The 57,671-nt window shown below is 46.6% G+C and carries 46 protein-coding genes and 3 pseudogenes (1 of these 49 only partly in view); 18 read left to right on the forward strand and 31 right to left on the reverse strand.

The annotated features are described in order from the left end of the window. The 4 genes from BLP80_RS03930 to BLP80_RS03945 form a co-directional block, all read left to right on the forward strand. Positions 1–896, forward strand: the 3' end of a protein-coding gene (locus tag BLP80_RS03930) for an Rne/Rng family ribonuclease (protein ID WP_090540358.1). 1,696 nt of this gene lie to the left of the window's left edge; only the last 896 of its 2,592 coding nucleotides appear in the window; its start codon lies off the left edge, out of view; its stop codon occupies positions 894–896. Positions 897–1,103: 207 nt separating this feature from the next. Further along, a complete protein-coding gene (locus tag BLP80_RS03935) occupies positions 1,104–2,606 on the forward strand; it encodes a metallophosphoesterase (protein WP_090540360.1) in 1,503 nt (500 codons plus the stop codon). 1 nt (position 2,607) lies between these two features. Beyond that, entirely contained in the window at positions 2,608–4,605 is a 1,998-nt protein-coding gene (locus BLP80_RS03940; RefSeq protein ID WP_090540362.1) for a CHAT domain-containing protein, read from the forward strand. Between the two features lie 265 nt (positions 4,606–4,870). Beyond that, complete coding sequence (locus tag BLP80_RS03945; protein ID WP_090540364.1) at positions 4,871–5,851, forward strand: sulfite exporter TauE/SafE family protein; 981 nt, start codon at positions 4,871–4,873, stop codon at positions 5,849–5,851. Positions 5,852–6,085: 234 nt separating this feature from the next. Here the strand turns inward: BLP80_RS03945 and BLP80_RS03950 are convergent, their stop codons facing one another. From BLP80_RS03950 to BLP80_RS03970, 5 genes are all read right to left on the reverse strand, one after another. Next, complete coding sequence (locus BLP80_RS03950) at positions 6,086–6,940, reverse strand: Hsp33 family molecular chaperone HslO (RefSeq protein WP_090540368.1); 855 nt, start codon at positions 6,938–6,940, stop codon at positions 6,086–6,088. Between the two features lie 159 nt (positions 6,941–7,099). Beyond that, positions 7,100–7,678, reverse strand: a complete 579-nt coding sequence (locus BLP80_RS03955; protein WP_090540370.1) for a tRNA 5-(aminomethyl)-2-thiouridylate-methyltransferase MnmM — start codon at positions 7,676–7,678, stop codon at positions 7,100–7,102. Beyond that, positions 7,653–8,711: an NAD(P)/FAD-dependent oxidoreductase gene (locus BLP80_RS03960; protein WP_090540372.1), complete on the reverse strand. Its 1,059-nt coding sequence runs from the start codon at positions 8,709–8,711 to the stop codon at positions 7,653–7,655. Before BLP80_RS03960 ends, BLP80_RS03955 begins: the two co-directional genes overlap by 26 nt. Next, positions 8,701–9,060, reverse strand: a complete 360-nt coding sequence (locus BLP80_RS03965) for a HopJ type III effector protein (RefSeq protein ID WP_090540374.1) — start codon at positions 9,058–9,060, stop codon at positions 8,701–8,703. Before BLP80_RS03965 ends, BLP80_RS03960 begins: the two co-directional genes overlap by 11 nt. A 572-nt stretch (positions 9,061–9,632) precedes the next feature. After that, complete coding sequence (locus tag BLP80_RS03970) at positions 9,633–9,923, reverse strand: hypothetical protein (RefSeq protein ID WP_176754261.1); 291 nt, start codon at positions 9,921–9,923, stop codon at positions 9,633–9,635. Positions 9,924–10,801: 878 nt separating this feature from the next. On the opposite strand from BLP80_RS03970, the gene BLP80_RS03975 reads away from it, so the two are divergent. Further along, on the forward strand, positions 10,802–11,134 hold the full coding sequence (locus BLP80_RS03975; protein WP_256324941.1) for a cupin domain-containing protein: 333 nt from the start codon (positions 10,802–10,804) through the stop codon (positions 11,132–11,134). An 18-nt stretch (positions 11,135–11,152) separates the two neighbouring features. Here BLP80_RS03975 and BLP80_RS03980 read toward each other — a convergent pair whose 3' ends face one another. After that, complete coding sequence (locus tag BLP80_RS03980) at positions 11,153–11,410, reverse strand: hypothetical protein (RefSeq protein WP_090540378.1); 258 nt, start codon at positions 11,408–11,410, stop codon at positions 11,153–11,155. Between the two features lie 264 nt (positions 11,411–11,674). Between BLP80_RS03980 and BLP80_RS03985 the strand changes: the two genes are divergently transcribed. Next, on the forward strand, positions 11,675–12,154 hold the full coding sequence (locus BLP80_RS03985; protein ID WP_090540379.1) for an LEA/WHy family protein: 480 nt from the start codon (positions 11,675–11,677) through the stop codon (positions 12,152–12,154). A 579-nt stretch (positions 12,155–12,733) separates the two neighbouring features. On the opposite strand, the gene BLP80_RS03990 is transcribed toward BLP80_RS03985, so the two are convergent. The 4 genes from BLP80_RS03990 to BLP80_RS04005 all read right to left on the reverse strand — a co-directional run bounded on the left by BLP80_RS03990 (position 12,734) and on the right by BLP80_RS04005 (position 20,928). Beyond that, a complete protein-coding gene (locus BLP80_RS03990; RefSeq protein ID WP_090540381.1) occupies positions 12,734–12,919 on the reverse strand; it encodes a hypothetical protein in 186 nt (61 codons plus the stop codon). Between the two features lie 100 nt (positions 12,920–13,019). Further along, positions 13,020–13,457, reverse strand: coding sequence for an ATPase (locus tag BLP80_RS03995; protein ID WP_218120370.1), 438 nt, complete (start codon positions 13,455–13,457; stop codon positions 13,020–13,022). Between the two features lie 333 nt (positions 13,458–13,790). Continuing rightward, positions 13,791–17,378 carry a PIN domain-containing protein gene (locus BLP80_RS04000; protein WP_090540382.1) on the reverse strand — a complete coding sequence of 1,196 codons (3,588 nt, stop codon included), beginning with the start codon at positions 17,376–17,378 and terminating at the stop codon, positions 13,791–13,793. A 163-nt stretch (positions 17,379–17,541) separates the two neighbouring features. Further along, positions 17,542–20,928, reverse strand: a complete 3,387-nt coding sequence (locus BLP80_RS04005; RefSeq protein WP_090540384.1) for a M20/M25/M40 family metallo-hydrolase — start codon at positions 20,926–20,928, stop codon at positions 17,542–17,544. A 162-nt stretch (positions 20,929–21,090) separates the two neighbouring features. On the opposite strand from BLP80_RS04005, the gene BLP80_RS04010 reads away from it, so the two are divergent. From BLP80_RS04010 to rlmKL, 5 genes are all read left to right on the forward strand, one after another. After that, positions 21,091–22,200 (forward strand): TolB family protein, encoded by a 1,110-nt coding sequence (locus tag BLP80_RS04010; RefSeq protein ID WP_090540386.1) that lies wholly within the window; start codon positions 21,091–21,093, stop codon positions 22,198–22,200. A gap of 167 nt (positions 22,201–22,367) precedes the next feature. Continuing rightward, positions 22,368–23,336, forward strand: a complete 969-nt coding sequence (locus tag BLP80_RS04015) for a toll/interleukin-1 receptor domain-containing protein (RefSeq protein WP_090540388.1) — start codon at positions 22,368–22,370, stop codon at positions 23,334–23,336. Positions 23,337–23,440: 104 nt separating this feature from the next. Next, complete coding sequence (locus BLP80_RS04020; protein WP_090540448.1) at positions 23,441–23,692, forward strand: VF530 family protein; 252 nt, start codon at positions 23,441–23,443, stop codon at positions 23,690–23,692. Then, positions 23,689–23,901: an RNA-binding S4 domain-containing protein gene (locus BLP80_RS04025; RefSeq protein ID WP_090540389.1), complete on the forward strand. Its 213-nt coding sequence runs from the start codon at positions 23,689–23,691 to the stop codon at positions 23,899–23,901. Before BLP80_RS04020 ends, BLP80_RS04025 begins: the two co-directional genes overlap by 4 nt. Positions 23,902–23,994: 93 nt before the next feature. Next, positions 23,995–25,050 (forward strand): bifunctional 23S rRNA (guanine(2069)-N(7))-methyltransferase RlmK/23S rRNA (guanine(2445)-N(2))-methyltransferase RlmL, encoded by a 1,056-nt coding sequence (gene rlmKL, locus BLP80_RS04030; protein WP_256324942.1) that lies wholly within the window; start codon positions 23,995–23,997, stop codon positions 25,048–25,050. A 316-nt stretch (positions 25,051–25,366) separates the two neighbouring features. Here rlmKL and BLP80_RS04035 read toward each other — a convergent pair whose 3' ends face one another. Further along, entirely contained in the window at positions 25,367–26,473 is a 1,107-nt protein-coding gene (locus BLP80_RS04035; protein ID WP_090540392.1) for a transglycosylase SLT domain-containing protein, read from the reverse strand. A gap of 647 nt (positions 26,474–27,120) precedes the next feature. On the opposite strand from BLP80_RS04035, the gene BLP80_RS04040 reads away from it, so the two are divergent. From BLP80_RS04040 to BLP80_RS04060, 5 genes and pseudogenes are all read left to right on the forward strand, one after another. Further along, entirely contained in the window at positions 27,121–27,942 is an 822-nt protein-coding gene (locus BLP80_RS04040) for a DUF2914 domain-containing protein (RefSeq protein ID WP_176754262.1), read from the forward strand. Positions 27,943–28,014: 72 nt separating this feature from the next. Continuing rightward, positions 28,015–28,554, forward strand: coding sequence for an NUDIX hydrolase (locus tag BLP80_RS04045; RefSeq protein WP_090540396.1), 540 nt, complete (start codon positions 28,015–28,017; stop codon positions 28,552–28,554). Positions 28,555–28,604: 50 nt separating this feature from the next. After that, positions 28,605–29,270 (forward strand): hypothetical protein, encoded by a 666-nt coding sequence (locus BLP80_RS04050; protein WP_143002223.1) that lies wholly within the window; start codon positions 28,605–28,607, stop codon positions 29,268–29,270. 244 nt (positions 29,271–29,514) lie between these two features. Next, positions 29,515–30,912, forward strand: coding sequence for a hypothetical protein (locus BLP80_RS04055; RefSeq protein WP_090540400.1), 1,398 nt, complete (start codon positions 29,515–29,517; stop codon positions 30,910–30,912). Between the two features lie 203 nt (positions 30,913–31,115). Beyond that, positions 31,116–31,409 (forward strand): annotated as a pseudogene (locus BLP80_RS04060) (transposase); the annotation flags it as partial. Positions 31,410–31,674: 265 nt separating this feature from the next. On the opposite strand, the gene BLP80_RS04065 reads toward BLP80_RS04060, so the two are convergent. The 8 genes from BLP80_RS04065 to BLP80_RS16570 form a co-directional block, all read right to left on the reverse strand. Further along, on the reverse strand, positions 31,675–33,528 hold the full coding sequence (locus BLP80_RS04065; protein WP_090540402.1) for an ABC-F family ATP-binding cassette domain-containing protein: 1,854 nt from the start codon (positions 33,526–33,528) through the stop codon (positions 31,675–31,677). A gap of 490 nt (positions 33,529–34,018) precedes the next feature. After that, complete coding sequence (locus BLP80_RS04070; protein ID WP_090540404.1) at positions 34,019–35,944, reverse strand: polysaccharide biosynthesis protein; 1,926 nt, start codon at positions 35,942–35,944, stop codon at positions 34,019–34,021. Then, positions 35,931–36,938, reverse strand: a complete 1,008-nt coding sequence (locus tag BLP80_RS04075) for an MraY family glycosyltransferase (RefSeq protein WP_090540406.1) — start codon at positions 36,936–36,938, stop codon at positions 35,931–35,933. Before BLP80_RS04075 ends, BLP80_RS04070 begins: the two co-directional genes overlap by 14 nt. A 191-nt stretch (positions 36,939–37,129) precedes the next feature. Next, positions 37,130–38,347, reverse strand: coding sequence for a pyridoxal-phosphate-dependent aminotransferase family protein (locus BLP80_RS04080; protein ID WP_090540408.1), 1,218 nt, complete (start codon positions 38,345–38,347; stop codon positions 37,130–37,132). A 224-nt stretch (positions 38,348–38,571) separates the two neighbouring features. Continuing rightward, positions 38,572–39,345, reverse strand: coding sequence for a Crp/Fnr family transcriptional regulator (locus BLP80_RS04085; protein ID WP_256324943.1), 774 nt, complete (start codon positions 39,343–39,345; stop codon positions 38,572–38,574). Between the two features lie 374 nt (positions 39,346–39,719). Beyond that, positions 39,720–43,058 (reverse strand): FecR domain-containing protein, encoded by a 3,339-nt coding sequence (locus BLP80_RS04090; protein WP_371128804.1) that lies wholly within the window; start codon positions 43,056–43,058, stop codon positions 39,720–39,722. 158 nt (positions 43,059–43,216) lie between these two features. Next, positions 43,217–43,747 (reverse strand): transposase, encoded by a 531-nt coding sequence (locus BLP80_RS04095; RefSeq protein ID WP_371128805.1) that lies wholly within the window; start codon positions 43,745–43,747, stop codon positions 43,217–43,219. Then, on the reverse strand, positions 43,719–43,847 hold the full coding sequence (locus BLP80_RS16570) for a hypothetical protein (RefSeq protein WP_371128806.1): 129 nt from the start codon (positions 43,845–43,847) through the stop codon (positions 43,719–43,721). Before BLP80_RS16570 ends, BLP80_RS04095 begins: the two co-directional genes overlap by 29 nt. Between BLP80_RS16570 and BLP80_RS04100 the strand changes: the two genes are divergently transcribed. Further along, a complete protein-coding gene (locus tag BLP80_RS04100) occupies positions 43,818–44,012 on the forward strand; it encodes a hypothetical protein (protein ID WP_090540415.1) in 195 nt (64 codons plus the stop codon). The two genes, BLP80_RS16570 and BLP80_RS04100, sit on opposite strands and share 30 nt — an antisense overlap. A 335-nt stretch (positions 44,013–44,347) precedes the next feature. On the opposite strand, the gene BLP80_RS04105 is transcribed toward BLP80_RS04100, so the two are convergent. The 11 genes and pseudogenes from BLP80_RS04105 to BLP80_RS16575 all read right to left on the reverse strand — a co-directional run. Beyond that, positions 44,348–46,666 carry a CHASE2 domain-containing protein gene (locus BLP80_RS04105; RefSeq protein WP_090540417.1) on the reverse strand — a complete coding sequence of 773 codons (2,319 nt, stop codon included), beginning with the start codon at positions 46,664–46,666 and terminating at the stop codon, positions 44,348–44,350. A gap of 450 nt (positions 46,667–47,116) precedes the next feature. Further along, positions 47,117–48,019, reverse strand: coding sequence for a phosphate ABC transporter ATP-binding protein (locus BLP80_RS04110; protein ID WP_256324944.1), 903 nt, complete (start codon positions 48,017–48,019; stop codon positions 47,117–47,119). Further along, on the reverse strand, positions 48,016–48,891 hold the full coding sequence (gene pstA / locus BLP80_RS04115) for a phosphate ABC transporter permease PstA (protein ID WP_090540419.1): 876 nt from the start codon (positions 48,889–48,891) through the stop codon (positions 48,016–48,018). The genes BLP80_RS04110 and pstA overlap by 4 nt, the downstream gene beginning before the upstream one ends. After that, entirely contained in the window at positions 48,884–49,762 is an 879-nt protein-coding gene (pstC, locus tag BLP80_RS04120; RefSeq protein ID WP_090540421.1) for a phosphate ABC transporter permease subunit PstC, read from the reverse strand. The genes pstA and pstC overlap by 8 nt, the downstream gene beginning before the upstream one ends. Then, positions 49,716–50,543 (reverse strand): phosphate ABC transporter substrate-binding protein, encoded by an 828-nt coding sequence (locus tag BLP80_RS04125; protein ID WP_090540424.1) that lies wholly within the window; start codon positions 50,541–50,543, stop codon positions 49,716–49,718. The genes pstC and BLP80_RS04125 overlap by 47 nt, the downstream gene beginning before the upstream one ends. Further along, positions 50,540–52,678, reverse strand: coding sequence for an FAD-dependent oxidoreductase (locus tag BLP80_RS04130; protein ID WP_090540426.1), 2,139 nt, complete (start codon positions 52,676–52,678; stop codon positions 50,540–50,542). The genes BLP80_RS04125 and BLP80_RS04130 overlap by 4 nt, the downstream gene beginning before the upstream one ends. Before the next feature lie 21 nt (positions 52,679–52,699). After that, positions 52,700–53,632 (reverse strand): radical SAM protein, encoded by a 933-nt coding sequence (locus BLP80_RS04135; RefSeq protein ID WP_090540428.1) that lies wholly within the window; start codon positions 53,630–53,632, stop codon positions 52,700–52,702. Between the two features lie 9 nt (positions 53,633–53,641). Then, a complete protein-coding gene (locus tag BLP80_RS04140; protein ID WP_090540430.1) occupies positions 53,642–54,697 on the reverse strand; it encodes a methyltransferase domain-containing protein in 1,056 nt (351 codons plus the stop codon). Between the two features lie 25 nt (positions 54,698–54,722). Beyond that, a complete protein-coding gene (locus tag BLP80_RS04145; protein ID WP_256324945.1) occupies positions 54,723–55,412 on the reverse strand; it encodes a TIGR04283 family arsenosugar biosynthesis glycosyltransferase in 690 nt (229 codons plus the stop codon). Then, positions 55,402–56,088 (reverse strand): TIGR04282 family arsenosugar biosynthesis glycosyltransferase, encoded by a 687-nt coding sequence (locus BLP80_RS04150; protein WP_090540434.1) that lies wholly within the window; start codon positions 56,086–56,088, stop codon positions 55,402–55,404. Before BLP80_RS04150 ends, BLP80_RS04145 begins: the two co-directional genes overlap by 11 nt. 2 nt (positions 56,089–56,090) lie before the next feature. Next, positions 56,091–56,195: pseudogene (locus BLP80_RS16575) on the reverse strand (DUF3047 domain-containing protein); the annotation flags it as partial. A 412-nt stretch (positions 56,196–56,607) separates the two neighbouring features. Between BLP80_RS16575 and BLP80_RS16110 the strand changes: the two are divergent. Next, positions 56,608–57,291 (forward strand): annotated as a pseudogene (locus BLP80_RS16110) (IS5 family transposase); the annotation flags it as partial. Here BLP80_RS16110 and BLP80_RS15865 read toward each other — a convergent pair. Continuing rightward, positions 57,264–57,494, reverse strand: a complete 231-nt coding sequence (locus tag BLP80_RS15865; RefSeq protein WP_371128803.1) for an Arm DNA-binding domain-containing protein — start codon at positions 57,492–57,494, stop codon at positions 57,264–57,266. The pseudogene BLP80_RS16110 and the gene BLP80_RS15865 sit on opposite strands and share 28 nt — an antisense overlap. Positions 57,495–57,671: the final 177 nt, after the last annotated feature.

Here is a 57,671-nt window from a genome sequence, read left to right on the forward strand (position 1 = left end):
CGCAAGCAGAACCCACTCTAAGCAATCATAAGGAAAGGTCCCAATATCGCGAGCGAGGGCGGGGACGGCGAGATCGTGGCCGGGGTGGACGCAGTAAAGAGATGCTCGCTCACGAACAACGCAAGCGTCACGACCTTAATGAACCGTTGAGTGAATCACCTCATGAATTAGCCGGTGCCCTGCTTGAGGAACGGATGACTCCTGAGCACAATGGAGAGGTCGTACAAGAAAATCATGAAAGCCAGACTGCTCGAAGAAAACAGATTCACCCACCGCGTGAAGAACAAGCACTCGCTGAAACGGAACTACCGGCAGAAGAAGTGATCCCGGCAATTGAAGCATCCCATGAACAAGTGGAAGAACGGACACGCTCACGCCGACGCCGTGGAGGACGGCAACGTGTCCGTACTGAACGATTCCGTGCCAATAGAGAAACTGAAATTGAAAATTCTGCTCCCTTAGAACAATCTGAGCCAGAAAACCACTCCGGTGGTCAGGCGGCAACGCAGAAGCTCATTACCTTTAAGGCAGAAAGTATCGCATCCGAGATGAGCGAATCTAGCCAACAATCTGAATCAGCAGATCGTTCTCCTGATCTTTTGACAGCCTCGCCTGCTCCCATCACCCAGCTTGACTCAACAGAGGAGCGCATTCCGGTTCCAGCAGAACATGAACCTCCTGCTCCCCAACCCAGTTCACCTCAATTATCGGAACCACGTGCCGTTATCGAATTACCGGATTTGAGCAAAAGTGGCCTAGTCATGATTGAGACTGCTCCTGATAAAGTTTCTGAAACCGTGGAAGAGCTGAGTCCTCCCAGGAGGCCACGACGTAAGCCAGCAGCCTCAAAAACGATTCAATCTGAGCCATTGGTCCAGGTAGAAACAAAAAATTAATTTTTTGAATAAGAAGGGGAAAAGCAACCATCCCCTTCCTTTAAAGAAACCCAGGATACGCTGTCAAGGATGGAGGCAATGCGTTAGGCCGCAAAGTAGCGGGTAGCTCGATATCGGCTATTATCGCCCCTCTCCATGCGCTCCATACCATGCAAATAGACAGAGACAGGTAGATCAGTAATCATCTTAATTCAATGAGGTAACGATATGAGTGATTTTCCCGAATACGATGAAATCCATGCTATCTCAGACATCCATATGGGCGGCAACAGGCTGGATTTTCAGATTTTGCGTGAAACCAAGCGCCTTGCCAACTATATCGGCTGGGTTGGGCGGCAACGGTCCGGGGGACGTGTAGCGTTGGTATTAAATGGTGACATCATCGATACACTGGCCGAAGACATTCACGGCTACGTTGCCGTTGACGAAGCGGTTGCCACCATCCAGCGAATCATGAAAGACCCATCCTTTACCGGCATATGGAAAGCCTTGGCTGATTTCGTCAAGCTGGAAGGACATACGCTGATCATCATTATTGGTAACCACGATATCGAATTATCTTTTCCTATTGTTCAACGTTTGATTATTACGTATCTGGCAGGAGCTGATCTGGCAGCCCGTGCGCGTATTGAATTTTCTACGACCGGCGCAGGCTACACTTGCATGGTAGGAAATGCGCGCGTCTATTGCACTCATGGCAATGAAGTCGATGCTTGGAATTACAACCGTTACGAAGATTTGGCGAAAGTGGGACGACGTTTGAATGTCAGCCGTTCGCTTGATCCCAGTGAATGGTATCCCAATGCCGGTACACGCATGGTCAAGGAAGTCATGAACGACGTGAAGCGCAGGTTTGCCTGGATTGATCTGCTTAAGCCCGAAACTTCCGCAGCCATCGGCACCTTACTGGTACTTGATCCATCGCAAGTCAGTAAAATTGGCAAACTGCTATCGATCGTCGGCGAAAAAGTACAAGGGCAAAAACAAGCCGACCAACGCCTGTCGGCTGAAGGTTTTCAGCAGCCCAGTCAGGATACCACTCTGCCATTTACCGCCGATCGTTTATTGGGACCCAACCTTAAAGCTGGAATATTAGGTGCAAAAGCATCCGATGGACGTAGTGCTGAAGATATGTTACTGGCCGCGGAAGAAAACTTTAATCGTCCGAATGCGAATATCGCAGCAGCAGCCGACAGCACCTTGGGCACGCCGCAACTCATCCTGGACAGTTTAACCGGCTGGATGAGAGGTGTCGGCAAAGATGAAGCACTACGCCGTGCGCTAAAAGACTGGCTGGCAAACGACAAAACATTCGACATATCCGATCAGGACGATACCTATAAACAAGTGACCGCTGCCGTGGGATCGCCGATCGACTTTATCATTACCGGCCATACCCATCTTGAACGCGCAATCGACATGGGGGGCGGACGCTATTATTTCAATAGTGGCACGTGGATCCGGTTATTGCAGTTTACCGGAACCATGCTGAAAGACACGGCCTCCTTCAAGCCAGTGTACGATGTGCTCATCAATGGCAAAATGGAAGTCATTGATCAGGCCAAATTTGGCAACGAACCTTTCGTAATGGATCAGACCAGCGCTGTGTCGATCAGGGAGGAAAACGATAGCGTAGTGGGTAGATTGACGCATGTGGTGGGTGACGGTTCAGGCACGCCCGTTGAGATAAAAAAATTTACGGGGAAGTGATATGAGCATTGACCCCAGCAAGGCAATCCAGCAATTCAAACTTGAATTTCTCAGACCAGGGCCACCGCATAATCAATTACTCTCGCCACTGACGCCTTATATCGCATTATGCGGCGAGGATGGACCAGTGACGGTGCAGATGCCGTTTGAACACCGGCAGTTGTTGATGCGTTTGCGCAGGCTACGTTATGAATCGGATAAAGACCCCACGAAGGATGAACAGCGCCAGGCTGAAGTCCGCGATATGGGTGAAGCGATTGGGAGAGTGCTCGGCCAGATTCCAGCGCTGCTTTCAGAATTGGGTAATGCTGCAATGGAAGCCGGAAAACTGGTTCATCTGCGCCTTTCCTTATCCGCATTTGAACTTAGCCTAATTCCCTTCGAGCTTGCCGTGGGCACGGACGGCTTTCCAGGTTCTGGTTCCCCACTGTTCCTGCAAACGCGCACACCGATTTCAATCACGCGGGAAATCCGTCGTGGACGCCCCCTCCCTGTCGACTGGAACCGACCGCCACGCATCCTCTTTGCTTTTGCAGAACCAGACGGTCTTTATGTCCCTGCCCAGGCTCATTTGCAAGCGCTCCGTTCAGCTATCGAACCTTGGGTAAAAATCAGAAACCCAGGCATGACCAAGGAGCGCGTTGAAGATGTTAAAAAAATACTGACTATCCTGCCCAATGCCACCTTGAAACAAATCCGTGAAGCCTGTGCTGAAACCGAGTATACCCATGTACATATTCTGGCGCACGGTGCGCCACTGGAAAGCTCCGGTGATAAACGCTATGGGGTAGCGTTATGTAACGATCTTGATCAAGGCAAAGACATCATTGACGGTGAAAGGCTTGCCATTGCGCTGACCGCTCGCGATTCTTCAGGAAATACGAAATTTTGCCCGACACTGGTCACGCTCGCAACCTGTGACTCAGGCAATATCGAATCAATGCTGACTCCTGGTGGCAGTATTGCGCACGAGCTTCATGCAACCGGTATCCCTTGGGTAATTGCTTCACAGTTTCCGCTATGGATGAGCGCTTCAGCCATCGCTGCTGAAGTACTTTATCGTCGTTTACTAGGTGGCAATGATCCACGCTGGGTCATTTATGAATTGCGCCAGCGCTTGCGTACCGACGCATCCGGCACGCATGACTGGGCCAGTATCGTGGCCTATGCTACCGTGCCATTAAACTTCGAAGATCAAGTGAATGCCTTCCGCGACAAGCAAATCAGAAGACGGTTTGAGGTGAAATTCGGCCGTATCGACGAATTGGTTGGTGCCGCGTTGGATTCCGCTGAGCATGGAGAGGAGATCGCTTCATTATGCAAGTCGATCCGTATCGAACTTAAAGCATGGCGTGAAGAGCCTGAAGCAATGACTTTTTTCAACGTGAAAGCGGAACGTCTTGGCATGAGTGCCGCCAGTGAGAAACGTATTGCCATTGCCTACTCATTGCTTGCTGGCAGTCACTCGGCTGATTCCGGCGAGAAGTCGAAGTGGGCACAGGAAAGCAAAAAAGCCTATGAAGCTTCACGTGAATTCTATCGCGAAGCATTGGAAGTTGAGCCCCATAACCATTGGGTTATGACTCAATATCTTTCTATCACGGCAACACCAGCACTAGCCAATAAGACCGCTTTTAAATTTTTATCGAAAGATTATGGCCGATGGTGGATCGCGGCCCGGCAAATCGCCGAGTGGAAATTAAATAAGGCAACCGGAGAAAATCGGGCGTATACATTAGGAACGCTGGCAGAACTTGCTTTGCTCGGCGTAGCCTATGGCGGTCAAAATTTCGATTACGATCAAGCGAAAAAGGATATTGCCCATTATTGCAATGAGATACAGGCACTGCTTGGCCCTGATGAATTCCCACTCCTTTCAACACAACGTCAATTCCGACGTTACATCAAGTATTGGGATAGGGAGGAGTGGAGAGATCTTGCCTGTATCGCCTTGGAAACATTGGGCAGTAATTTTTCAGAGGAATCGCTAGAAAATTGACAGAATTTAGAACAATGTAGGTCAGAAAAATACACTATTTCTTGCTGCTAGCTCATCGCCACAACGGCAGCTCAGGCCTTAGCAGGTGATAGGGGCGTATTTCATTGGGCCTTATAAAGACCAGCCTACCACAGTATTTTCCTAAACTGAATCCTGTAAACAGCGCTAGAAATTCTTACCTATAAGTATATTACTTAATATTATTTCTAATTTTGCTCAAGTGCGGCTATAGTGCCACACACTTTGAAACTATAAAGTTACGCCCATGAAAATCCGCAACCTTGACCTGACAAGCAACCCGGTAAATGAAGAACACCAACAATTGGGATTACCTCCTGTTGAAGACACCATATCTCATTTGGATGCACACCCTTTTCTACGTGCCGCCGTATGGCTTGCTGTCATTATTTTAATTTCGCTCATTTTGTTTCTGGTTGGCCGCTTCTTTCTTGCACAGAATTGGGGTGATAGCTGGCAGATTATCAACAGTACGCTCGACAGCAGAATTTTCTGGAGCGCTGTTGCCGTTGGTTTTCTCGCACAAGTAGTCGACGGTGCTTTGGGTATGGCCTATGGCGTCACCGCAACGACATTTCTATTAGCATCGGGTGCCAGTCCTGCTGCAGCCAGTGCCAGTGTGCATATTGCTGAAATTTTCACCACCGGGGTCTCAGGTATTTCTCATGCCAAATTTGGCAACGTAAACAAACAATTATTCACGCGCCTACTGGTACCAGGGATACTTGGCGGTATATTAGGAGCAGTATTAGTCACCCAGGTGGACAGCGCATTATTTAAGCCTTTCATATCGGCTTACCTGCTGCTGCTGGGGATTTATATTATTAGTAAAGCCTTCCGTCAACTAAATATCCGTAAAGAGGCCCCCAGGCATGTAGGCAAACTGGCACTTTTTGGAGGTTTCATGGACGCAGCAGGTGGCGGTGGCTGGGGGCCGATTGTCACAACGACCTTGGTCGGTACAGGGAATGATCCGCGTACAACGATTGGTTCAGTCAATTTTGCAGAATTTTTTCTGACATTAACCAGTGCAGCCGTTTTTGCGTTGCTGATGGAAACTAATACTTGGCCACTGATTGTAGGCTTGGTATTCGGTGGTTTATTTGCAGCACCTTTTGCAGCATTCTTATTGAAGAGATTCCATGCACGCACTCTGCTGATATTGGTGGGCATTTTGATTACCATGATCAGTCTTTACAATCTTTATAAGGCTTTTATTACTTTATAAAAAAACAAATCTCCCGGAAATACAAGGCATAAATTCCAGGAGATTTTTTTCTGTTATCAGCCAAACTTGCTTACACCCAATCGCTCTAACGCGCCATGCCTTATTGCTAATCACTTTCGATTGATATGGCTGGATTTAAGCGACAGCAACCCATGCCGCTATCGATTATCAAGCCTGAACTGAGTCATTTTTCACGCTGATTCTGATTGACCGGCATACCTGCAGAATATGATCTCAATGCACCGTCGGCCCGGCTTCGCGAAAGATGGCGTCGATAGTCAGTGCGTCAAAGCGATATTCGCGATTGCAGATGTCATCATGCACGACGATTTCGCCGCACTCCTGCAAAATGGCGTTGACTTCTGCCCTGCCCAGGGACCGCAGCATATCGTAGATTCTGGCTGGATCTTCCTGGCAGCCGTAGCTAACTGCCTGCGCATCGAAGATGCGAATGGTCTCTTCAACAAACAAGCGTGTGAGGATTTCTTCAGCAGTCAGCCTGAACATAGCCTGGTCGTGCACGGTTGCAGCGAGCGCTTCTATGCGCGTCCAGCCATCGGGGTCCCGCTGGTCGGCGGTGGGCAGTTTCTGCAGCAGAATACCGAAAACAGCGTCATCGGATGCCGTCAGGAACAGGCGTGAAGGCAGTTGTTCGGATTGCCTGAAATAATGCTCAAAGATTGTGGCAATCGTGTCGCCATCGAGCGGCACAATGCTCTGATAAGTTTCACGCATCGATAGCATATCCAGGGTCAACACCAGCTGACCATGTCCCAGTAAATCGGCTACAGGCTGCACTGCAACTGGGGGCGTATATTTAGCCATGCCTCGCAAATGAAGACTTTCATTACAGTCGATGACCAGCATGGGAATGGGGCCATCGCCTCTCAGCTGCACGGTCAGGCGTCCGGACTGCTTGAGATTGCCACCCAGCAGCAACGTGGTGGCGCTGATTTCCCCGAGCAGCTGCATGACAGGCGCCGGGTAATTCCGATCTTGCAGCATTTGCTGCCATACGCTGTCCAGATGCACCACTGCGCCGCGTATATCCAGATTCTCCAGTAAAAAACGTTGTAAGTAGTTGTTCATTTCAATAATTCCTTGGTATTGCCACTCATGGCTGTAAAAACAGCACTCAGAATTTACCACCTTTAGCATCGAAATAAACGTTGGCTTTTTGACGAGGGCGGTGTTTTAAATTCTGACATAATGACTATTTGCTGCTAAAAAGTCAGGCATATTAGCAGATCAAGCCATTTTCCGAATCACAAAAAGTCGCGGCGCCCGAGGTTTATCATGTTGACTCAGTACGATGTCAGCCTGAAAGCGATGCTGATCGAGTTGTTGGCACCACTCGCTCAGGCGCAAGGCTTCCTCATCACCGCCAGCATGACCCGGATAAGCCAGCACGGTCAGAATCCCTGGTGTGGCCAGCAATCGACAAGCTGTATTGACGGCGATCAAGGTCGAGTCAGTCTGGGTAATGATGCTTTTATCCGCCCCTGGCAAATAACCCAGATTAAACATAATCGCCTGTATCTGACCATGAAATTTTTGCGGAATATGTTCATCCATCGATGCATGGCTGGCATGAATCAGCATCGCTCGGTGCAGTAAATCACGCTGTCGCAGCCGCTGCATAGTAGCTTGAAACGCCTGAATTTGCACATCAAAGCCATAGACTTGACCGTTGTCACCGACAGACTGGGCTAGAAAAACAGTGTCATGCCCGTTTCCAAGCGTGGCATCAATCGCAATACTTCCCTGCGGCAAATTCTGACGAACAAGGTTATGCGCTGTTTCAGCCAGAAAGGAAATGTGAGTCATAATAACGCCGGACGTGCGCGGCGATGGGAAGCGATGCAGCCTGATTCAAAACTGCGGCAAATTGCCGGGCATACCAGGGAATGGCCAAACTGCCTTTGGCGCCAAAGCCGTTGAAAATATGCAAATCGTTATGGACTGGGTGAGAGCCTATAAAAGGTTGTTTATCCTGGGTGGATGGGCGAATGCCTGCTTGATGTTCAAGAACCTCCATCGGCTGTAGTTCGGGATAAACCTTAGCCAAAGCCTGTATCAACTGATTACTGGCGTGCTCGGTTGGTTGAGTATCCAGATTTGCGTGATCGAAAGTCGCGCCTAACCTGAATTGATATGACTCAATGGGAATCATCCAGTAGCCAAAATTCAGAATCTGCACTGGATAGACTGAGCTGGTTTTGCAATTGAGAATCTCGCCTTTCACCGGTTGGAACGGCAGTCCGCCAAACCAGGGATTGGTTGTAGCCTGATGGCCTTCGCAAAACACAATATGCCGCGGCTGCAAATCGCGCCACCGCAAGCATGGCTGCAACTCGATCTCCCGATAATCCAACTTGATTTTCCGGTAACAGTCATTAACCACAAAAAAATCCCGTAAGCTTTTTAGTAGCTGACGGGTTTTTAAATAACCGGTCTGTTGCTGCTGCAGCATCCCAAAGACACTGACAATGCCGGAAGGACAAGATGGGCAATTCATTAAAAATTCTTGATACCCGGCTTGTCCCAGCCTTTGCTCAGCAAGACGCCGCTCATGCTCAGTTTTTAATAGGCGTAACATTTGCATGGGCACAAAAAACTGCTGCCGGAATGCTGCCTCCAATTGCTGATAGCAATGCATGGCAGCCGGCAATAATCGCTCAATTTCAGCAGCCTTAACCAGCCGTGAACCGGTCACTGGATTGATCAGCCCAGCTGCGACTTGCGATGCATTGATCTCACCGCTATCAATCACCATGACCCGAACATGCTGACGAATCAGCTCCCAGGCTAGCAAGCTGCCAGCCAGACCCTGACCAACGATCAGAACATCAACCGGCATGCTTGGCTTTTAACGCCTCCCCTTTAAAAACGATCCCATCCCAGCCATCGCGCATAAAATTGCGGATATTCTGATGATCATTGCCATCAGGGTTTTCCAGCACATCTTTGCGATAGTAATCGCCAAATAAAGCCAAGGTCTGGGTCTGATCTAACCCATGTAACCTGGCAAAGGCAAAAATCTTGCAAGAACCTTCATTGCACCCCGCTTCGTTAACCAATGGCTGCTGGATACCATTGCTGAACTCTGTCGGTTGATAATCATAGGCTGCGGCAATCACTGCCATCGTTTCCTGAAAATCAACCACCTGTCCAGCTTTAACACGATCAATAAAATGATTTAGCATCATAGAATCACTCCCAAAGGGTTTGGGATTATAAAGCCGAGTGAGGTATACATGTCATATTAACCCGAATATTTCATAAATTGGCACGTGTCCTCACTTGCCTTTTGATTAATAAGAAAGATTTTGTTCAGTCGGGTGTATGAATCACTACACCACTCCTTCTCAAAACTTCCCTATTAATCAAGATCCTGCGTGATCACCACGCGAATTTATGAAATATTCGGGTTAATGAGCAGATTACCCTCATCACATGGAAAGGCCCATGATTCAGATAGAAATCGACAAGGAATAAGCAATGGCTGTCACCCTCTATGCTCGCACTTCTACAGACGTGGGCGTCAGAAAATTAGGTATTCTGGAAACCTGGGAGAGTAGTCAGGAGTGTACTGATTTATACTCGCTTTGATGTCTGCTGAGAATTGCAGGTATCCGCAATGCCTTGCATATTTCTGTTTTCTCTTCTTTAGTCGCTTTTCTTAATCTTGAAAAATAATGTCTCCGTACCCCATTTGTTTCTTTTAGATATTCATCATAAACAATAACAATACCGGTAATAAGGCAGTCGATTGATCCGATCACTTTATCCTCTGTGATTTATCATGCTTAGCGGTGCCCAATGAGTCCGTCTCATAGATTCTGTCGCCGATTATTTTATATTGATCCCTACTTCCATCAATCTTTGTCCCAATGCTATCGGCAGGCAGGATTCGGCCATCTTTCTGAATGACCAATGAGGGTTTATTTGGATTGATAGTGCCGATTGAATCTGTTTGATAGATACGGCTATCCTTTGCAGCAGCATCTTCATCATTCCCAAATGATATGGAGCTAATCATAAATACAATGATTATGATGATTCGAGGCATTTTTGTTTCTCCGAAGGATCTTGTGTTCAAAACATTCATACTGATTTCTTGATAAACAGCAGAATGATGTTTTGCCCCTATGATGCTATCTAAGGGTGCAACGCTCATCTGCAGAAGAAAAAATTTCCCGGGAAATACCCGGCGGCTCGGCGTTATCCTTGCGCTGTATGGACTGCTGAGAGTGAGGCCGGCAGCGAAGTGATGAACGGGATTACACGACGGAAAACAGAGACCCTGGAAACCTGAAAAACTAAAGAAACTGTCACCCTGATCACCCTCCCAATTTTTCAGAGCTTAAGATTTTCAGAATTTCAGGTTTTCGCTCCCCTCCCCCCCTCTATGCCATTCGATGACTTCCAGAATGCTCTAAGCCCGAGCGCTCCATCATAATGACGGAAGGATATTGAATAAAACTTTATTCCAGGGTGGCAGAAAAAAATATTGTACTGAGGTACACGATGAGAAATTGCAGCACCTCACTCCACAATAAGGAGGCAAACAGTAAAGTGAATAGCTCTATTTTCTATGACAAAGCCAAATCGGCATCCTCTCTTGGCCAAGGATGACGGGAACACGGCCTCAAAACACTGAAGTAAGGATTCCAATCAAGCACCCCCGTCGCACTCGACGACTCAACGCCACCCTTGTACTGCAAAGCTTTCTAGCATGAATCATGAATCATGAAGTATGCGGTCGGCGACAAAGCGATTCTAAATTGGTAATACGGCTGATCAAGGCAGGGTCATTCAAGATAAACATGGCCAAAGATCAATCAAGCGTGCCTCTTTTGATTTGTAAGAATTACAATACTGTAAACACCTGAATCATACTTATCATTAATTTATACCTCATTTTATATTTTATCCATGAAAGCAACTGTGCCTGATCTTTTGAAACAAATACCGGGTAAAGCAACCCAGGAATGGCCGATGGGTGAACCATTCGCGCTAGCGTTTGCGCATGGTTCAATGTCTGTCGAGTTATATGCGCCTCGTGGCACAGATATACAAACTCCGCACGATCAGGATGAACTCTATTTTATTCATTCTGGACAGGGTGAATTTGTCGTGGCGGGTGAACGTCATCCATTTGAAGCGGGTACGGTATTTTTTGTTCCAGCCCATGTCGAACATCGCTTTGAGAATTTTTCACCTGATTTCTCTACCTGGGTTGTTTTCTGGGGGCCTAAAGGCGGTGAAAAGTCTGAATAAAGTACATAAACCCGCCTGCTAGCGCACGATTGATCTGCAAATTTCGTTATAACTTGGCTGTAAAAAAACAGATGACAAGGGCTTAATTAAAGCAATTGAGTCGGAGCTGGCTCTATTAATCGTTGTACGGATACGATTCTCCCGACGCAGGGCCGAAGTCAGACTCTGCTCTGCCAGGGCAGTATAGCAACCGATCATCTCGCTGATTTCAGCGATCAGGTTCAGAATCGCGGGGACGATGATATAGGATGATTGGTGGTTTTTCTGATCACCCATTCAACCTGACATTGATTGACTGAATTCGGCTAAGATCGACCATCCACTCAGTGTCCCTTTGCGAATTTCGCCATCGGCAGGAATGTGTCGTTTGCAGGTGGTCATAGAATGGGAAGAAAGTAGGACAATCTGTATTGCCTCAGTGAAACCTGCTCACCTCAAGCCGTTAAGACGTAAGCCTCAGCAAGCATCCGCCATGAGCTGTGGATACAACGATTAATCTGTTTTTTTTGTTTAAATGCGATTTTTTATTTGGAGAATGGTATGGAACGCATTATTCTGAAGCTGTTTCTGGTTATGGCTGCTTTAGTAGCTGGTTGCACTCAACTGGCCGGAATAAAGCATAATCCCGACATCACCTTAGCTGGGATTGAGCTTGTTGAATTCGGACTCCTGGAGCAGCGATTCATCCTCAAGATGCGCATCCAGAATCCTAATGACATAGCGCTGCATATCAATGGCATTACCTTCGATGTCGAACTCAATGGAGTGGCTTTCGCCAAGGGCCTGTCCGATAAGGTCGTAATCGTGCCACGCTTGGGTGAAACGGTGATGGAAGTGAAAGCGACCAGCACCCTTGGAATGATATGGAAACAACTCGGTGAATTGCAGAAATCCAGCCGCGACAAGGTGGACTACCGACTATCTGGACGACTCTTCCTGCAGGGACTGGGCAGTGTTCCCTTTGAGCAGAAGGGCAACGTGTCTATGCCTAATGGCGCTGACGATTTAGAGAAGCTTTAACCCGAATATTTCATAAATTGGCACGTGCCCTCACTTGTCTTTTGATTAATAAGAAAGATTTTGCTCAGTCGGGTGTATGAATCACTACACCCCTCTTTCTCAAAACTTCCCTATTAATCAAAATCCTGCGTGATCATCACGCGAATTTATGAAATATTCGGGTTAATCCTTCGTCATTTGATTGAACCAACCCGGGCAAAGCCAGCGCTGTGCAAGTGTCGTGGTAGGCAGGAGACCAGGAGCGACAACTTTCGCTAACATTGAAGAATTCTACTTTCATGGAAACAAGGGATACCGCGATATGCCAACCGCTATTGTATTGAGAAAGGAGCCTGCACTTATTCCATATGATCTATTCAGAATGCGAAGTTCTTCTAACCAGGCTTTCACATGTCCACCGCAACATTTGACTTTGTAACGTTTATCAATTCCGTACACGTCTTTCCAGGTTTCGATTTTCCCGTTTAATTCAGTTGGCCTAAATTGCAACTCGGCATCCGTGGCCTTCAAACGATCAAGGTTGGATTTTTTGAGGTTTATTTTCAGTTTAATGCCGATATACCAAGCCAGATTATTTTGTCAGGAAAAATTTTCTGGTGTCTTTTGCGCATCTTCACCGATCTTCACCGGCCTGCCATCCCGCCAAACTATAGCGCACTGACCCAGGCAGCGTTTCTTTTCAGGCGCCTGTGATACAGCTTTCTGCAACGCATCCAGTATCATTTGACTCCCTTCAGAGGGCGTTCTTTTCAGAGTGATCTTCATTGCGTGACTTCCTTTAATAACTTTTGATAATAAACTTCGTGGAAAATATCACGACTATCACTTTTCTGTTCAAATACTAAAATCTGGCTTTCACCATCATTCATGAAACAAATACAACTATCAACCTTATGGCTAATACATTGATAAAATTGCCAAGGCTGCGTGAAAAACGCCGCTCGATATCGCGCAGCGGGATATTGTGACCGCCGTGCGCAACTCTTTCCGCCACATGCATTTTCGACATGCCGATATTGGGTAAAGCAAGATAGATCAGCTCCACCTGCCATCCATCACGCCGTAGCCGATTGATCAGGCGTAAATAACTACGACCTGAGAGCGTAGTTTCGAATGCAAAATTTTCTCGGCGCTTGATGTTTTCTTCAATCTCGCTTAGAAAGATACGGCTTGCCGCAATAAGTTCTCGTTCCGGTGCCAGCGGGAAAAGACCCACCGCAATTAGATCGGTATTAACAATACTGGGTACAGTGTGCCACTTTAGGCAAATATTCCAATGCAAATGTGGTCTTACCCGAGCCATTAGGGTCGGCAATGATCCAGCAGTTGGGTATTACACCGCTTCCTTATGTTGTTTCAGTGTCCGTTTTATTTGGATGATCATAGGAGGTAAGCGGTTTGTGATGATAAGTCCAGAGGTGAAGGTCATATCTATTTTCCCGGCATCCTTGGCAAACGTAGTTTACAGATCGTTTAAACGGGCATTTGATCCGCTCAGTCGTTTATAAACCTGGCTCCCTAGTCAAGTTGAATTCCATTTGTTACTGGTACAGTGTTGATAAAAACCTGCCACATCCTTAAGCAGCTGTTTTCGCATATACATTTCCTGGAGAACCATACTAAATCTAGCTCCCTATCAATCATTATCTAGAAAATCGAAATGTCCAATGCGCAAAATGTTTTCTTGTGCACGTTTAGCATTTTCCTGAATCTGCAAATCTCCGCTATTAAGACCTGCCTTTAGGATTGGTTTTGCTTTGTCAACTTGTATATAGAGATTACCGTTCTGATCAAGCCAATCCGTGATCTTAGCAAAGCATTCAACGACCTGAGCCGTATGGCTTGCGAGCAGTTTGTTCAACGTTTCCAATACAACCGAAAGGTGCGCATCCTTTGCTCGACAGACATCAAGTATCTTCGAATAGGTATTCAAACGCCAATCAGGATCAAGGCATTCTGCAGCCAGCCAGTAGGTAAATTTCTGTAATTCGTTTGGTTCGTTAACTTCAAATCGCCAATCGAAAAAAGCAGTGATGCGCTCAACCAAACCGGTTTCCAAAAAATTCCCGCTATTTTTCAACGAACGACCGGCATATTCAAAAAGATTTACCCAGCTTTCGCGGTTTCCAGCCGTCTTTTCATAGAATCTTTCCAGCAAGCTATCTTCGCCTTTTAGTAGAAAGACTTCCCACAGATAGTAGGTGAATAGGTGTTGTCCAAGATTATCAGCAACTTTTGTTTCAGACGGCTTCATGGTTTCCAATTCTTCCAAATGATCGAGCGCGAACACAAAATCTTCATTCAGAGTGACAAAGATCTGCTTGATTGGGTGATTAAATCGCAAATAATTGCCAAAAGCTTGCAGCCAAAAGATAATATTTTCCTGTGGAAAAAAATTTGCTTTGTGTTGAATCGCCCAATTTTGATTCAAATTATAAATGCGGACAAAATTCACACCAAGAATTGCGTATTCCGGTTTTGTAAGTGGAAATTTCGTGTCGGACTTAAAACGTTCTTCGAGTATTTTCGTAACTTCCGGCACTAAATCTTCTGGTAAGTAACGGCGCACCCAGAAACCAAAATTGACAAGCTTTTCCAATGCTAAGCTTCGAATGTTATTAAGCGCCTCTGTGATTGGATCATCGCGATTCAAAATAACTGGTTTATTACGATCCAATCGCCAGTCAAACTGGATACATAACAAACGCAGTAACTTTGCCAAACTATCTCTTGCGCTAACTGGAGTATTGCTATCCTTATCTAAACATGCGTCAAGAAAATCTATCACAGCACGCCGCGAACTTCGCCAGTCTGGATTTTCTTTTAATTCATCGCTTCGCCTCAATTCTTCCCCGCTATCAATGTCGGGATGTGATAAAACCCAATTGCAGACTTCAATCCATTGCTCCAGCTTTTCGAAATGGTGTTCCTTTACAAGATCCTGCAAGGCTTTAATCAAAAATCTGATGTAAATAGGCCTTTCAATGCGCTTGTAATTTTCTAACCAAAATGCCAAGCGATCCGCATTTGCAACAATCGTATTTCTGAAAACTGATTGAAAAGCTCCAGCTAATGCTTCAATGTTGATTTCAATCAACCAATCGTTCTTGTCATGATGTATTTCCTGCCAGTCGTTGATGTACTTGAGTAGTTCCTCATCTTTAAGCTTGGACAATTCTTCGGGTGACTGCGGGCTCTGGTAAGAGACTCTTCCGCACTGTGTTTTTCCCATGGGTGCATAGTCTTCATCAGATAATGGCTTATCCTTCAATGCATTTTCGAGCTCATTGAAGTGGCTTTGATACTTTCCACTTAGCAAGTTTTTAAAAGGATGTAATTGTTTCCGATGGAAATGGCGTTGCCGTTGCTGGAATTTCTCTTCAGTAAAACCTTCTCCCATCCATTCACGGAAATCTTCTTTCGGTGGGCCACTTAAAATAGCATCGAAAATTTCCGCTCGCTCCGCTTCGCTAAGAAAGAGAACACCGAAATACTCGCAGGCTTTACGGATCATCAATTGGAATTCTTGGTGATAATCCCACTTGTCGTAATCTTTGTACTCTAGAATGAATTCACGGATCCAGGGTAAGGTTTGATCGCTCGGATTTTGCGCGTAAAGATGCTGGCGTAAACGCTTAAAAACTTTCCACTGCTGGTTCCGCAAAGCTTGGTCAAGTGCTTCAATTAAATCAGGGGGCTTTTCATAAACTTTCTCGCACGCATAGGTCAAGGTATGAACCAAGGTTTCTTTGGATATCTGATAATCCCGATCCGGGCGATCCAGGTGACGGCACCATATCTCGGAAAAATCTTCATCGCTACCCTTTTCGAGGTCATCGAGGTGGATGCTTAGCCGGATCATACTCGCAGTCGCGTCAATCAAGATACGGGCGACTTGGTAAGGTTCCTGTTCGGTCAGTGGACGGATGCCGTTTTCGAGAATCTGCTGATATTCCCATTCATGAAAGCGCGGGTTTGGTTCCAATGAAGCCCTCCAGCCATCATCAGGACTTTCTTTTCTGTGTTTTTGTTTTTCTTTCGTTTTTGGATCAGGAAGAAACTCGACAAGTTTGAATAAGAATGAAGTAGCAAATTCAGAAAGCTCTTTATCGAAGAAAAAAGGTTTTTTAAGCAATCCAATGATTTTGTCATGCCCCCAATGAATATTATCGATAAACGATAAAATCTTGTGAGAAAATCTGACGATAATATTAGCTGAATCCGATTTCAGCACAATTTCAACTATGCCCTCCAATACACGGAAATTGTTTGTATCAGGGATCTTTTCAATTTCAGCAAGAGTCTTTTCTGGAGCAGCTTCGTACACGCGCACAAGGTAGTAGAGTGGAGGCCAGTCTGGTATTCGGTAACTGCCTTCTGCTGTTTTCTCAACTTCTGGAGGGTTTTGGAAAAATCCTTGTGATGAAAGATGATCAAGCCAAATGGGATCACGGGCATTTTGAAAAAAGTAATCGTAGTTTGATCCACGACTCCGCAATAGCTGGAGAACCCGTCCGATTTCAATAGATGTTACATCATTGCCTCGACCAAGAATTGCCTTCAGTTCGGTCAAATCTTCAGTAGTTATCGGTTTAGTGGGATCAATCGGTTCAGGTTCGCGATCTTCGCCTGAAAATTCAGGCTTAAATGCTTCTACGTACTTATTTAGATCAGTAAAACACCAAATGTAACGACGGTTAATACAAGCTTTATAAAAACCACTATCTTTGCTAATGACTGCAATATTTGCTTTGTGTTCCTTATGATAATGATCTAGCGTGCTCAGGATGAAAGCATCGGGAAATTCCTTTAGTTTCTTGGGTTCAAATGGTAGTTCAATATTGAAATACCAATCGATCACATCATCCAAACATCCGACAAGCGGAAGCTTTTCCACGATGAAATGCTTCTTGAAGTCCTCCCACTGCTGAACCATTGTAGTAAGACACTGTGTTTCTAAATCCTTTTGGGACGGAATATCATTTAAGGATAATGAGTTAATGGGGTGTGCATTGTATGCATCCAAAAGATCATTTGTGGCTTTAGTTGCTTGATTATTGTAATGTCTGAGTAACTCCCTTTCCATAATTTCAGGAACGAGAAGTCGGATACCTTCTTTTACGAATGTGTCAATTAGTAGGATAAATGCTTTGGAATCCAATCTGAGACTCTGACCTTTGAACACTTCTGTATCGATATAAAGCGCTGTAGGAACGTGTCTCATAAAATTTTATCTTCGTTATTACTTTGATACATATTAATCTCAGCGGTACCTGCGACAAATCCAACTCACCCTTAAATGCGCTCCGGACGAGTGTTCCATAGACATTTTCCAGTCTGAAAGAGCTTCGCTGGTAAGTTATCCAAACTTAATCTCGATGATCCAATTAACGCTTAACCAACATCACCTCAACCGTATTCACTTCGCCGTTGCGCAAGTATTGCAGCACGGTTTTCTGCCCCGCCTCAAGCGTTCTCAGGATATTGGCATACGATGCCAGATCGCTGATCAGTTGGCCAGCCAGTTGAATCAGAATGTCGCCTGCCTGTAACTGCGCCTGATGTGCCGGGGAACCATGGATAACGTTATCCACGCGCACGCCTTCGCCTTGATGGGAGAAATCCGGCACCGTGCCGAGGCTGGCCCGGCGTTTATCCTTTGCTGGTGTGGATTCAGGTTGCGCATTTTCAGTGTTCAGAATGACGGTCAGAGGTTCGACGCGGTTGGCCAGATATTCGGTTGCTTCCTTGAGGATGGCAGCCACTTTCACGAGTCCGGCTGCATCGATTTTATCTACGGTATCGCCGGGAGCGTGATAGTCTTCATGTGCGCTGGCGAAAAACTGGACGGCAGGCACGCCCGCTTTGATGAAAGCGGCCTGATCGCTGGAACCGAAATCATTCTGCACAGCGTTGATGGGAATACCCGTGACAAAGCCTGCGCCGCGAAAAACATGCACCAGTTCACGAGCAGTGCCGGCGCCGAACAGGGTAACCGGATTGTTGCCCAACCGCCCTACCGTATCCAGATTCAGCATCGCGGCTATTTTTTCTACCGGATAGTTTATTGCATTGTTAACGTAATGCGTTGAACCCAGCAGACTGGCTTCTTCACCCGTAAAAGCGACAAAAATGATGGTACGTTGCGGCTGCCACTTAGCGGCGATCTGCCGCGCCAGCTCCAGCATGACTGCAATCCCGCTGGCATTGTCATCTGCACCGTAATGAATTTTCCCCTGGTTAGCGGCGCGCACATCCGGCCAGCCCATGCCCAGGTGGTCATAATGCGCACCAATCACCAGACTTTGCCCGGCTAATTCTGGATTAGTGCCAGGCAAAATTCCGATTACATTACGCAAAGTGAGTTTTCCTTTCGGTGCGCCCACATCCTGCTGCCAGATCTGGTAATAACTGTTGTCATCTCCACCGGGCAGCAGGCCAGCCTGCTGAAAGTTCTGTGCGATATACTCTGCGGCGGTATCCAATTCCGGACTGCCCAATTCACGTCCTTTAAAGGCTTCGCTGGCTAAATGGGTGATATCCACTAGCATGCGGCTTTCAGAAAACAGCGGGGGTAACTCCGCCAATGCGCGGCGGGGTGCCAAAGTGCCCACGTGGGTGGAAGTAAACGATACCTCATCTTTCTGCTTGATCAACTGGGTTAAGGGTGATTGAGTAACAGGCCATTGACCTTTGCTCACATTAGTCAGCTCATCGCCTTCAAAGACCAGGTAACTGTATTTGCGGTAATGCGGCAGCTTTCTGGCCAATTCTGCAATCGCCTTGGGATGATCGGATGCCACCCATAATAGGGTTTTATCCGGGTTGGCGGGTTGTCTTGCTGTCAGTACAATGGCGTGCTTTGCCTGCTGATAAGTTTGCTGATCCAGCTGCAGCGCGCCTGAGCGATAAGCCACACCTTGTCCTGACAAAGTAGTGACCAACGCCTGGCTGAATCTATTTTGCCAGCCCATGATCCAGACCGTCCGATCGGTGGGCAGCGTATTCAGTTGATCATCGCGCACCACTTCCAGCAGACCGGATTGGGTTTTTTGCCAATTTGTTGCCAGCAACTGATACGCCTGTAATATTTCCTGATCCGCTTTAGCTGGCAGCACTAATAAGGGTTTTTCCGCGCCAAATCCTTGGGACAAGGCGGAAGGGATTTCGCGGCTATCCAAACGCCTGAACACATCAAACTGCGGATCAATGTCGATGCGCACGGGTCGCGCATGCAAATCCAGTTCGATCATTTGGGTAGGCTGATTGAGGGTGATTTGAGTCTGATAAGCTTGCGCTTCCCCTTGCAGATGAACAGCGACAGGCACAGTGAGCTGGTAGGGTATGCCTTGCTGGGTTTGTTTGATGACCGCCTTGAGCTTAAATCCTTGGGCTGTGGGTTCGGCTTGTGCATCTTGCAGCAAGAGATTGGGAGCGCCACTGTGATAGACCCATTGGTAAAAAAACGGAGAAAAATCCTTGCCCGTGAGTGAGTTAAAGGTCGTCTTTAAATCCTCGAAAGTGGCTTGCTTGAATTTAAACTGTTTATAAAAAGCGCGTAACACCCGGACAAAGTCCTCATCCCCGAGCTCTTGTCGCAACATGTGAAAAAACATCATGGTTTTTCCATAGCCCACGGCTTCTGAGCTGGAGCTATGACGCGAAGTAAATTGAGCAATGGGGAAGTCTTTTTCCTTACTCACAAAATCAGTATATTTTTGCAGCACATCGCGGCGATACTCCTCACCTTTGCCGCCTTGCTCGCTCACCAGGTGATCAGCGAGATAGGCAGTCAATCCTTCCGACCAATTCCCTTTGGCATAATCGACAAATACGCCATTCCCCCAATAATTATGCAAAATTTCATGCGGATAGGAAGAATGCAGAATGAAAGGAAAACGAACTACTTTGGGGCCAAGTAGCGTAAAAGAAGGCATGCCGTAGCCGGTTTCCCAGAAATTCTCGACCAGGGCAAATTTTGAATACGGGTAAGGCCCCAGCAGCTTGTTATACATGGCAATATATTGAGCGGTGGTATCCAGATATTTCTGGGCTAATGCTTCATCCGCACTGCGCAAATAAACGAATGCATTCACCGCGCCCGCTGATTGTGTGTAGCGCTGATATCGCCCCGCTACGATGTAGATGTCATCCTGCGGCTGTTTCTCTTCCCAAATTACATTGTGGGTCGTTTTTGTTTTTTGCTCACGCACCAAGGTGCCCTGGCTAATGATGTCCCAGTCGGCTGGCACTTGAATATTCAAGTTAAATGACACCATGGCATCCTCAAACTGCGGATACCAGGCGGTAGAATTGGCCAGAAAAACCCCTTCATTTGAGATGAGCCCAGGGGTGTAACTGAAACTGCGTGCGTATTCCAGAGCGGGGCCTTGCACGGCGTGATTGATTTTTCCGTTGAAAGTTAAAGTAAATTCTTCTTGTTGTGGCGGCAAGGTCAAAGTGTACAGTTTTAATGGAACCGGTCTGGCACTCAAAGCAGCATTACTTTTCTGTAAGGTAAGATGCGCACCTTCCACTTCAGTCACCGTTAAATCGGCATGCAGGCTGAAATCAAGCTGAATCGCTGTGGGTTGATTCCGGTAGCGTTCCGGAACGCGCACCTGATCTTTTAGCCGGATCTCAGAAGTATCTGGCGAGAGCGTAATTTCCATCTGATGATGAAATGTCTCGCTGCTTGCAAACACCGTTACGCCATAGAGTAAGCAACTGATGATGAAACCCCATGTCACACTCAATTTGATCGATTTTTTCATTCTTTAAATTTTATAGCTATTTGTTATTCAACTTATTCTGACGGATATTGACGTGATCACCAAACCCTTCCGGAACAGCTTGTTGGAAATGACATCTTGTTTACTTTCTTTTTAAAGCTATGTTTAAATGATTTTTCTTTAGCAACGAGGCTTATAAGTCAAATGAAAAATTTTACACAGAAATCTTCTTTTACTGATTCTCCATTATTGATCAAGAAACTGTTAGCAGCGCTTTTTTTCTTTACCGCGGCCCATGCCAGTGCAGCAGATCTTATTACCGAGGAGTATCAGCTTTCAGATAAGGAAGTCAGAGTCGGCGAAGCCTATTATCGTGCAGATATGCAGTGGATGGCTTATCAGGCTGAAGTATCCGATGAAAATCCATTTTATCAGATTTACCTGAAGAATCTGGTGAGTGGAAAAGTTCAGCAAGTATCGCCCGGTACCGGTAAAACCACTTGTTCGTGGGTGCATCCTTCACAAGAAAAAGTGTTGTTTTCCTCTACCCATGAAGACCCTGATGCCAAAACCAAGATGACCGCCGAAATTAAAAGAAGAAAATCCGGCGAGCGGCAATCCTACGCCTGGGATTATGATGAGTTTTATGATATCTATGAGACTGATTTTGAAGGTGGAAAGATCAGGAACCTCACCAATACCCTGGGCTATGATGCGGAAGCCTCCTGGTCTCCTGATGGCAAACTGATCGCATTCGCCTCCAATCGCAGGGCCTACACCGAACAATTATCCGAGGAAGAAACAGCGCTTTTCAAAAAGGATCCTTCCTCTTTAATCGATATATACATCATGAATGCGGATGGCTCCACCGTAAAAAGATTAACCCATACACAAAGCTATGATGGCGGTCCATTTTTCAGTCCGGATGGCAAGAAAATCGTTTGGCGCCGCTTTTCAGCCAATGGCAGAGAAGCGGAAATATTTACCATGAACATCGATGGATCGGACCAGAAACAAATTACCCATCTCAAAATGATGTCCTGGGCGCCCTTCTATCATCCTTCCGGAAAATACATCATTTTCTCGACCAACGTCCATGGACACCGGAATTTTGAGCTTTACATCGTCGATGCGGAAGGCAACAAAGAGCCTGTGCGTGTGACGGACAAGGAAGGTTTTGACGGCCTGCCGGTATTTACGCCCGATGGCAAATATCTGACCTGGACCAGCGACCGTACACCCGAGAAAAAAGGTCATCTCTTTCACGCAAAATGGAATCATGAAAAAGCGCTAGAGAGTCTTTCCTTACAATAAAGTGATTAATTAAATCAATGGCAAGAAAAGACGCTTCATTTGAGTCTGTTCTTCCTGATGCGACTGAAGGAGCGTTATTCAGGCTCAACTGTGCTTATTCACCAGCGCAAGATTCTCGCAACTCGCCATTGTGTATTGTGCGACAGATTGATTGAGAGAAACAGGATATGAAGGTATTTGTCAGTTGGTCCGGAGAGGTCAGTCACGAGGTGGCTAAAGCCATGAAGGACTGGTTGCCGAATGTCATTCAGGCGGTCGATGTTTTTTTGTCGTCAGACGACATTGCCAAAGGCAGTCACTGGTTCCACGAGTTAAGCTCGGTGCTTGATGAATGCGAATTTGGGATTCTATGCCTGACCCGTGACAATTGCTCCGCCCCATGGATCCTTTACGAAGCCGGCGCGCTTGGCAAGCGTTTTGAAGAGGCGGGCATTGTGCCTTTGCTGATCGATCTCAAGGCCACTGATCTGTCGGGCCCGCTGGCTCAGTTCAATGCCACTTTGCTCGACCGGGAAGAAATCGAAAAGCTGGTTACTGTGATCAATGACCAGCTCGGTGCGGCGCAACTTACCGAGAAGCAGTTGCAGCACGCGTTTGCACTGCATTGGCCAGATCTGGAGACGGCGGTGAAACAGGCAGCAAAGAAAGCATCGGCCGGTTCTGACCAGTTTCTGTATGACGTGTTCCTTTCCACGCCCATGGCTGCTTTCTCAACGGATAAGGCCTATCAAAGCAGTCGGGCGCAGTTCAAAAAGATCTTCGATGCCCTCAAGCAGAATTGCGGGCTGTCCGTATACTGGGCCGCGGAAAAGATCGAGAGCATCTCGGATTTCGACACGCTCGATGTTTCAGTATTGGATGATCTGAAAGCACTGCAACTGAGCCGTCAGTTTGTGCTGGTTTATCCTGAGAAACTGGTCACCAGTGCACTGTTCGAGGCGGGCTTCGCATTGGCATTGAACCGCTTTTCCCACTATTTCGTGCGTGACCGCGACCATTTACCCTTTCTCATGCGAGAGATTCCCGGTTCTAACCCTCATGTGCGCATCCACACCCACCAGGATTGGAAAGACTATGACGATCTGGCTGAGAAGATGGTGCGATACAAGCTCAAATGGTTTGGAAAACAGACGTAAAGAGAGCTGTCAGGGTTAATTTGTTAAGTGTTTCAGTAGTTTCACGCCCAATCGGATGGGGAGCGTATAATGGGCTCCTGTTAACTGTTAACCAGATAATCGCCATGCACGATTCCACTCCAGAAGATAACAATCATTCACAACCCAAGAACCCCTTACATGGGGTTACCCTGGAGGTGCTGCTTACCGAACTGCATGCGCAATATGGCTGGGAGAGGTTAGCCAAGAAAGTGGATATCAATTGCTTCAAGCAGGATCCCAGCATCAAGTCCTGTTTGAAGTTTCTGCGAAAGACGCCGTGGGCCAGAGAGAAGGTCGAAGCTATCTATATCCAGCTGAAACAGGTTAAATCATGAATGAATTCAGCCTCGAAGGTCGCGACTATATTGCTCTGAATGATCTCTTGAAGATCACCGGCCTGTGCGAAAGTGGCGGTGCAGCCAAGATCGTAATCACCAAGGGTAAAGTCAAGGTGGAGGGTCAGATTGAGCTGCGCAAGACCTGCAAGATTCGCCATGGCCAGGTGGTGGAATATGCTGGGCAGCAAATCACTGTGACAAGCTGAGTTTTGCGGAACAATTTTATACTTTGGCAGGATAAAATCACCTTGTTTCAAGACAAGATAACTCACCTTGAATCTCTTTTTTGTAGCTAGATAATGCGGCAGAACCAGGAAAAAGTCTTCTCTGAACCGGAAACTAAATCCCAACAGGAACGCATCGAGCAAATCAGCCGCTGCGCTCAGACCGAACAGCCTGGCGGCCAGGCGGAAATGTTCGCCAACCGCTTACGCAAGAATCTGAAAAAACTGACCAAATGGGCCAAACAGAATCAGGTGCATTGCTACCGGCTGTATGATGCCGATCTGCCGGAATACGCGGTGGCAGTGGATGTTTATCAAGGCGAGCGAACCTGGGTCAACGTGCAGGAATACGAGCCGCCCAAAACGATCGATCCCGCCAAGGCCAATCAGCGGCTGGCCGGGGCGATAGCGGAAATAACCCAAGTGCTGGAAATCCCTGTTGAACAGGTGTTTTTAAAGATCCGCCGCAAACAGAAAAGCACCGATCAATACGAGAAACAAGGTGATTCCGGCCATTTCCATGTCGTTGAAGAAGGCGGCTGCAAGTTCTGGGTAAATTTCGAGGACTATCTGGACACCGGCCTGTTTCTCGACCATCGGCCGATGCGTTTGCTGATTCAGCAACAAGCCAAGGGCAAACGCTTTCTGAATTTATTCGCCTACACCGGCAGCGCCACGGTGCATGCAGCGATCGGCGGCGCGGTGTCCAGCGTCACGGTCGATATGTCCAACACTTATCTGGATTGGGCGCAACGGAATTTCACCCTCAACGGCATTCGCGGCGATCACCAACGGGTGCGCGCCAATTGCCTGCAATGGTTGATCGAGCAGGTCAATTTAAAACAAAAGCCGCAGTTCGATCTGATTTTTCTCGATCCTCCGACCTTTTCCAATTCCAAGAAAATGGACGAGGCCTTCGACATCCAAAACGACCACGTGCAACTGATCCGCAACGCCGCAGCCTTACTGGCGCCAGGTGGGATATTATATTTTTCAACGAACTTCCGCCGGTTCAAACTGGATAAAGAAGCGTTGGCGGATTTGATCATCGATGACATCAGCGCGGTAACGGTACCCGAGGATTTCGCCCGCGATGCCAAGATTCATTATTGCTGGAGAATTTCTTGGTGAGCGCATGCTTGCATATCATCAAAGGACTCAGGTGCAATGTGTTAACCCGAATATTTCATAAATTGGCACGTGCCCTCACTTGTCTTTTGATTAATAAGAAAGATTTTGCTCAGTCGGGTGTATGAGTCACTACACCCTTCCTTCTCAAAACTTCCCTATTAATCAAAATCCTGCGTTATCATCACGCGAATTTATGAAATATTCGGGTTAACTGAACGCGCCAGGTTTCACATCAGGAATTTAGCTGACAGTGATGTCGAAATCATTGCTTATGGCTCCCCGGAAGATCTACAAGAATTGATCGTACGCTGAGAAATTACGAACCGGTATGCAGTCCCGGTATGCCAATACGCTGTATCTGGATAGCATTGTTTCCTTCTTCATAAGCGAGCAATTTACCTTCTTTTTGCCAGAGACGAAACGCCAGGGAGTAGGATAATACCCGTATCGGATAATCGCGCGGCAGTGTTTGTAAATAAGGCTGAATGGTTGTGAAATTGGAAGCGCCGTATTGCTGCATGATAAAGCGCAGGCCTCCGTTAGCGGGACCGATATTGTAGGCTAATAAAGCCAAAAAGAGGTCATCTTTCATTTCGGCCAGGTAATGTTTAAATGTAGCCGCGGCGATAAAGGCATTGTGTCGGGAATTTTCCAGAGAGACTTTTTCGGTACCCAGCCGCTTAAGCGCCTGAGCCACGACCGTTTTCGGGACTTGGGTAATTTGGAATAAACCGCGTCCGCCGTCACTGCTGTCTCTCGGCATAAAAGACGATTCTGTGGCCGCAATACCCTGTAACAAATTGACATCGACATCAAAAGCAACGGCTGCGTCTTTGATGGCTTGCTGGTATTCCTGAGCCCGATTAACCATTTTTTGCAGCTGTGCTGGACCATGTCTGCGATAAGCTGCATAAACTTGATGCGCGATTGTCATACGCCCTGCTTCTTCCTTACCTCCAACCAGCGTACGGAAATTTCCGTAAGCCAGGGAGAACTCACCGTGGATAACGAGCCAGGTAATCAGCAAGGTAAATAATAGAGATAGTATCGGAGTCAATAATTCAGAATGAAGCTGCAGCCATTTTCTCAGTTTCCACCAGCCGATGAAAAAAATGAAAGTAACCAGTATCAATGCCAAAACGCCGATCGCGAACGGTAGCAAACTACCGAAGAAACTGGTGCCCGAGAACCGGTTCGCAGAATAGCCTAGCAGCACCATGATGACCAAAACCGCTGTAATGCTCAGGCTGAGAATTTCTATCCCTATCAGCAATAATTTCCGCTTGAATTCACCGGGTTGATATTTTTTGGGTCGTTTCGGGGATTCGCCTTTGCTGATACGCGCTGTCGGGCTATGCCTGCGCCTGGGTTTCGGCTTTACATTGTCTGGCTTAGAATTGCTGATATTAATCGTTTTATCCATTGGAATAAGGATCTAAATAGTTTAATAAATCAATGGAGTCTTAATGGATTAACAAACAGCTATCGCTATATTCAAAGTATTGACTGGATAATCATTTTCACGGGTAGAACATTCAGCTCTTCCCTCAGTAGAGAGGATAAATAAAATCATCACTCTGGAAAATTGGAAATAAATCGATTTTAATCGGAAAATTTACCATCAACTTGAATTAACGTGAGTTCAACGTAAGAAAAGCTGTAAAAGGAATCGGAATTCCTTATGATGAAACGATTTTGGGAAAGAGCTTCATCACTAGAAGAGTCAGACTCCGATGGATACTATAGCGATTTTTTGTGCGATTGACGACTTCTGCCAGGAGTGTGCGTCGTGGTGTCAATAACGGAGATGAAATTGTTCTCGGCGAATTCCATCAGGGCCCGCAGATAGAAATACAGTCTGCAATCAGGCCGGATATAAGACTGCAGCCGATTCCTTGCATCACTAAAACACCAAATATCTCTTGCCAGACCGGGATAATCAGGTAGACCTCAATAAGAGCTCTTATCCTCTGACACATTTATACAGCGATATGATTAAAATCTTCTCGCTGTTTAATCTTTTGGACTCTACAATAGCTAAAGCTCATCAAGTTTCAATCAATGCTCATTATGAATGACCAGCAACTCAATATTCGCATCAAACTTAATCAGATTTCACAATTACCAGAAGAACCCGAAAGCCCGGAAGAAACAGTCGATCAGGTAAAACCTCCATTCGATTGGCGAAAAATCTCTGCAGCAGCATTGTTACTTGCGGTGATACTGGGCGGAACCTTGTACGGATGGCTAGCTGAGGAAAATAGCACTTCAATTATAGAAGCTTTATCAGAAGATACTCATGCCGTTCATAATGACGGCTTAATCCCTGGCAAGAAGATTGAATCAGGGGATATATCAGTAAATAATGACAATGCAACTGCTGAGGTTCTTGCTACTACAGCAGGAACAACCCCTTTAGTCAAACCTACCCCCAAACCCATCATTGAAGCAACGACAAATCTGGGGCATAACATTATTCCCCCTAACAAGCCTGCAGCAGCCAAGTATAAAACACTCAACCAGACAACCAAGGAAAAACAAGCGTTCACAGATCGATCTCATGTTGTCAAAGCGCAGTTGACCAGCGCCATTCAACAGCGAGAGCCCACTGACAATATCGATCATGTCTGGCTTGATCGGGAAGCGAGTCAACCGATCTATTTTTTTCTACACCTGCGTGGATTAGAAGGAAAAGAAGCCAATATAAGCTGGTTTTACCAGGATAAAGAAATCGCAAAAATCCCGTTCATCATCAGCAATGATAATTGGCGTACGAATTCCAGCAAAATGCTGAGTAAACGCCAACTAGGCCAATGGCGAGTTGAAGTCCATGATCAATCTGGAAAATTACTTGTCAAACGATTTTTTACGGTAAGCCATCGCTCCGAGTAAAATAATATATGATCGACACCGATATCGAAAAGCCTGATGCTTTGAATATCACTCATCAACCAAGGTCAAAGTATGAGATTCTGCAGTAGTTGTAGTGCCGCAGTTGTGTTACATATACCAGAAGGTGATACCTTACCCCGTTTTGTTTGCTCTACCTGTCATACCATTCATTACCAGAACCCCAAAATGATCATTGGATGCATCCCTGAATGGAAAGACAAAATTTTATTGTGCCGCCGTGCAATTGCTCCTCGGCAAGGAAAGTGGACTGTCCCTGCGGGTTTTATGGAAAACAACGAAACATTAGCTCAGGCAGCTGCCCGTGAAACACTGGAAGAAGCCAATGCACGGGTAGAAATTGGCGATCTATATGCTGCATATAGCTTGCCCCATATCAGCCAGGTCTATCTTCTGTTTCGGGCTCGCTTGCTGGATATGGATTTCTCTCCCGGCATAGAGAGTTTGGAAGTCAAGCTTTTCGATGAGCATGAAATCCCGTGGGATGAAATGGCTTTCCGTGTCATCCATGATCCTCTGAAACGCTATCTGGAAGAACGCCGCCAAGGGAAAATCAGCTTCTATCTGAGCGCCATTGATCAACCCTCGCTCTAATTTTTTAATACTATAGGTTTCTTACAAGGTAGAAGAGGAGGTAACCAATAATGAGTGTTTTGTCAAAAGACAAATACTGCAGATGGATAGTCTTCTTAATAGGGGTGTTCTTGATTTTCTATACCATTCAAGGTATTGCATCTCAGGGAATAAGCACTTCAGCCGAATTACCTCCGCTTTCGGTTGCCTCTGATACCCATCAGCAAGACACAGTGATCGTATATTATAGAGAAACGTTAGGGGGCACGAGAGAAGCTCTGGAAAGTGCTTCTCTGACAATTTTCAGTGATGGCTACGTACAGGTCTATCGCCCGCCCTATATGAAACAGGCCGGTAGCTATGAGGCTTATCTGGAACCAAATGCCCTGGATAATTTATGGCATATGCTGACAGATAGAAAAATTCTGGAATTTGATTCCACGCTTGTTCGCAACAAGATACAAGAAGTAAAACAGCAGCAGAGAGCGCTGCTTGCCCCTGTTGAAAGTATTTCGGATGCACCCGCTACGCTTATCGAAATTTACCCCAATCGATATAAATCTTCTGAGATATTTGAACCGGGAGATTCAAATGCAAAAAAAAATATTTCCTGGCGTGGACTCAAATGGACTGCTGAGCATTTTTCCAGTATCGAGGAAATTCAGTACCTGATCTCGGCTCAGCAGCAACTCCAAGTGATTATGCAACGAACTGATCTTAAGAAATTAAATGAATGACTGACTGACAGCTAATATGTCATCATACAAATCTTGACAGTAGAGGCGAAGCCAGCCATTTACATTTAACCCGAATATTTCATAAATTGGCACGTGCCCTCACTTGTCTTTTGATTAATAAGAAAGATTTTGCTCAGTCGGGTGTATGAATCACTACACCCCTCCTTCTCAAAACTTCCCTATTAATCAAAATCCTGCGTGATCATCACGCGAATTTATGAAATATTCGGGTTAATTAATCAAGATGAAACGAACACGCTATCTGCTTGAATTTCTCAGGCCCACCCGGTTGCAACTAGCATTACTGCCACTGGTAATAAGTGTAGCTTCACCCTCTTTCTCGGGAATATTTGAGTTCGCTGGTGAAGAATATGGCGTCGATGTCATTACTCACCCCCCGGGCTATAGAGGCACGGGCACAATTCTGACTGTAACGGTTGGCATATCACCCTTATCCTCCCATGCTCAGGAAATGGTAATTCCTATCCAAAATATCATCAACACCTGGAATAACCTGATCCCTACGGTTGATAATATCGTCAATGAAGGTAGCAATGATTCACTCTTCCAGTTTGATTTTGAATCGGTCGCACTGCATGAATTGGGACACTGCATTGGTCTAGGACATCCCAATCTCGCTTCGGAATCAGGGTTGAATGGCTCGGACAGAAATTTTACTCACTCGACCCGGGGAGCTGATAATCAATTCAACCTTGATAGCGGTGCTGACGGTGTGATTGGTTCTGGAGACGATCTACGTGGCGACGACATTAATCTTCACTGGTTTCGTAAAAGTAACAACAACCCGTTTAGTATCGCGACAAAGGTGGACGTTACAACCTATAGCCGAGATCAATCTGATCTTCCACCTGGAAACACTTTTGCTGCAAATGCTGCCCGTAACGTCGGCGCATTATTCGATATTCCCAATACTGAAGCTGTCATGCAGCAGGGGGTTTTTGCTGGTGAAACACAACGAACATTAGCTGCAGATGATGTAGCTACTGCGCGACTGGCCATGAGCGGATTGGACAGATTGGCAGGCACAGCTGACGATTATTCGTTAAAGCTGGAATTTGTCGGGTCCACTGATAATGCAGATATTGTCTTTAGCTTCGATGACAATAGGGCATCCTTCTCAGTGTGTGAAATTAGCGCTGAGCCAATCAATCCGTCACATTTTGTAATTACTCGTGGGCGAATTTACTTTAACAGCAATATCTCATGGTTCTTTAATAATACATCCTCTCCCTTCCCTCCTCAGCGATCACTACCCGCTCCTACTATTTTTGCCAATCAAATCACTGATTCCCTAACCTTGACACAAAACGATACTGTGACACTTACTGTGTCACTCAATCCAGGCGTCTATGTAGGCAATCAGGTAGATTACTGGGTACGAGCGATTACCCCGATGGGGACATTCTGGTTAAATGATCGACTTGGATTTATCCAGTCAGACCAGCCTATTCGTGCACATGGTGGAGAATTAATTGCCATCAACCACTTTCCTATTTTAAATACTTCTGCAAGTGCGCTCCCTGCCGGCACTTACACCGTAACTTTTGCTGTTGATGACAATCTGGACGGTATTGTTAATGGCACTTTTAACAATACCGTTACCATTACCCTAACACCATAGCACACATCCTGTTTGGCTGATAATAGCTCTAGCCCGAATATTTCATAAATTCGCGTGATGATCACGCAGGATTTTGATTAATAGGGAAGTTTTGAGAAGGAGGGGTGTAGTGACTCATACACCCGACTGAGCAAAATCTTTCTTATTAATCAAAAGGCAAGTGAGGGCACGTGACAATTTATGAAATATTCGGGCTAGAGCCTGTTCACGATTATGTGAATATCGTAGACTCTGTGGATGAGGAAGAGATACCCAAGCGACAACGGTCTTTAAAAAATGTAGTTGGCGTGGCCCGTACAAAACAGGGGCGTAAATCCTCGACGAGCTTTTTGATCATCGACGCACAAAGTGTAAAAAACACGGATAGCGCTCATGTGCAGGGCTACGATGCAGGAAACAAAGTGTCAGGGATCAAGCGCCATATCGCGGTCGATACACAAGGACCTCCCCATGCAATTGCCGTCACAACTGCTGAGGTAACGGATCGTAAGGGCGCCTTCTTGCTGTCCATAGCGTGTCATTACCGTTGAGTCCAGATCCAGTATCAATCCATCAACGCTCTATCCACTTCTGCGAACTATCCAGCTTGTGGAGAATGGTTATTATAAGGTAATCAACCAAACAGAGCCGTTGTCAGCTAAACCTTGAAACTTACGAACGTACCGTGCCAAGCATCTATTTTCAATCTTAACTGGTTGGTCAGACGGTCGCAAACAAACTGCACTTTTCGGTATCTTCCAGCCTACGGCTTCCAGATCAGATTTAATCACATTCTTCCATCGCCCCTTCCAGCTCCAACCAGTTCTCTTCCAGCTCAGCAATTTTTTTTTCGAGCCCGGCACGAATATGGTTAAGTTGGTTGACTTCCTCCGGTGTGCGGTTCGTATAAGTAGCCGGATCAGCCAACTGGTGATGGATTGCAACTAACTCTGCCTGGGTACTGGACAATGTTGCTTCAAGTTTGGTTTGCCTAGAGAGAAGCATTTTTCTATTTGGCTTAGAAGTTTTTGACTGAATAACTTTTTCTGGCTTGAATTTAATAGCTTCGCGAGCGCGCTGATTCTCAAGCCAGTCCTTATAATCTTCCAGATCACCATCAAATAGTCGCACCTGACCATCCGCAACCAGCCATAATTCATCGGCCACTGCACGAATCAAACTACGGTCATGTGATACTAGTACTACACTGCCGGTATACTCTTCCAATGCTAGAATGAGTGCATCACGCATATCCAAATCAAGGTGATTGGTAGGCTCATCCAGCAACAGCAGGTGCGGTCGCTGCCAAGCTAGCAAAGCCAGTGCCAAGCGACTTTTCTCGCCGCCGGAAAAAGTCATCACCGGCCGATCCTCACTATCGGCAGCTAATCCAAATCGGCCCAGAAAGGTACGTAATGTCAACGCTGTTTCCTTGGGCGCCAGTTGCTGAAGATGCTGTAACGGTGTCATCGATCCATCCAGCTTTTCAAGCTGATGCTGAGCAAAATAGCCGATGCGGATATCTGGTGCGATTTCTACTCGCCCTACAGCAGGTTTAAGTTCAGCAACCAACAATTTGATCAGTGTTGATTTGCCAGCACCATTCGGTCCCATAAGTGCAATACGCATACCTACCCGCAAGAACAAATTGATGTGTTGGAATAGCATTTTTCCACCATAACCAAAACCCATATCTTCCACTTTCAACAATACATCAGGGCTGCGCTCGGGTGCATCAATCTGTAACTGGTAATGACCATCCTCCACATAAAGTGGCACGATACGTGTCAACCGCTCAAGGGCCTTAACCCGGCTTTGTGCCTGTTTTGCCTTGGTAGCCTTAGCTCGAAAGCGTCGCACAAAATCTTCCATATGGGCAATATGCTTCTGCTGTTGCTGGAAAGCCTGCGCCTGTTGCGCGATACGCTCAGCGCGCGCACGTTCAAAATCATCGTAATTGCCACTATAGCAATCAATGATCTGGTTATGAATGTGCGCAATGCGATTCACACAGGTATTAAGAAATTCACGGTCGTGCGAAACCACTATTAAACTCCCCGGATAACGAACCAGATATTGTTCAAGCCAGAGAATGGCTTCCAGATCAAGATGATTGGTTGGTTCATCTAAGAGCAGCAAATCAGCTCGATGCATTAATGCGCGCGCTAAATTCAGGCGCATTCGCCATCCACCTGAGAATTGATTGACAGAACGTTCCAAAGCATCATTTGAAAAACCTAATCTATCCAGTAATTGTGCTGCGCGCGCACGTGCCCCGTAACCATCGATCGCTTCATAGCGATGCTGCGCATCAAACCAGTCAGAATCATGCGCTTCACACGCCAGGATATGCTCTAGTTGACGTAACTCGATATCGCCATCCAGAACAAATTCCATTGCAGATTGATGAGAATTGATGATCTCCTGTTCAACAAAAGCAATCGTTTTACCGACCTGGAGAGTAATTTCGCCGCTATCAGAATGAATTTCTCCGCGTATTAATCGAAACAGCGTAGATTTTCCGCAGCCATTCCTGCCAACAAGACCTACACGTTGATTAGCAAATACCTGTAAATACGCATCCTGTAGAAGCGGCACCCCATTTTGTAAATAGGCAAGATTCTGAATATTAAGCATGAGTAATGATCAAAAATATTTGATGAGTTAAGAAATCTCTTGACATCATGAAATAATCCACATTTTCTTCTTAGAAGCTGTCATACATCGGCCAAACCCGCACCAACACACAACAAAATGATAAATAATTGATTAAGAAAGTATTTTTTTATGTTCAAAATTTAATCGAACCAGAAAATATGATTACAAATAACTATCTTAGCGTTAGTATTTACAAATTACCCACAAACTTATCCACAGAAATTGTGGACAAGTAATTTAAATAGTAAAAACCAAAGTTGAACGAAGTTCAAGACAGACGAGATAGGGAACGAGAAAACAAATCCAGTAAGTTTTCGATAAAACGAGCCTGCAAATTCTAGCGAAACTTCGTTTTTAGTAAAACCACATAGAGATATAAGATAGACAAGTATTGGAGTACCCTCTAACGCAGCAATTCACTTGCATAGGTGCGTATTCAAGGTTTTCCTAGTGAATACCTTGTCCCCTATCAGGGCATGATTGAGGCTTCCATCCGCTCTTCTGGCGCGCTTTGATTATCTGTTCTTTTATCCGAATACTCAGGTACCCATTTCGCCAAGGCCAGCCTGACCTCTTCATCATTTAGCGCAGGTTGTTCAGCAAACCAGACCATGAGCGCTGCGAGCCATTGCTCATCAACCTGATAAGACAGCGTAATGCGAAGTTTCTCATGCTGAGTTGGTAAAGCGCTTTCATTTTCTGTGACCAGTTCTTCATGCAGTTTTTCACCCGGGCGCAAGCCGGTATAGACAATCTTAATATCCTCTTCATTCAAGCCAGACAACCGAATCATATCTTTGGCCAGATCTATGATTTTGACAGGATCACCCATATCCATGACAAAAATTTCCCCCCCCCCCTTCACTCCGCCCATTGAGCCCGCTTGTAAAACCAATTGGGCTGCCTCCTGGATAGACATAAAGTACCGGGAAATCTTAGGGTGCGTCACAGTGATGGGTCCACCTTTTGCGATTTGCTCCCTAAATTTAGGAATCACGCTCCCTGCACTTCCTAACACATTGCCAAAACGCACAATGACAAAACAAGTCTTGGATGATGCAATATGCTTGTTCTCAGCACGCAATACTGATTGTTGTAGCGCCTGACAAACCATTTCAGCCAATCGCTTGCTGGCACCCATTACATTAGTAGGGTTGACGGCCTTGTCGGTAGAAATCAGTACAAATTTTTCTACAGCGTGTTCAATAGCCACTCTCGCCAACACATATGTTCCCATGACGTTATTCAGTATCGCCTGCCAGCTATTTTCATTTTCCATCAAAGGTACATGTTTATAGGCCGCAGCGTGGAATACTACCGTAGGTTGATATTTATCAAATACTTGCATTAGCCTTGCGCGATCCTTGACATCTCCGATTACAAAAGCCAAAGAAATATCCGGGAATCTGCTGAGAAATTCTTCCTGAATGGTATACAACGCAAATTCGTTTAATTCAAACAACACAAGCTGTCTGGGATTAAATGCCATGATTTGCCGACACAGTTCAGAGCCTATCGAACCACCCGCACCTGTGATAAGTATCGTCTCTCCGGCTAGCAGATCGTGTAATCCTTCGGTGTCGAGTATCACAGGTGCACGACCAAGCAAATCATCCAGACCAATATCGTGGATTTGCGAAACTGTCATTTTGCCACTTACAAGATCAGCATAGGATGGGATCGTTAGTGCTTTGACACCAATGTCTGCACACATTTCAAGCGCCCGGCGCCGCTCACTCTGGGAAGCCGCCGGCATGGCAATAATGACATGACCTACGCCTAATTTTTCTACCCATACAGGTAATTCACTGATCATTCCCAATACCCGGACACCATGCAGACGCATGCCTAATTTCTTGGGATTATCACCCAGCAGACCGACTACCCGCCAATCAGGACTGATATCCAAATCTTTTACTAGATTGATAGCAGTACTTCCTGTACCCAGCACAATCACCGAATTACGTTCAGAATTCTTTAAGCTGTAAAAACGCCGTTCTTTCCACGACCGATATAGAATGCGGCTCCCTCCCATGATCAGAAGCAATAGCAATGGTGCAAGGAATATTACGGCACGCGGCACCAAGGCAGACAGTTGCAGCATGAATATCACAAAGGGTACGATCACTGCGCCAAGTGCTACCGTCAGCAGAATTCGTTTTAAATCGGGTAAGCTGGCATAACGCCATAATCCGCGATACAAGCCAAACGAATAGAAGATAATTGCTTGAGTAGGGACAATCCAGATCAAATTTTCCTTGAGTGATGCTTGAAAATCAACCGGAATCTCAAAATTGAAGCGGAATAAATAAGCAAGCCACCATGCTACGATTATTGCAATAAAATCATGAATGAAAGCGATGAATGAACGTAGATGAAATTTATTTGCAATCATTCTGTTTATTAGTGGAGTAATGGCGCTGATACCAATCAAAAGCCAGCATTATAATCAAATAAATACATACCCACACCCCAGTCAACCAGCCCTGTACGATAAAATTATGCCTGCCAGCCCATACTGCACTCCCTCCAGCAAGCAGCATCAACATATATCCTAATAATGCCGTATTGCGGTGCCCAAACCCACTCTGCACAATTCGTTGGTAATAATGCTTACGATGTGCCTGCCAGATCTTTTCACCCTGGAAAAGCCGCTTTACCAGCGTCACGGTTGCATCGACTATAAAAGGTGAAAATACCAGTAAAGGGAGCCACAAAGACCATAACCCCTTAGCCCAGCCCAGCATGCCAAGCGCTGCCGCCAGAAACCCCAAAGGCACTGCCCCTACATCTCCCATGAATATTTGCGCTGGATAAAAATTGAATCGTAAAAAAGCCCCGGCGGAAGCCATAATACAAAAATTAATCATGGCAAACTCGGTATTGCCAGCAAGCAATGCGGCCATCCCATAATAACCAAAACCAATGAGCGCCATTCCTCCCGCAAGTCCATCAGAGCCATCCATGAAATTGTATAAATTGGACATCCAGACCATTGCCAGTCCAATTCCTACCACCACGCCCCAATGGTGAGCATCCAGTAAAAGCGTGACAGAAAAAAGCATGGCTACGATAATATGAACAAGCAAGCGCACCGGCACAGATAAACTCATCGCATCATCAATAAAAGAAATAAACGCAAGCAGCCCAAACCCTGTCCATAATGAGGGCGGCAATGATACAGAAAATAACAGCCATACCATCAATATCGACAGAACCAGACCGGCACCACCGGTTCGAGGAACAGGGATGCTATGTAACGAGCGTTTATTTGGAAAATCAAGCACCCTAAGCGCATTACCTTTCACCAACCAGGAGATGAGCAAATACGCTAACAAGAAAGATAATAAAGGCGCTGTTAAAAGTTGATAAGGAAATCCCGAGTTCATGGAGCAGGATTATCCCGGAAAAATAGATGATAGACGAGCAATACGCAGAATGATAATTCAATAAACTCTCATAGAATTTAAAAAGGAATGACAGCAATACTCCTCTGTCGCTTTGCTATCCGTTGCAACCACTCCTATCCAGCAGGAAAGAAAGTGGCTGCATAGTTTATGATTGTCGTTTCAATCGATACTCATAATATCATCGGATTAGCAGCATAGGTTTGATGAGCCGCTACTTCAGCAGCACCTCGTTCTACCTTCATCCCCATATCCGACAAAACTATTTCCAGGGCATTAAGGCAAAAAATGACATTCTCAACTCGGCTTGAATTACCCATCAAGCCGAAGCGCCAGATTTTTCCGGAAAAATCGCCTAGTCCAGCTCCAATTTCCAGACTGAAATCAGCCAGCAATCTGCGACGCACTTCCTTTTCATCCACGCCTACTGGCACATGCACGGCATTCAGTTGTGGCAAACGATAGGGTTCAGCGACCACATACTCGATACCCATCGTCTGAAAGCCCGCTTTCAGTGCCTTGTGGTTACGCAGGTGCCGTGCCCAGGAATGCTCCAACCCTTCTTCGTACAGCATCAATAAGGCTTCATGCAACCCATACAGTGCATTGGTAGGCGCTGTATGGTGATAGGTACGAGAAGATCCCCAGTAACCCAATAGCAGGTTGATATCCATAAACCAGCTTTGTACCTTGTGTTTACGGTTTTTGACCAGATTGACTACACGCTCGGAAAAACTCACCGGCGAAAGACCCGGTGGACAAGACAGGCATTTCTGGCTGCCGGAATAAACTGCGTCGATTCCCCATCCGTCGATATAAATAGGTGTTCCTCCCAGTGAAGTCACTGTATCCATAATCGTCAAGCAGTTATAGCGCTTAGCGAGCTCACTGAGGGTTTTGGCATCCGACTGCACGCCAGTTGAAGTCTCGGCATGAACAAATGCGACGATTTTCGTATCTGGATTCTTTTTTAAGGCATCTTCCACTTTCTGGGGATCAACCGGCTCTCCCCACTTGTCATCTACCACCACAGCTACACCGCCGTGACGCTCCACATTCTCGATCATCCGCCCGCCGAACACGCCATTGCGGCAAACAATCACCTTATCACCTGGTTCAATCATATTGACAAAGCACATTTCCATGCCCACTGAACCGGGGCCAGACACAGGAAACGTTAACAGATTAGCTGTCTGAAATGCATAACGCATCAGACTTTTTAACTCCTCCATCATGTCCGTGAATACCGGATCCAGATGACCCAAGGTGGGACGCGCCATCGCGGACAGCACGCGGGAATGGGTATCGGACGGCCCAGGGCCCATCAAAACACGTTGGGGTGGATAAAAGATCGAAATTTTCTTCTCTGGACGAAAGTCTTGAATGGCCATTGATATTCCTAAAATATAAAAGTGTGAAACGATATTCTTAAAATTATTAAGCTGGGGATTCTATCAAGTGATCAGACATTTGACTATACTCGGTCCCAGAAAATAACTTTAGAATCAACCGAGTTTTATCGCTTATAAATTTCTGTTAGCTTTTGATTAAATAAGTAGATGTTTCCTGGCTAAGTGACTGCATAAGGAATAGATAGAGATGAATAATTAAGATCTTAACCCAAGGAGCCACGCACTTCATTGACCATTCTGGTCAGCTTAGCCACGTCCAGTACATGCCAGTGGCGACCATTGCACATAATCAGATTTTTTCGCTTTAATTCCTTAATTGTACGGCTCACCTCTTCCCGACTCGTACTAACAAGGCAAGCCAGTTCAGAATGGGTCGGCGCAGGTGAAATAAGTGCAGCATTAGGCGATACCATCTTTTCTCTCGCCATACGCAATAACTCAGAGTAGATACGGTCGCACACATCCAGTGAGCTGAAATCATAAACACGCTCAGTAAGGCGACGCACCTGGCTTGTCAATCGCTTCAGAATAGCCGTGCAGAAAGCAGGATTGATGTGAATCAGCTGCAAGAAAGCCTGGGCAGGTATGAATGCTAGCAAGGTATCCGTTTTTGCGATAGCGGTTGCAGAGCGTGGCAAACCATCAATAGCCGTCAGTTCACCAAACATCTCGCCTGCCGGCAAATCACACAGAATCACTTCATCCCCTGAGACCGCATAATAATTAATCCGGATCGCCCCTTTCAGGATAAAAAAGACACTATTCGTATGGTCGTGATAGCGAACAATCTCTTCACCGGCAACATGGTGCTGTTGATGACAAGATTGAGCGGTTTTTTCCAGATCAAGCGATGAGAAGTCATGGAATTCCTTGATATTTCTGAACAAAGCAACGAAAGATTGATCGGCTGAATGCATCGTAATAGGTGAGATTAAAGATTTCAGAAATACTAATGATCCTGCTAAATAAAGTTTCAATTATTACCCAGATTAAAAGAGTAAATTTACTTCATAAACAACATTAATAACATCACAAGTAACAATTCCAAACTTTGCTTGGAGATCAACCAAGAAATTTAGTTGGAACTAAGCAAAGCTGCCCCTGTTGGCTTATAACAAATACTCCCCCCACAAATATATGATAGGGTTTCATAAAGATAATAGCGTCCATCACTCTCTCTTTTAATATAAAAATATTTATTCTGGTATGGAGTGTTGCTTCCTGTATATTTAAACCAGTAATTGCTAAGACAAGGGCTTGACCATGACTGGATGTTATTTTGATACTCTACAACAGTACCACAAGATAAATTATTAATGAGTTTATAGCTAAAGCTCAATTCCAATCCTTTTTAAAAATTTAAAGTTAATCTCGCAAAAAAAGTTCGTTCAGGTACGTATCGAGTAGGTATTGCTTCAGATATATAAAAGCCAGTATTTCTATAAAAGAATTTATCGTTTAATAAGTTCCTTCCTTCAAAAGCGAGCATTCCTCTACGATTGGGAAATCGATAGCCCATGATAGAATCGAGCAGGAAGAACGTATCTACCCCAGAATTTGTCTTTTCTGGATTCCTTTCTTGATTATCATTAAAATCTCGCTTACGTCGCAAATTCTGCTTAACTGTGTTTATAGCAGCGTTGAAAAAGAAACCCTGTGGATGAAAATAATTAATGGTTATTGGCAAACTTAATGTTTGAATTCTACCTGGATCATCATCTTCTATAAGGTCTTGATGATTCCGAGTAAATTTTTCAAATTGCATTTCACCCTTAATTGCCCAATTTGAATTGAATAGCCAATAGAAATATGCCCGATATAGCTGTTCATTTTGTTTTTGGTTATTTGGTACTTCTAGCTTACGCTCAGATATTTCGATCCCGCTATATAATTGATTAGTAAAATGAGTATCAAGTCCAACTCCCATTCGCCTGGATTTCGTACCATTAAGGTCATCAAAGAATTGATTGAAACCAGCCACTTGTGTTGGCTCCAATGATTGTTGAGCTATCAGATGGGATTTGGTTGCTTGAAGCCATGCCGCTCTTAATCTGACAGAATTTGTAATATTCCACTGCAAACCAAATTTTGGATTAATCTTTTCATCTTTTTTTTCGGTTAAAGGCAGATCTGAGAATGCGTCGTAGCTTAGTGCTAATGTTGCATTTATATTTTGGAGAAAATTGGTATTTGTGTAAATGTAGGCACTTTCACGCTCCAGCAGCTCTTTCGAGGGAGCTCCTTTGAAATTCCAATCAAACCAATAACCACTTCCACCAATTATTGAATTGAAATTTTTTGTTCTGAACATATGCTGAGCTTCAATCTGAAAACCTTTATTTTCGAGGCCAGAATCAGAATCGCCAAATTTTTGGATTTCAGAACGATCAATATATTTGCCGGAGAAAATCAGGTCCTGATTGGGTGATAGCGCATATCGCGCTCCTATTCTCGCCGTATCTTCACTCAGCTCTCGTCGATAACTTGGGTCATAGTTCTTAGGATTGAAATCCAGCGTCAAATCCCCTTGTTCTGTCTTCCGAGTACGGAATTCAGCCTGCACGTTGAATTTGGGAGTTAGCGCATACTGCATGAATACATTATAAATATTGTGGGTTTGGTCATTATTGTTAGGTATTCCAGGATCGTTTCTTTTAAACCCTTTAGTATCATAATGAAATTGTCCCAGGCTAATTGAGGCACGATCATAAACGGCTGAAGCTACAATCTCATCCCCAAGCGTGCTATTGCTGCCAAAAATACCAGAAGCAACCAGTTGCGGTTTGTTGCGTTCCATGAGAGGGGCGAATTCGTTGAACCCTGATATTGCCGGACCGGTGCCGGTGATGATGTTAAGATCAGCGATGGCCAAGTGGGGCTGTACTGGGTTGACATTGATCGGTTGCAACAGTTGTGCTTGCAGCAGTTCACTGACACGGGCAATCTCATGGCGCGGAATGTTGACATATACATCAGAGAGGAAGCGGTGCGCAGAATGATTTGCTGGATCGAGGCTCAGCGATTTGGCAGTTTCCATCAATGCGCGCTTTTCAAACCCCAGGTTATCATAAATGCGGGCAAGACTCGAACTGCGTCCGGCTTGATCCTGGTCAAGCAGCAACTTTGATCGATACACCGCTCGATTATTATTCAGTTCAATCGATTTCTGGATGTCACGCAGGGCATCCATTGGCTGGTTCTGAGTCTGTTTCTGAATCGCATCATAAAACCAGGGCGTGGGATCATTGGGATCACGTTCCTTGGCTAGATCAAATTGGGTACTGGCTAAGGAGTAGCGCTTTTCTTCAAAATAAGCCTTACCAAGGTAACTGCGTATCAGTGAGTTAGCGGGATCAAGACTTGTCGCAATTTCGATTTCGATGCGACCTGCTTCCAGCTTACCTTCGCGGATCAAGGCTAGCCCCAACCCGAGTCTGGGCATGGGATCAGCCTGATCGAGTTCGATCGCTTGGGTAAAGGTTGCTTTAGCTTTTTTCGTGTCGATTCGCAGTAAATAAGCAAATCCGAGCACGGTTTGCGTTTTGCCCAGATGAGGATTCAGGCTTACTGCTTGTTGAGCCGCTTCCAATGCGCGATCGATATAGCCAGTGGACATGTGCAGTTCCGAGAGCCGTGCCCAGGCCAGAGCATTTTTTTCGTCTAAGCGAATTGCTTCTTCCACACTGCCAAGCGCTTCTTCAATCTTAAAGTGCGCCTGTTGTGCATAGGAAAGTGCCAATCTAGCAGTGGGTGAGGTACGATCGAGTTCAACTGCCTGGTTGGCTAGGCTCAGTGCATTTTCTTTGACATTTTGCACCACTGCAATCATGGCTTGCAGGGCGTAAGCATCGCTGTCGTATGGTTGAAGCTGAAGTGCTTGTTCGATGTCAGTTCTGGCTTCATCTACCCGCCCTACAGAGAGTAGCAATCCTGCGCGATACGTCAGCAGGTGGGAGGTGAATTCATGCGGGACGATCTGATCCAGTATTGACAACGCCTCAAATAGCCTGCCTTGGCGAGAGTGTTCTAACGAGGTGCGCCAGATTGGTTGCACCGATTCAGCAACCATTTTTTCATCCAAACGGTAATCGATGATACTGGGGTAATACAGTGCCCACTGAACTGCATCAATTGGTCGAATGACACCCTCCTTATGAGGAGCCTGATCTTTAAGGATCGTTGCAGATTCACGATCACTCAACACAAGGCTGCCTTGTTTATTGCTGGCGATCACTTTGCCTTCGTATACCACGATGCTAGCTTTGTCTTGTTCAACCCCAATAAAAAACTCAGTGCCTTCTACCCCCCCATTGACGAAGGGGGTCCTGATTTCGAAGGGTATAGGGGTACGGGTAATGATGTGTAACTTACCCTTGAGTAAATCCAGCAAGGAAGCTTTTTCAGCTTCCGGCTCGACAATGGTGAGGGTCGTTTTCTGATCAAGTCTCAGCATGCTGTCATTGCTTAGCCTAATAGAAGCCCGACTGCGAGAGCGAACTCTCAGCATATCTCCCTGACATAGCTTTTGATAAGGCTCTACTCGCTGCCAGCGTCGCTCCTCTGCCCTGCGTAGTTCTACGATACCTTCGACTGAAATAATATGTGCCGCTATAACAGAGCATAAAGCTGTTGAGGCGACAGCACTGGCACTATAGGCGCTGCAATAAAAGACGAATAAGGTGATTAGCAAAACTTGCCATACAAACCTCCATAGACTCTGGAATTTTTGCCTTTTCTTTCTCTCTTGAAAACCATCAACATTACACATTGATTAATAAACCACCTCTTAACACCCAATATTACAGAAACTATATGCTATAACCATATTAGCATTATTGTTTAACGCTTTTATGAATTTTCTGATATAGCAGAACCAAATAAGAATGATTCAAAGAGCATATGATTTGAAGAGAATATCGATTGGGAAGTTTTGTTGTTTACGGATGGTTTGGCTTGAGCCCATTGGTGTTCTATGGGATTGAGAACTGGAGGATAAGGTGGAAGATATTCGATGATGTGCCCTGCGTATGAGAAATATTTCTGAATATCGTTGCGTTTGGGGAAAGTAGCCTTATCCATAGCGATGATCGACGCAAGAGGCCATTTTGGCAAGAGATCCTGCATCGTCCATCCCATGAAACCCATCGGCGTTGATGTTGGCTTCAAACAGGCCAACAGAGTTACCAATAGTTTTCCGATCAGGGCGCCAATTGCGTTGCTACGGCCTTTCGCGTGCCAGTCATGCGTGCGATAACATCTCCGTGGCCAATGGGGGTGATAACCCCGCGTGCGCGGCGCATCGCGGGCGAAACCACTCTCGTCGATGTAGACTATCGTTCGTCCCGCTGCTTCATATGCCGCAATCTTCTCCCGAAAGATACGCCATGTGCCTTCGTCCGCTTTGGAATGTTTCAGTTTTTTTATAGGAGACACGCAGCTTCCTGAGCGCATGAAAAACCGCATTCTGCGCTACGCCCAGACGCGCCGCACGCTCGTACTGGTAGGCATCAGGTTAATTACGGATATCCTATGTCAGAATCTCAAGATCGACTTAACGCTTGCGAGAACCCGATGGCTTGCAGTGAATATCCTTCAGCCAGCGCATAACGCTCGCAACGCCAACACTAACCCGAATATTTCATAAATTGGCACGTGCCCTCACTTGCCTTTTGATTAATAAGAAAGATTTTGCTCAGTCGGGTGTATGAATCACTACACCCCTCCTTCTCAAAACTTCCCTATTAATCAAAATCCTGCGTGATCATCACGCGAATTTATGAAATATTCGGGCTAAACCGACCCGCGACCTCGGCAATTGTAAGCCCTTCTTCCTCACGGATAGATAAAACTTTACGGTAAAAATCCAGAAAGTACGCCATTCCTTCAAAGAGCCAAAATTATTTGGTTTGGCTATATTTCTCAAAGATTTTCCGAAAAAAGTTGATCAGATATTCTGATCTGGAAAAAGTCCTATCATCATTACTTCCCTGGCAGCCGAGTAATGCCACTCCATGACTGAGGTGGAATCAAGCGATAACCCTGGCAAAGATTCAGAAAAAAGTGTGATGGCCCATCGTCAGGAAAAACCTGGAGAATTTCTAAAAAATGATCGCAGGCACCAGACCAGTCTTGCGACTCATAGGCTAGCAAGCCATTAGTGAAACCTTCACATAACCAAATTTGATCATTATTTGCCCCCTCCTTGGGGGCTACGAGCTCTACCAGCTCGATCGGAATTGATCTACCGGAAAGTAGAATTTTTCCCAGAGGGCGCACTAGAAAGTCATCTAAACCGTCTAGCACTGCTTTTGATAACAGCAGGCGCGTTTTAAAATATTTGTTTGCGCCCTGAATGCGATTGGTAGTGTTAACTATATCCCCGACGGCACGATATTCATAATGGTGCATGGCACCGACATTTCCCAGTGCCATCTCACCAGCATGCAGACCGATTCGGGTTGGTAACCGAAATTCACCGTTATTCCGGTTAAAATGCTCAACAGCCTTAATAATCTCAAGAGCGGCAAAACATGCCTGTCTACGCTGAAAGGATAGTGCAGTTGATGCAGCCCATATGGCCAGCATTGCATCTCCCTTTACATCGGAAACGATACCTTCATACTGTTTTACTGGCTTGAATAAGGTTGCGTAATAATCATTCATCAAAAGCCTGAGTTCCGTCGGACTCAATCTTCCTCCAAGCTCTGTATACTTGTCGGCATCTGTATCCATGCAGATACCATAAAGCAACTGACTGCTTGTCGTTTCTCTACCGGCATTATTAACAAAATCATTAACTACCTGCTCAGGTACATACTTGCCGAATGCTTCCCGGAGAATCAAGCGCTCTTTAACAGATTCAACATATTTCAATAATAAAGCAGCACCACAGGCCAATAGCATTTGTGCTAATGGTATGACTATCGGCAGCCATACGTGCGCCATTTTAAAAAGATAATAAGCACCAGAACCATAAAGAAGCACCAATATAACACCTACCAGTACAGCACTTCGATCTGGTAAAACCAAAAAAACCAAGCACAGCATGAAACCAGACAGAAAAAGAATGGAGAGCGTACCTATTAAAGGTATCGGCCGCACAGGACGGTCATCCAGTAAGTTAGCAAAAGCTGTTGCAGCAATCTCGACGCCACTAATCTGCAAACCATCTGATTGGTTGAATACCGTGACATAATCATCCCTTAACTCATCCTGTTCACTAAAACTATCAGCAGATACCCCGACCAAGACAGCCTTGCCTTTTAGATCTAGCTGTTCAGATTCAGCCGCATCAGAGTGCAGAACTTGATGATACGATATTGTTCTTATGGTACGTGGTGGCCCATAAAAATTAAGGTACCTTGTTTCGCTCCCGGAATACAGATTAAGCAATGCACGTATGATCTTTTTATTACCATGGCTAGTAAGTTGGCTCCGATCCAGTTCATACTGCATATCGTCCGCCAGTTTTGCATTGTTAGCTAATACATTCCGCAACGTAAACATCAAATCCTCAATGTCGAGGTCATGCTGACTGGCTGGTATTTGGGTCGCCAGCAATGGATCTACGATGCGTAGTAGATGAACGAAATCATCATAAGCTTGAAGTGCGAAAATCTGTAACATAACCGATGGCAATGAGGGAATATCGCCCCCACTGGTATTGAATGCCCAATACTGTGTCACAGAACCTCTGGGTAAAATGAATGGAGCAGTGGCTCGGGCGGCATCGGCAATAATTGGCAAAATTGGCAAACGCCAAATGCCAACCAGCCTTGGATAATCCCGAAAAGAAAACCCTTCTTTCTTTTTCGTATCATCTAATTCAGAACCAATTCCATGCTTTGTTTGACAATCATCCAACTTTTTTTCGGTCTGATATGGAAAAGAATCTGTATCCCGGGAATCGATCAATCTTTCCACCAAAACAACGTTACCAGCCTTGCTCATCGCATGTGCCAGCTTTTCGTCGCTTTCAGGTCTCCTGCCACAAGCTCCAAATCTCAGATCAAATGAAATAACCTCAGCTCCTGCTACGACGAGCTTATCAATTAAATCAGCATGCCGATCACGTGGCCACTCCTTTGGATTGAGCGGCAAATTTAACTCAGAAGCAGATGATTGGTCGACTGCAATGACAATAACATCAGCAGATGCAGATATCGCGCCACGCAAATGAAATAACCAGCTTAGGCCATATTCCTCCTCTATAACTAACCCCACTGGCATTAGATATACTACGACTCCGACCAAGCCAGTCGACAAGGCTATAAAAAATCGCTTGGGCCAATTGATCATATTTGCCCATTAACCCGAATATTTCATAAATTCGCGTGATGATCACGCAGAATTTTGATTAATAGGGAAGTTTTGAGAAGGAGTGGTGTAGTGATTCGTACACCCGACTGAGCAAAATCTTTCCTATTAATCAAAAGGCAAGTGAGGACTCGTGCCAATTTATGAAATATTCGGGTTAACTACTCATTTCCTCCTGGCCATACCTTTCCATTAATCCACCAATTGCGGCCTCATAAAATATGATCGATATTGCAATCTTCCTTGTGTTCTTAATCATGACATTTTCCCCTTATTACCATCTGGTAATCTTCGTTATACAAAAATAACAGTTCAAGTAGCCAAATTGGATGCTACCGGATATTGAATACAAAGAACAATGCCCTACTCTGCTGATTCCGCTAGATGAGTCGGATAAAGTAGATTAACTGGATGAGAAGGAAGTACAGCCATTTACCCTCTTGTCCCACTCACATACGCTGCCGTCAGGGGGTGAGTGGGAGTTTCAAAAATATCCCGGCAGTGACCAAATTCAACCAGATGGCCGATGCGCTCGCGCTCCTTCACCCAGAAAAACGCGGCGTAATTGGCGATACGCCGTGCCTGCGCCAGGTTGTGGGTCACAATCACGATGGTATAGCGCCCGTTTAACCGGTTGATCAAGTCTTCCACCACGCTGGAGGCAATGGGATCCAGTGCACTGCACGGTTCATCCATCAATAAAATCTGCGGATCGAGCGCCAGTGCACGGGCGATACATAGCCGTTGCTGCTGACCGCCAGACAGACTCAATGCCGGAGCATCCAGCCGGTCGCAAACTTCATCCCATAAGCCGACATCACGTAGTACCTGTTCCGTGATAACCTGAATGTCCGCCCGTTGCGTGATGCCATGCTCACGCAATGGCAAAGCGATGTTGCGTTGAATGGACAATGGAAAAGGCGTGGGTTTCTGAAACACCATGCCGATCTGCTTGCGCAACTGCTGCACATTGCAGGTAGCATCATAAATATCATTACCTTCGAACTGAACAGCCCCTTCAACGCGGCAATCTGGAATCAAATCGGTCAAGCGATTGATCGCGGATAAGAAGCTGGTTTTTCCGCAACCGGAAGGACCAATCAGAGCGGTAATACAGCCCCGGTAAATAGCCAGCGTCACCTTGTCGAGCGCACGCTTGGCGCCATAAAAAAGTGAAAGATCCTTGACCTGAATGACGGGTTCGGGAATGCAACAATAAGGACCTGTCTGCAAGGGGCCGAGTGTATAAGCATTGCTCTTATCACAAGTCGGTTGCGCTGGGTTCAATACTTCACGATCATTCAGATAATCGGTCATATCAGATTTCGGTTTCATTCTGTATTCAGTTTTCTACGCTGCCAGAAATGGATCAGTTGCATTGCAATTAGGTTGATCACGAGCAGCAATATGATCAGCACCAGTGCCGAAGCATAGGCAGGCGCATCCCCCCCCGGCACATTCATCGACAAGTCAAAAATATGCAGCGCCAGCACACGCCCAGAATCCAGCAGTGACTCCGGCATACGATCAACATAACCACTGGTAAACATCAGCGCCGCTGTTTCCGCCGCAGCCCGTCCGATTCCCAACAATAATCCTGCTGCCCAGGCTGGCGCCGCTACCGGCAACAACAAATGAAACAACGTGGCCGTACGTGACATACCTAGCGCAGCTGCAGATAAACGATAACTCTCTGGCACAGCCCGTAACCCTGCTTCCGCTGTGCTTACCAGAATGGGTAACAGCATACATGCCAAGGTCAGTCCCCCGGATAAAATGGAAAAACCCATACCCAGATAAATGCTAAAAAACGCATAGCCAAACAGGCCAAATACGATAGAAGGCACGCCTGCCAATACCTGCAAACTGTAACGCACCCACCGACCAAGCAGACTCATGGCAGGAATAAACTCCGCCAGTAACATGGCGGTCGCCCATCCGACTGGTAATGCCACCAGCAGCGCGATCAGCAAGACCAGCAAAGTGGATATCAGTATGGAGCCAATACCGCCCGCACGCCCTGCATCGCGTGGCACATCGGTCAGAAAATCCCATGATAGCAGCGCACCGCCGCCATGGATCAGATCGAGCAGTATCCATAGAAACACTCCGCTCACACATAGCACCATGAGATAAATCAGCAGCCGGATCATTTGATCACGCAACAGATGGTTAGGCTTGCCGGTAACACCTATCTGCTTATACATGATGCTCCTTACCGAGCCATCCTGCCAAGCTCGTCAACACCATCACCAGTAATAACAACAGCAAACCCGAGACAAACAACACCGCTCGATGGTCGCTCATGGCATAGGCCATTTCCAATGCGATATTGGCAGTCAAAGTACGGATGGGAGCAAACAGGCTGTCTGCATGCTGCACTACATTTCCCGCCACCATTAACACCGCCATGGTTTCTCCTATCGCACGACCGGCTGCAAGTAATATTCCCGCCACGATTCCTTTACGTGCTGCAGGCAAAACCACGCCATAAATCATTCCCCAGCGCGACAACCCGAGTGCTGCTGCTGATCTCAGATATTCGCCTGGAACAGCCGTCAGTGCAGCATGGCTTGTCAATGCCAGCGTAGGCAAAATCATCAGCGTCAAGATGAGTATCGCGGCAAGCAAGCTCGCACCAGGTGGCTGCCATTGATTGATCATTGGCACCAAGGTAGTCAGCCCCCAGAATCCGAATACCACCGAGGGAATACCAGCCAACAATTCAATCAGCCGCCGATACAGAATGGCCATGCGAGGTGAAGCGTAAAACGCCATGAACAGCGCCGAAGCAATTCCCAGAGGAATTGCCAGAAAAAGGGCGCCACAACTCGCGTAAAGGGTTCCTGTCACCATCGGCAACAGGTTGTAGTGATCTTCCAGCGGGTGCCAGGTCTCATCGGTAAAAAACCGTATGAGTGCGATATGCTGCAATGCCGGCCAGGATTCCAGCAGTAAAAACAGCATGATCAACACCATGATCAGGGCTGCCATCACTGCACCTGCACGCAACAACCACTGCAGCCACTTATCAATCGATGCTGATTGGAACAAAATACTGCGCTTCCACCAAGTCATGCGCTTGCTCCGTGCGAGCAAAATCTAGGAATTGTTTCACCAGTCCTGTCGGTGTCATCCGGGTTACCAGGTTAAGTGGACGCGACAGCGGATAACTTCCATTGCGCACATTAGCAACCGACGCAGCTATTCCATCCATCGGCAGCAGTTTGATGGGCACGCCGCGTTGGGCGCCGTATTCTGCGGTGCCAATAGAGACATAACCCACCGCATGAGAGTTGCCGGCCAAGGTCTTGATGCCCTGCTGATTGTCACCGATAACGATATGCGGCTTGATATCACTGTTTTTCAGTTGAAAATAGGTCAAAAATAATTCCAGCGTGGAGCGCCCTTCCGCCTTGTTGACTACCGTAATGCGGGCATTCTTTCCACCCAGTTCTTGCCAGTTGGCTATCTTACCTGTGTAAATATCAGCAATCTGTTGGGGGGTAAGTGAAGTAACAGGATTACTGGCATGAATAATGATTCCTACCCCATCCAATGCAATAGTGAAGGCCTGTAAATCCTGCTCATCCGCTTTCATGGCGCGTGACACCATGCCGATATCGGCAACGCCCTTGCGCGTATCGTTGATCCCCCGTGAAGAACCGCCTGTTTGCACATCCACGCGCACACCGGGATGCAGCGATTCAAACCGCCGCCCGAGTTCAACGGCCAAAGGCGCAATCGTGCTCGATCCGGTCAATACCAATTTATGCGGAGTAGTCAATGTAGCAGCACCCGCCCCCGATAGAGCCAGCACCGCGATTGTGATCCAGATCGATTGCCTCCAAAATCTCATGGTTTGTCCCTCCTGCGCGCATGATAACGCTCTACCCAACTCAACAAACGGCGTGAAACATGCTGACGTTTCCATTCCCCCGCCACATATTTGTTGGCCTCCGGCCACGTTGGATAAGTATGAATCGTTCCCAGAATTTTGTTGAGCCCCAAGCCATGTTTCATGGCGAGCACAAATTCCGCCAGCAGATCACTGGCATGTTCACTGACGATCGTCACGCCTAATATCCGGTCTCTGCCCGGCACCGTCAATACTTTAATAAAACCCTGCGCGGCTTCATCGGCAATGGCACGATCGAGTTCCTTCAATTCATAACGCGTCACCTCATAGGCGATATTGCGTGCTTTTGCGTCTTGTTCGGATAAGCCAACACGCGCCACTTCCGGGTCGGTAAAGGTCGCCCAGGGAATCACGGAATAATCGACCTTGAAGCGTTTGAGATGACCAAACAACGCATTGACCGAGGCATACCATGCCTGATGTGCAGCCGCATGCGTAAACTGATAAGGCCCGACTACATCGCCACAGGCATAGATGTTGGGATAAATCGTTTGCAGCCAGCCATTCGTCTCGATGGTACGTTTCGGAGTCAATGGGATGTTCAGCTCTTCCAGACCCAGTCCTTCCGTGCGAGCAATTCTACCGGCCGCGCACAACATGGCATCGAATGGCAGCACTTCCTCTTTACCCGTTCGATCACGCACGACCAGCCGCTGCTCATTGCTGCTTTTTTCACAGCGCACGGCTTCCGTCTGCGTCAATACCCGCACCCCATCCACTTGCAGCGCTGCTTCAACCAGCGCTACCACCTCAGTGTCTTCGCGCATCATCAAATGATCCCGCTCGACCTGCGTGACTTGACAGCCCAAGCGGGCGAATGCTTGCGCCAATTCACAACCGATCGGCCCACCACCAAGCACCACCAGCCGTTTCGGTCGCTGCGTCAGTGACCAAATGGTTTCCGAGGTGTAGTAGTTAACTTGCTCCAATCCCGGAATCGCTGGAATAAATGGCCGGGCACCAGTTGCAATCACTATCGCGCGCGTGGTCAAGATTTGCCCATTCACTGTCACCGCCCACGGTGAGGTAATGCGCGCTTCACCCTGTATCACCTCCACGCCTAACTGAGTATAGCGCTCCACAGAATCGTGCGGCTCAACGGTGTGGATAACGCGCTGAACACGCGCCATGATATCACTGAAATCATAGTCGAGCGCCACCTGGCCTATGCCTAGTGACCGAGCATGTTTTGCCTGCCTGACAAAATTAGCGGTACGAATCAGTGCTTTGGAGGGAACACACCCATAATTCAGACAGTCTCCGCCCATTTTGTGACTTTCGATCAGCGTCACCTTGGCACGTGTAGCGGCTGCAATATAGGAAGTCACCAGACCAGCTGCGCCTGCGCCAATCACCACCAGATTGCGATCAAAATGAGCTGGCTTGGGCCAAGGAGCGTAGAGCCGCCGCTGCTTGATGATGTCGATTGCCCAGCGTGCGCACCATGGGAAAATAGCCAGCAGCAAAAATGATCCGATCAATGCGGGCGACAAAATATCGGATAGGCTGGTAATAGCAGCAAGCTGGGTACCTGCGTTGACATAAACTGCCGACCCAGCCAGCATACCGATCAGGCTTGCCCAAAAAAAAGTGCTGACGCGAATCGCCGTGAGGCCCATCAGCAGATTGATCAGAAAGAAAGGAAAAACGGGTATCAGGCGCAACGAGAAAAGATAAAACGCGCCATCCCGTTCTAGACCACTATTAATTGCTTCAAGACGATCACCAAAACGGCGTTGCACTGCATCACGAAACAGATAGCGTACCGCCAGAAAAGCAAGTGTGGCACCGAGGGTGGCTGAAATCAGCACAACGGGCACGCCAACCCAGAACCCCAGCACCGCCCCGCCCGCTAGCGACATGGCAGCGGCACCCGGTAACGAAAGCGCCGCCATGATGATATAAGTCACTGCATAAAGGCTGATCACCCAGAGGGACTGTTCCCGATAAATCAGCTGAAGCTCATCATGACTTGCCTTAAGCACTTCTAAACTGAAGAAATGCTCCAGATCAAAAGCAAAAAACAATCCGATCAACACCAATAGGAACCCGAGTAACCACCCGTGTTTATTCATCCTGCTCCTTGGTTATCCAAATTATTTCAGTTCACTGCATGAGGCCCCAAAACGAAAGCAACTATAACACCGATGATGTTTCATGCTGACCGGTACTTGCAAACTGTCCGCAAGTGTTTCCGCCAGTGCGTAATCGGGATCATCATCCACCAGCGTACAGGCATACACCTGCATTCTGCCGGCTATCTTGACGACCATCCTGCTGAATGCACACATGAACTGTTGGCGAGTCTTTTCAGTCTGGTACGTGGTCATGCAATGGGTGGTGATATGCGGAACGATAACCTCCGTTTCAGGGGGGTGAAATTCGGGAAATTCGATACGGGGCAGATCCCCTGGTAAACCTGCCGCTTCAAGTATTTCGCTAAAGCGCCTAGATACCTCATTCGCATCCATGCCAGAAATTACCTGACTCGCGATGGATAAGGAAAAACCATTCTGATAAAGTTTTCGCATGCCTTCCAGCGCATGGGCAAACATACCCTCTCCCCTTCCCTGATCATGCTGCATTGCGTCGAAATGATCGAGGCTAACCCGAAAATGCAATGGATTGGGACAATTAAGTAAGGGTTCGAGTTGGTGAAGGCGTTTGATCAGCGGCTCTGTCCCATTGGTAAGCACCAAACAAGGCCGATGCTGTAACCCAGCATTTAATATGCGCACGATATCCTTGTTGATGAACGGCTCACCACCGGTAAAGGAAAACTGCCGCACACCCAGCGCCACAGCTTCGTCGATGAACGGTTTTACGTCATCAAAACGTGCTAATTGCAGCCGGTTATCGCCTGGCTTCGAACCTTCCAGGCAAAAAGGACATGCCAGGTTACAAGCGGTGCCGGTATGAAACCAGACTTCTTCCAGGCCATGCGCTTGGATGAAGCCGCGCGGCTCGCCTTCCAACGTGCGATACCACAAATCAGATCGTGCTGAATAATAGTTAACTTTTGTATCCATATGGAAAGCTCAGCAACATCCCCCGCTCGCTTTACCATTGATATTTCCAATTTGATCATCGAAAGGTAGGCCCATACCACACCCTGGGAAAATACCAAAATGACGATCAAAATTGCCGTAGAAATCGAAATGTTCCTTAAAGCGCGTGTCATGCAGCATACGCAAAGTATTACCACAAACAGGAAACTGTCGACCTGCCTCGATCGCATGATGCTTGTCCAGTATAAACAAATGCGGATGATAGGGAATCGAACCACGGTAAACTACCGATTGGCCATGATCCTCGCAAGCAGGTTCCAAATTTTCCAGCTTGAACAAGCGATAGGTGGCCGAATAGAAGCGTATATTGCCGGTGCGTTCTGCGAGATGGGCATTGCCAATCGTCACAGGTCGATCATCTACCAAGCGTGGATCGATAAAGCCACAGTGACGCGCAAGCTGCAGAAAATCGTTCCAGTACAATGCTCCGCCCAGACATTCGCCATACAAAACAGGATCTCTAGCCAGAACGGCAGGAATGCGCCGGTCGCTATACACATCGGAGAAATACAATTCACCTCCTGGCTTAAGCACTCGCCAAGCTTCGCGCAGCACTGCTGCCTTATCCAGCGCAAGATTGATCACGCAATTGGACACGATCACATCGATACTCGCATCCGACAACTCAAGCTCATGCAAGCGCTCGATATCACCCTGTAGAAAATGGACATTACTGCTGGCATAGCCAAATAGCTGACGATGATAATCTTCGTGTCGGCATGCTACGGCCAATTGCTCTTCTGTCATATCTACGCCAATGACCCGTCCCTGTTCCCCAACCAATTGAGACAGCACATAGACATCACGCCCAGCGCCACAGCCGAGATCAAGCACCGTCAGGCCGTCCAGCAGCTGCGGCAATACCAGACCACAGCCATAGTAGCGGCTCAGCACTTCACTATGAACTTTTGCCAACAGGGGCTTTACATACTCCGGCAAACCTGAATCGGTGCAGCAGGCATTGGTTTGCAGATCTGCAGAGCTAGTCAGCGTTTCACCATAGTATTTCTGAACAATCTCTTGCATGAGATTTCTCCTTTTATAAAAATTGTCAGGGCCGGCGAGCGCGATACTGTTCTGCTAATTTAGCAGGTGACATGCCGCATGCAAAGTATATTGCCAATTTGCGATTGTGCCAGGTGCGCCGCCACCAGCCATCACGCTGCCAGCGACGTGAATCCACCCAGATTGGTTCCAGTAATGGCTGAAAATGTCCCAAACCACGTAATCCTTTCACCAAGGGCACTTCCTCGAACAGCGGCCAGGGTGCATGCCCACCCGCCGCAAAATAGGCATCCCGTTTGGCAAAAATGCCCTGATCGCCATAAGGCACACCAAAACGACTGCGCAGGGCAATGGCCGGTTCCAGTATCAGCGCTGGCCAGGCACGAGGTGCATCAAAGTAGAAACGGAAATAACCGCCGACCGCACCTTGCGCGAGCGCCTGCCCCATCGCTGCCAAGGGATCAACAGACAAACGCACATCGACATGTAGAAACCAGAGCGCTTCTCCTTGCGCCAATGCGGCGCCCTGCGACAACTGCCGTCCTCGACAGGGTTCACTCGCTAGCCAGCACACGCCGTGCCGAGTACACACATCGCGGCAAGTTTGACTATTCGCCCCATCGACTACGATGATCTCCGTAGGACGATGCGGCAATTTTTGTAACTGTTCAAGCAGTTGCACTAACCTTTCTTCATCCTGATAACAGGGAATGATAACGCTAAAGCTAATCATCATGATTTTCCATTTTATTGATAATGTTACTCACCAGCGCATGGAGCTGTCGTCGGGCTGGCCTCTCCTCATTTTGCAGCAATGCAACCAATTCCAGGCAATCTTCTAGCTTATCTACATCAGAACGTTGCGCCAGTAGCGCAACAGACTGCCCTGCGCTGCGACAACAATCTATCAAGGCAGCACCCAACTGATCAGTGCTCCAAGGTAGACTAACCAGCAAAGGCCAGGGGTGACAGCTGGCCATCAAGGCAACTCCGCCATCGGTTGCCGGTATCAGCACGGTATCATGGTGCTGCAAGGCAGCACGGCAAGCGGCATAGTCAGTCTCCGTCAGTAAAGGCGCATCGCTACCGATATAAACCAGTTGCTTCAATCCCTCGCTTCGCAGCTTGCTATCGATTCCATTCAAACGCTGCCCGAGATTGCCCGTTGCCTGGGGTCGTATCCGTACAGACTTCGATGACAGCAGCAAAGTTGCTGCCCAATCATGATCCGCCTCCAAAGCGGGTGCAATCACCACAGGTCCCTGCCAATTCTTCACATCTTCCAGTGCACAATTTAACAGCGCTTGCGCAATCTGCCGGGTTTTTTCCATCCCTAGCCTAGCAACCAGCCGCTGCTTACCAATCCCCAACGCGGGTCGTTTACACACCAGAACCAGAGTTATTTCATCCATGCCTAACGATCATTTATTAGTGACGAATCATTTTGCACTAAACCAGAGTCACCATACCATGCTGTAGCTTCAGTACCAGTATTATCTGTATCGGTCATAATCGCTACGGTACCGACTCCTCACCAAAATAAACGCCGGTAATCAGCGCGCAAATAGATTCTTCTGCCGTTGTTTTCTAGCATATAGTGCATTTTTTCCAGCAAATGAAAGAGCCAGGCATTACAACTTGGCTCAAACTACCGAGTCCCTGGGAAACCTAGCCCGAATATTTCATAAATTCGGGCTAGAGCGGTTCATGTTGAATTGCCAGGTTAGACATAAACCAGGAATTAATCTCAACGTCTACCACATCAGCAAGTCGATTAAAAACAATAAAGATCTCCATGATGCCAAGTGCTTCCCTCTGGTATCTCGGATTTCAAGTAAATAACATCTCAAACCAGATTTTCTATTTTATATAGTGTCGTCATGAGATGGGAAGGATGACAAAATTGGCAAATTACTAATGGGAGATTTGCCATGAATTCAGCGAGTGCACCATACCGCAGACACGACATTTCAGATGTCGTTATCAATGCGCTATTCTGGATCTTAAGGGCAGGTGCTCCGTGGCGTGATTTGCCACCCTTCTATGGTGATTGGAAGAACACACACCGTCACTTTTACCGCTAGCGTGGCCACGACATTTGGGAATTTCTATTGAAGCAGTTGATTGATAATACAGATTATGAGCGGTTAATGACGGATGCCAGTCACATCAAGGTGCATCCACACGCTGCTGGTGCAAAAGGTGGAAATCAGGGTATGAATCACACAGAAGGGGGCCAACACAAAATAGCATCTGGCCGTGGATACGTTTGGCATGCTGGTCAGAATTATTATTTATGCAAGGTACCCCAGCGGATTGTACACAAGCTTCCCGCCTGATTGAGGGCATTACAGCCAAATATTTGCTGGCGGATCGTGGCTACGATAGCGATACTGTTGTGGGGCAGGCTAAAATTCAAGGCATGAAACCTGTGATTCCATCTCGAAAAAACCGGAAAATACCAAAAAATTGTGATCCAAAACGCTATCGTTACGTCACATTATAGAGAATGCATTTTACATCTCAAACGATGGCGTGGTATAGCTACACGCTACGCTAAAACTTCAGCATCCTTTCTTGCAGCCATTCAGATTCGATGCATCGCCCTTTGGGCTAAACACCTTGTGACGATACCTTCTAGTGATGGGTCAATATCCTTAGCGATCAACTCACGCGCTTCGTCTTGCTTTTTTTGTGCATCCGCAAGGGCAACAGCCGGATAAACGCTTATCGCCAATACCTTGCATTTATCTGCATATCGGTAATCCATGTGCCAATACTTCCCGGCAGATTTCACCAGTAAAATATAAGCCACCACTGTCGGTTATTTTGTAGGGTTTGGGAGATAGTTTGACCTTACGTACTACGGTATCTGAAAGTACCATCAAAAATACCGTTACTTTGTCGGTATGCCTAGATATGTTGTGATACGATCAATACCGATAAATACTCTAGGGTCTGTTGACGTTTTGAGGTAAGTATTTCATAAATCGAA

Source organism: Nitrosomonas sp. Nm132 (assembly GCF_900100485.1).
Lineage (GTDB): Bacteria > Pseudomonadota > Gammaproteobacteria > Burkholderiales > Nitrosomonadaceae > Nitrosomonas.

Excerpts from the sequence above, each read along its gene's own strand:
- BLP80_RS04000 (WP_090540382.1), bottom strand. The coding sequence starts at position 17,378 with ATGAGACACGTTCCTACAGCGCTTTATATCGATACAGAAGTGTTCAAA.
- BLP80_RS03955 (WP_090540370.1), bottom strand. The coding sequence starts at position 7,678 with ATGACTCACATTTCCTTTCTGGCTGAAACAGCGCATAACCTTGTTCGT.
- BLP80_RS04065 (WP_090540402.1), bottom strand. The coding sequence starts at position 33,528 with ATGCTTAATATTCAGAATCTTGCCTATTTACAAAATGGGGTGCCGCTT.
- pstA (WP_090540419.1), bottom strand. The coding sequence starts at position 48,891 with ATGTATAAGCAGATAGGTGTTACCGGCAAGCCTAACCATCTGTTGCGT.
- BLP80_RS03965 (WP_090540374.1), bottom strand. The coding sequence starts at position 9,060 with ATGATGCTAAATCATTTTATTGATCGTGTTAAAGCTGGACAGGTGGTT.
- BLP80_RS04105 (WP_090540417.1), bottom strand. The coding sequence starts at position 46,666 with ATGATCAATTGGCCCAAGCGATTTTTTATAGCCTTGTCGACTGGCTTG.
- BLP80_RS04050 (WP_143002223.1), top strand. The coding sequence starts at position 28,605 with ATGAGTGTTTTGTCAAAAGACAAATACTGCAGATGGATAGTCTTCTTA.
- BLP80_RS03985 (WP_090540379.1), top strand. The coding sequence starts at position 11,675 with ATGGAACGCATTATTCTGAAGCTGTTTCTGGTTATGGCTGCTTTAGTA.
- BLP80_RS04010 (WP_090540386.1), top strand. The coding sequence starts at position 21,091 with ATGAAAAATTTTACACAGAAATCTTCTTTTACTGATTCTCCATTATTG.
- BLP80_RS04070 (WP_090540404.1), bottom strand. The coding sequence starts at position 35,944 with ATGATTGCAAATAAATTTCATCTACGTTCATTCATCGCTTTCATTCAT.
- BLP80_RS03945 (WP_090540364.1), top strand. The coding sequence starts at position 4,871 with ATGAAAATCCGCAACCTTGACCTGACAAGCAACCCGGTAAATGAAGAA.
- BLP80_RS04125 (WP_090540424.1), bottom strand. The coding sequence starts at position 50,543 with ATGAGATTTTGGAGGCAATCGATCTGGATCACAATCGCGGTGCTGGCT.
- BLP80_RS03995 (WP_218120370.1), bottom strand. The coding sequence starts at position 13,457 with ATGGCTCGGGTAAGACCACATTTGCATTGGAATATTTGCCTAAAGTGG.
- BLP80_RS03940 (WP_090540362.1), top strand. The coding sequence starts at position 2,608 with ATGAGCATTGACCCCAGCAAGGCAATCCAGCAATTCAAACTTGAATTT.
- BLP80_RS04150 (WP_090540434.1), bottom strand. The coding sequence starts at position 56,088 with ATGGATGAAATAACTCTGGTTCTGGTGTGTAAACGACCCGCGTTGGGG.
- BLP80_RS03935 (WP_090540360.1), top strand. The coding sequence starts at position 1,104 with ATGAGTGATTTTCCCGAATACGATGAAATCCATGCTATCTCAGACATC.
- BLP80_RS03960 (WP_090540372.1), bottom strand. The coding sequence starts at position 8,711 with ATGCCGGTTGATGTTCTGATCGTTGGTCAGGGTCTGGCTGGCAGCTTG.
- BLP80_RS04135 (WP_090540428.1), bottom strand. The coding sequence starts at position 53,632 with ATGGATACAAAAGTTAACTATTATTCAGCACGATCTGATTTGTGGTAT.
- BLP80_RS04045 (WP_090540396.1), top strand. The coding sequence starts at position 28,015 with ATGAGATTCTGCAGTAGTTGTAGTGCCGCAGTTGTGTTACATATACCA.
- BLP80_RS04005 (WP_090540384.1), bottom strand. The coding sequence starts at position 20,928 with ATGAAAAAATCGATCAAATTGAGTGTGACATGGGGTTTCATCATCAGT.
- BLP80_RS03990 (WP_090540381.1), bottom strand. The coding sequence starts at position 12,919 with ATGAAGATCACTCTGAAAAGAACGCCCTCTGAAGGGAGTCAAATGATA.
- BLP80_RS04040 (WP_176754262.1), top strand. The coding sequence starts at position 27,121 with ATGAATGACCAGCAACTCAATATTCGCATCAAACTTAATCAGATTTCA.
- BLP80_RS04145 (WP_256324945.1), bottom strand. The coding sequence starts at position 55,412 with ATGATGATTAGCTTTAGCGTTATCATTCCCTGTTATCAGGATGAAGAA.
- BLP80_RS04055 (WP_090540400.1), top strand. The coding sequence starts at position 29,515 with ATGAAACGAACACGCTATCTGCTTGAATTTCTCAGGCCCACCCGGTTG.
- BLP80_RS03950 (WP_090540368.1), bottom strand. The coding sequence starts at position 6,940 with ATGAACAACTACTTACAACGTTTTTTACTGGAGAATCTGGATATACGC.
- pstC (WP_090540421.1), bottom strand. The coding sequence starts at position 49,762 with ATGACTTGGTGGAAGCGCAGTATTTTGTTCCAATCAGCATCGATTGAT.
- BLP80_RS03980 (WP_090540378.1), bottom strand. The coding sequence starts at position 11,410 with ATGGGTGATCAGAAAAACCACCAATCATCCTATATCATCGTCCCCGCG.
- rlmKL (WP_256324942.1), top strand. The coding sequence starts at position 23,995 with ATGCGGCAGAACCAGGAAAAAGTCTTCTCTGAACCGGAAACTAAATCC.
- BLP80_RS03970 (WP_176754261.1), bottom strand. The coding sequence starts at position 9,923 with ATGCCTCGAATCATCATAATCATTGTATTTATGATTAGCTCCATATCA.
- BLP80_RS04130 (WP_090540426.1), bottom strand. The coding sequence starts at position 52,678 with ATGAATAAACACGGGTGGTTACTCGGGTTCCTATTGGTGTTGATCGGA.
- BLP80_RS04025 (WP_090540389.1), top strand. The coding sequence starts at position 23,689 with ATGAATGAATTCAGCCTCGAAGGTCGCGACTATATTGCTCTGAATGAT.
- BLP80_RS04080 (WP_090540408.1), bottom strand. The coding sequence starts at position 38,347 with ATGGCCATTCAAGACTTTCGTCCAGAGAAGAAAATTTCGATCTTTTAT.
- BLP80_RS04100 (WP_090540415.1), top strand. The coding sequence starts at position 43,818 with ATGAAAAACCGCATTCTGCGCTACGCCCAGACGCGCCGCACGCTCGTA.
- BLP80_RS04015 (WP_090540388.1), top strand. The coding sequence starts at position 22,368 with ATGAAGGTATTTGTCAGTTGGTCCGGAGAGGTCAGTCACGAGGTGGCT.
- BLP80_RS04140 (WP_090540430.1), bottom strand. The coding sequence starts at position 54,697 with ATGCAAGAGATTGTTCAGAAATACTATGGTGAAACGCTGACTAGCTCT.
- BLP80_RS04020 (WP_090540448.1), top strand. The coding sequence starts at position 23,441 with ATGCACGATTCCACTCCAGAAGATAACAATCATTCACAACCCAAGAAC.
- BLP80_RS04035 (WP_090540392.1), bottom strand. The coding sequence starts at position 26,473 with ATGGATAAAACGATTAATATCAGCAATTCTAAGCCAGACAATGTAAAG.
- BLP80_RS04110 (WP_256324944.1), bottom strand. The coding sequence starts at position 48,019 with ATGAAACCGAAATCTGATATGACCGATTATCTGAATGATCGTGAAGTA.
- BLP80_RS04075 (WP_090540406.1), bottom strand. The coding sequence starts at position 36,938 with ATGAACTCGGGATTTCCTTATCAACTTTTAACAGCGCCTTTATTATCT.